Source organism: Homoserinibacter gongjuensis (genome assembly GCF_030161875.1).
GTDB lineage: Bacteria > Actinomycetota > Actinomycetes > Actinomycetales > Microbacteriaceae > Homoserinibacter > Homoserinibacter gongjuensis.
Map to the genome: position 1 here is coordinate 1,176,539 of NZ_BSVA01000001.1, position 57,671 is coordinate 1,234,209.

The window sequence follows — 57,671 nt, forward strand, 5'->3', positions numbered from 1 at the left end:
CTACCTCAAGCGTCTCGACGCGGTCGATGACGCCGTGCTCGAACGTCTCGTGCGCCAAGCCTGGGAGCGCGCGACGCGCTGAGGCGTCAGACGCGCGCGAGCACCGCGTCGATCGCCGACTGGAAGAAGCGCAGGCCGTCGACGCCCGAGCGCATCGCATCCGGCATGTCGGGGCCGAAGCCGGGCTCGGTCGCATGCTCCGGATGCGGCATGAGGCCCACGACGTTGCCGCGCTCGTTCGTGAGGCCGGCGATGTCACGCAGCGAGCCGTTGGGGTTGACGCCGAGGTAGCGGAACGCCACGAGTCCCTCGCCTTCGAGGCGGTCGAGCGTCTCGTCGGTGGCGATGTAGCCGCCCTCACCGTTCTTGAGGGGATGACGATCTCGTCGCCCTGCTCGAACGCGTTCGTCCAGGCCGTGCTGGCGTTCTCGACGCGCAGGCGCTGATCGCGGCACACGAAGTCGCCGTGGTCGTTGCGGATGAGGCCCCCGGCAGCAATTGCGTCTCGACGAGGATCTGGAACCCGTTGCAGATGCCGAGCACGGGGAGCCCCGCGCCCGCGGCATCGATCACCTCGGACATGATCGGCGAGTGCGCCGCGATCGCCCCGCAGCGCAGATAGTCGCCGTAGCTGAACCCGCCCGGCAGCACGATCGCATCGACGCCCTGCAGGTCGTGGTCGCCGTGCCACAGCGCGACGGCCTCGGCGCCCGCGAGCCGCACGGCGCGCTGCGCGTCGCGGTCGTCGAGCGAACCGGGGAAGGTGACGACGCCGATGCGGGTGGCCATCAGGCGACCTTCACGGCCACGACGTCTTCGATGACCTGGTTCGAGAGGAACTCCTCAGCGAGCCGCTGGGCCTCGGCGAGCACGGCATCCGTGACCTCGCCTTCGACCGTGAGCTCGAAGCGCTTGCCGATGCGCACATCCGTGAAGGTCGACGCTCCCTGCTTGGCGAGCGCACCCGCTGTCGCCTTGCCGGCCGGGTCGAGCAGCTCGGGCTTGGGCATGACCTCGACGACGATGGTGGGCACGAAGACTCCCGGAGAACTCGAGGGGGCGGGGAACGCCCCCAGTCTACGGGCAGCCCATACCCTCCGCGGCAGCCGTGCCGCCGCGCTCAGACCTCCGTGTGCCGACCCGCGTAGGCGATGTCGGACAGGCCCCGCGGCCACGCCTCGTCGACGGCCCAGCGCGCCCAGTCGGCGTAGCCGGAGGCGGACGGATGGAACCTGTCGCTCGCGAAGAAGTCCTGCCCGTAGGGCGGCGGCAGCGTCTCGGTCATCATCCAGCGCCCGTCGCGGGCGATGACGCGCGCGGCGACCCGCTCGAGGTTGCGCGAATGGCGATAGAGCGTCGTGCGCGTCGGCTCGGGAATCAGGTCGAACCGTGCGAAGACGGGCAGGTTCGACATGAGGATGCGGGCCTCCGGCAGGCGGTCGCTGAGCGTCGTGAGCAGTCGGCGCAGGTCGCGCGCGAAGGCGGCCGCCGAGCGGGCGTGGAGCGCGTCGTTGGCTCCGAGGCTCACGAACACGAGGTCGGCGGGGCGCGCGACCGCATCCGTCAGGTACCGCTCCACGAACCCGTGCGTGTCGATGCCGTTCTCGCCGACCGCCCGCCAGATGATGCCGCGACCGGTGCGCGCGTGCAGCTCACGCGCGAGTGAGCCCGGCAGTGCCTCCTCCTGCGTCGGGGCGCCGGTGCCCGCTGCCGTCGAGTCGCCGATCACGGCGAGCCGCAGCGGATCCGGGCCGTCGAGCTTGCCCTCCCAGGGCAGTTCGGCATCCGGAAGGCGCTCGACAACGCGGTCGAGCTGACGCTTCTGCGCGAGGATGCGGGGCCCGTGCAGCACGAGGAAACCGCGGCTCGCGCGCAGCGCGCGGGGAGACAGGGTCGTTCACGTTGTGAGTGTAAGTGAGCCGGTATCTGCGATCGCTGCAGGCTCGGCGGTGGTCCGGAGCAAGGGTTCAGCCGCGGCCGGGCGCCGTCACAAGGATGCGGTTGCCCCAGGGGTCGTCGAGCTCGACCGTGCGGCCGTCGTCACGAGACTCGACGCCGAAGTGCGCGAGACGCTCGCCGAGCGCGCCGAGTGCGTCGGCATCCGGCACCTCGATGTCGACGCGGCCGAGACCGAGCGTCGCCTGGCGGCGGCCGGCGCCCCGTGAGTTCCACACGTTCATCGCCATGTGGTGGTGATAGCCGCCGGCCGAGACGAAAACCGCCTGGTTCGGGATCTCGATCGTCTCGTCGAAGCCGAGGCGGTCGACGTAGAAGTCGCGGGCCGTCTGCGTGTCGCCCACCGACAGGTGCACGTGGCCGACGCGCGCATCGCCCTCGAGGGGCCCGGCGAGACCCTCCTCGCTCAGGTTCTCGGCGAGGAACCTGTTCGGGTCGAGGTAGATCGTGCCCATCTCGACGGTGCCGTGCACCCAGCTCCATTCGCTGCGGTCGCGGTCCCAGTAGAGCTCGACGCCGTTGCCCTCGGGGTCGTCGAAGTAGAACGCGTTGCTGACGAGGTGGTCGCTCGAGCCCGTGAAGGTGTTCGGATGCTTCTGTGCGACCGAGTAGACGGCTGCGGCGAGCGCGGCCTTGGTGTCGAACAGGATCGCGGTGTGGAAGAGGCCGGCCTCGCGCGGCCCCGCGTGCCGCAGCTCGGGCGTGTGCACGAGCACGACCACCGGCCGGTTCGCGGCCGCGCGCCCCAGCACGACGCGCGGGCCGGATGCGTCGAGCACGTCGAGTCCGATGGCGTCGCGGTAGTAGCGGGTCATCGCGTCGAGATCGGCGACGTTGAGGGTCACCGCGCCCATGGCGGTGTCGGCGGCGAGGCGGGTGTCGGTCATGTCGTCTACAACATACTTGACGCTACAACTATTCCGCTAGGCCCTCGGCGCTTCGCGGGGAGCGGATTCGGTTTCCGGACGCATGCCCCCGCGTATCGCCTGCGGCGATGCGCTCCCGCCAGACCCGATGCCAGCGTCCGGAAACCGAATCCGCACCCCCGCTTCGCTCGACATCCCCGCGTGTGGCACAGGCGAGTTCCCTCACCGCCGGTTGAGGGGCCCGTCGCCGGAAGCACCACTCACCGCGGGTTGAGGAGTCTGTTGCGACAGGCGCCGCTTCACCGCGGGTTGAGTAGTCCGTTGCGCCAGGTACCGCCTTACCGTGGGTTGAGTAGCCCGTCGCCGACAGGCGCGGGCGTATCGAAACCCTGTTGACGCCGGCGCGCGACGCGGGTGCGGGGCCGACCCACCGAGCCCGGTTTCGATACGCCGCGCGCCAGCGCGCGCGGCTACTCAACCCGCGGTGAGCGGCGGGAAGGCTAGGCCGTCAGCCGCTCGATGAGTTCGCGGTAGCGGGCCGCGGTGCGCTCGACGATCTCGGGCGGCAGGGGCGGCGGAGTGCCGTGCTTGTCCCAATGGGCAGCGAGCCAGTTGCGCACGATCTGCTTGTCGAAGCTGTCGAGTCGGTTCTCACCGCCCGCCGCGTACGCCTCCGCATCCCAGTAGCGCGACGAGTCGGAGGTGAGCACCTCATCCGCGAGCGTGATCTCGCCCGAGGAGGGGTCGCGTCCGAACTCGAACTTCGTGTCGGCGAGGATCACGCCGCGCTGCTCGGCGATCGCCGACGCCTCGCCGAACACCCGCAGGCTGAGCTCGCGAAGGGCGGTGGCATCCGCTTCACCCACGAGTTCCACCGTCTGCGCGAAGGTGATGTTCTCGTCGTGCATGCCGTGCGGTGCCTTGTAGGCGGGCGTGTAGATCGGCTCGGGCAGGCGGTCGCCGTTCGAGAGCCCGGCGGGCAGCCGGATGCCGCACACCGATTGCGACTCCTGGTACTCGGCCCAGCCGGAGCCCACGAGGTAGCCGCGCACGACCGCCTCGATGGGGAACATGTCGAGCCGTTTCACGAGCATCGCGCGCTCGGCGAGATCCGGCGGCAGCGGTGTCGACAGGGCGTCGAGGCCGCCACGCGACCCCGCGAGGTGGTTGGGTACGTCGAGCCGGTCGAACCACCACAGGCTCAGCCGGGTGAGCAGCGCGCCCTTGCCCGGGATGCCGGGGTCGAGCACGTGGTCGAACGCGCTCACCCGATCCGAGGCGACCACGAGCGCGCGACCGGGTTCGGCATCCGAGAGGTACAGATCGCGCACCTTGCCCGCGTACTCGTGCCGCCAGCGCAGCGCCTCGAGGCGCGGGTCGCCGGCCGAGGCCGCGTCGGCGCTCATCGCACGACCCGCTCGGCGATGTCGTGGCGGTACTGCCCGCCGTCGAGCCGGATGCGACCGAGCGCGGTGTAGGCCGCCTCGCGGGCCGCCGCGAAACCGTCGCCGCGCCCGACGACGCCGAGCACGCGTCCGCCAGTCGCGATGAAGCGCCCGTCGCTGTGTGCCGTGCCCGCGTGCAGGATGGTGACCCCGGGCACCTCCGCCGCCTCGCTGAGGCCCGTGATCTCGCGACCGGTCACCGGGTTCTCGGGGTAGCCCTCGCTCGCGAGCACCACGACGACGGCGGCCTCGTCGGAGAACGAGGGATACGGCAGTCGCGCGAGCGTGCCCGTCGCGGCCGCCAAGAGCAGCTGCGAGAGCGGGGTCGTGAGCCGCGGCAGCACGACCTGCGTCTCGGGGTCGCCGAAGCGCGCGTTGAACTCGATCACGCGCACGGCACCGCCTCCCGGCCCGCCCTCGTCGGTGATGATGAGCCCGCAGTAGAGCAGGCCGACGAAGGGCGTGCCCTCCGCCTCGAGCGCGCGCACGGTGGGAAGGGCGATGGTGTCGAGCACCTCGTCGACGAACGCCGCCTCGGCACCCCAGCGATCGGTGAGCCACGGCAGCGGCGAGTAGGCGCCCATGCCGCCCGTGTTCGGGCCCTCGTCGCCGTCGTGGGCGCGCTTGTAGTCCTGTGCGGGGCTCAGCGGCACGACGTCGTGACCGTCGGCGAGGAAGAACAGCGACACCTCCTGCCCCGAGAGGAACTCCTCCACGAGCACCGGCCCGTGCTGCAGGTAGTACTCGGCGTGCGCGATCGCGGCGGCCCGGTCGTCGGTGACGAGCACGCCCTTGCCGGCCGCGAGCCCATCGGCCTTCACGACGTGCGGGGCGCCGAGCTCGTCGAGCGCGGCGTTCAGCTCGTCGAGGCTCGTCGTGCGGATGGCGCGTCCGGTCGGCACGCCCGCCTGCTCCATGATGCGCTTGGCGAACGCCTTCGACCCCTCGAGCGCTGCGGCCGCCTTATCGGGACCGAACACCGGCACGCCCTTGGCCCGCAACGCATCCGCGACCCCGGCGACGAGTGGAGCCTCGGGTCCGACGACCACGAGCTCGATCTCGTTGTCGAGCGCGTACTGGGTGACGATGCGCCCGTTGGACGCGTCGAGGCTCACGGTCTCGACCCGCGCGGCGATGCCGGCGTTGCCCGGGGCGACGGTGATCTCGTGCGCGGCCTCCTCAGCAAGCAGCGCTTCGACGATGGCGTGCTCGCGGGCACCGGATCCGAGAACGAGGATCTTCACCCGCACAGGCTACCGGGCGTCGCTGCGCCCCGGCCCCGGGCGTCGCACGCCGCCGCAGTTCGCGGATCCCAAATCAAGGACCGGATGTGACTGATGTGTACCGGCGAGGCGCGTGGGGCGACATAGGCGGCGCCAGTCCTTGATTTGGGCGCAGCGATCCTTGATTTGGGAGGCGGACGGGGCCGCCGACCCGCGATAGCGTCGGGGCATGGCGGTGCGGCGGCGGATCGACGCGGATGCGGGACGCACCGCGGTGCGCGCGTGGCAGAGCGGTGCCGATGATCGGCAGACCCTCGCGACGGCGGTGCGGTATCTGCTCGAGCAACTCGCGACCGACCACGAGGGCAACTCCGTCGAGGTGCGGGTGCCGCCGTTCGGGGCGACGCAGGCGATCCCGGGTCCGCGACACACCCGCGGCACCCCGCCCAACGTGGTCGAGACGGATGCCGCCACCTGGCTGGCGCTCGCGACCGGCGCGCTGAGCTGGGAGGCGGCGGTGACCGCGGCGCGCGTGTCGGCATCCGGAACCCGCGCCGACCTGACCGAGGTTCTCCCGATCCGGTGGCAGTGACCCCGCTCGCGTAGCGTGGCCGCATGACCGCGCCCGAGCTCTGGCACCTGCTCATCCACACCCCGGACCGAACGCCGACCCGGCGGTGCCGATGAGCGAGGCGCCGTGGTTTCCGCAGCATCGCAAGCTGCACATCCGCCTCGCGGAGGCGGGCTACCTGATCGCGTCCGGCCCGCTTCCGGGGCGTGCGGATGCCGTGCAGACTCTGGTGCGCGGCGCCACTCTCGAGGAACTCACCTGGGTTGCCACCGAGGCCGACCGTGCGGTGGCGGGCGGATTCCTCGAGGTCGAGATCGTGCCGTGGACGATCGTCGACTCGATGTTCGACTTCAGCGAAGACGATGACGACGACGACGACCGCGACGCCGCCGACGCGTAGGGCGTGTTGATTGGCCGATGACGTGTCGGTTGACGAGCAAGGTCCATCCCGGTTGCGACAGGAGCGGTCGTCCGCCGGGCTGGGCGCGGCTAGCGCACGACCTCGAGCGGTCCCTCCTCGGGTGTCGGCGGCTCGAACCGCTCGAAGTACTCCGTAGCCGTCTGCTCGCTGAGGGGCCAATCATCCGCGCCCCTGCCGTGTCGGTTACCGACCCGGCTCAGGATGGTCTCCAGGCTCGTCGCGATGTACACCGTTTCCGGCACGATGCCGTGCGGCGCGAGCAGTGTGCGGAACTCATCGCGTTGTCGCCGGAACCAGAAACCGAAGTCGAGCACGACATCGTTCCCCGCCGCGACGTGGCGAAGCAATCGCGCCTTCAGGTCTGCTGCAACTTCGGCGACCACTTCGGCGCAGGGCATCGTCGTGATTCCGCGATCCCAGAACTCCATCTCGAACGACAAACGCATCCAGCCGTCGCGCTCCAGGCGCTTGGCATAGGTGGTCTTGCCGGCACCGCCTGGTCCGCACATCATCACGACTCGAGGTCCTCGGCTGTTGTTGACCGTCATCGGGCCGAGGCTACGCGCCGCCACGGAGGTTGAGACGTGCCACGCTCATCGCTGATGTGGATGAGATCGGACGTGATCCACCCGCGTAGCAGCGGCATCCATCCGGGTACGCGACAATGAGGGTGAGCGCGCCCGAGAACCCCGCCGAGCAGGCCCCGATCGACACGCAGCAGGCGACCGTGCGGCGCGCGCCGAAGATCGGTGTGTTCCTCGTGGTGGGCGCCGTGCTCGGTGCGCTCGTGACGCTCATCCTCACGAGCCTGTTCCCGGCCGACCCGAAGGTGGGCTTCGCCGCGAGCTACGCCTACTTCCTCATCTACGGCGTGCCGGCGGGCGTGCTGCTCGGCGCCCTCATCGGCCTCGCGTTCGACTGGCGCAGCCGTCGACGCGCCCGCACCGTCACGGTCGAGCACCAGCGCGTCGACTGACTGCGGCGGCGCCGCGAGTCGCAGCGCACGGCCGTGGCGGGAGAAACGACCACACAGCGGGAGGCGTTTCCCCGCCGCCAGGTCACGGCTCCAGCCGCGCCATGAACTCAGCTGAGCTGGTTGCGCTCGACCCACTCGAGGTACTCGGGGGTCACCGTGCCCGTGACGTACTCGCCCGTGAAGCAGCTCATCTCGAGCTCGGTGATGGGCGAGCCCTCGAGGATCGCCGACTTCATGTCGGCGACCTCCTGGTAGATGAGATGGTCGGCGCCGAGGGCGGTGGCGATCTCGGGGATCTTGCGCCCGGATGCGATGAGCTCGGCCCGCGAGGGCATGTTGATGCCGTACACGTGCGGATACCGCACGGGTGGCGCGGCGGAGGTGAACGTCACCGAGTTGGCGCCCGCCGCGCGAGCCATGTCGACGATCTCCTGTGAGGTCGTACCCCGCACGATCGAGTCGTCGACGATGAGCACGTTCTTGCCCTGGAACTCGGAGCTCATCGCGTTGAGCTTCTGCTTGACGCTCTTCGCGCGCTGCTCCTGCCCCGGCATGATGAAGGTGCGGCCCACGTAGCGGTTCTTGTAGAACCCCTCGCGGTACTCGATGCCGAGCTTGCGGGCCACCTGCATGGCGGCCGGCCGCGAGGAGTCGGGGATCGGCATGACCACGTCGATGTCGCCGAGCGGTGCGTGACGGGCGATCGTGTCGGCGAGCCGGTCGCCGAGGCGCAGGCGCGCGTCGTACACGGAGATGCCGTTCATGATCGAGTCGGGCCGCGCGAGGTACACGTACTCGAACGAGCACGGGATGAGCCGGGGTTCTTCGCGCACTGCCGCGTGTACAGCTCACCCGACCGGGTGATGAAGACCGCCTCGCCCGGGGCGACATCCCGAACCACCTCGTAGCCGCCGTGCTCGAGCACGAGCGATTCCGACGCCACCACCCACTCGGTGCCCACGAGCCCCTCGCTGCGCCGCCCGAGCACGAGTGGTCGGATGCCGTACGGGTCGCGGAAGGCCAGCAGGCCGTGCCCCGCGATGAGCGCGATCGCCGCATACGACCCCTCGACGCGCTCGTGCAAGGTCTCGATCGCGTCGAACACCTGGTCGGGATCGAGCTCGGCGCCGCGGATCTGCGACTGCAGCTCGTTCGCGAGCACGTTCACGAGCAGCTCGGTGTCGGAGCTCGTGTTGAGGTGCCTCCGGTCGGTGTGGAAGAGCGCCTCGGTGAGCTCGCGCGTGTTGGTGAGGTTGCCGTTGTGCACGAGCACGATGCCGTAGGGGGCGTTCACGTAGAACGGCTGCGCCTCCTGCTCACGGGCCGCATCCCCGCGCGTCGCGTAGCGCACGTGCCCGAGGCCCATGGTGCCGATGAGGGTGCGCATGTCGCGCGTGCGGTACGCCTCGCGCACCTGCCCCTTGGCCTTGAACATGTGGATGATGGAGCCCTCGGCGGTGGCGATGCCCGTGGAGTCCTGGCCGCGGTGCTGCAGCAGGGACAGGGCGTCGTAAACCTGCTGGTTGACGGGGCTCGATGAGACGATGCCGACGATGCCGCACATGCTGCGGGCTGCTCCTGGGGTTCGAGGTCGCGCGCACCGGATGAGGTACGCCTCATCCTCGCATACGCCTCTGTCGGATTCCGGATGAGGGCGCCGCCCGCCCGGGATGACCCGCGCCGCGTGGGTGGACAGATCACTCTGTTCCCCTTCGGGGTCTGCCGACCGCATCCATCGGCTGATTTGCTTGCACGATGCCCGTCTCCCTGCGACGTTCCCTTGCGCTCGCCCTCTCCCTCGTCCTCGGCGTCGCCATGTCGCTCGGTGCGGTGTCCGCCGCGCAGGCGATTCCCGGGCCCGCGCTCAGCGGCCTCACCATCTCGACGGGCTCGCTCAACCCGGGCTTCAGCTCCGGGGTGACGAACTACGACGTGACGGTACCCTTCGAGGTCACCTCGTTCTCCTTCACGCCCACGGCGGCCGACGCGAGCTCGACCCTGAGCGTCTGGGACGGCAACGGAAACGTCGCCCCCGCGAGTGGGACCGCCGTGAACGCGATCCTGCGCCTCGGCGCGAACAGCTTCTTCATCACGGTGACCGATGCGTCGGCGGCATCCACGCAGTACTCGATCACGGTGACGCGGTCGGCACCGCCTGCACCGGCGTACGATCCGCGGCTCAGCAGCCTCACCGTCAGCGCGGGCATCCTCAGCCCCGTCTTCGACCCCGCCGTCACGAGCTACTCGGTGGCCGTGCCGTACGCCACGAACAGCATCACCCTGAGCGCCACCTCGAGCGACGCCGTGACGATCGCCAACCCGAGCCGCCCCATGACGGGTGGCACGAGCTTCCTGCAGGTGGGTGGCAACCTCCTGCAGGTGACGGTCACCGCCGTCGACGGCACGACGACCCGCACCTACGACGTGTTCGTGACGCGCGACTCCGCGCCGACCGCGAACGTCGACCTCGATGTGCTCGCTCTCTCGGCGGGCACGCTCACCCCCGCGTTCGACCCCGCGGTCACCACGTACACCGCGACGGTGCCGTACGCGGTGCGCTCGCTGCAGATCACCGCATCCCCGGCGGATGTCGCCAACGACATGACGATCAACAACCTGCCGATGGCCGACGGCGTGGCCGCCACGGTCACGGTGAACTACAACGGCGGCAGCGGCTACGCCATCCGGGTCGTCGCGGCCAACGGTGCGGAGAAGAGCTACTCCGTGCAGATCACGCGGGATCCGCCCTCGACCGACGCCGACCTGACGGGCCTCTCGCTCTCGGAGGGCACGCTCTCGCCCGTGTTCGCGAACGTCGAGACCGCCTACACGGCGACCGTGCCGTACCTCACGACCGCGGTCACCGTGACGCCGACCGTGGCCGACATCACGGCCATCGCCCGCGTCAACGGCCATGACGTCGTCTCGGGCACCCCGTCGCAGGCGGTCGCGCTGAGCGTCGGGGCGAACGCCATCGTGGTCGAGGTGACAGCCGAAGACGGCGTCACCACGACCTCCCGTACCGTCACCGTGACACGCGAGGCTCCCGAACTGCGGCTGAGCGACCTGACCGTGTCGGACGGGGCGCTCTCGCCCGCCTTCGACGCCGATACGGCCGCCTACACGCTGACGGTGCCGTACCTCGTCACGTCGCTCGACGTGACCGCGACCGCGTTCGAGTCGGCCTGGGGCCTCACGATCGACGGTGACGCGGGCGGCTTCGCAAGCATCCCCCTGGCGGTCGGTACGCACACCGTCACCGTCACCGTGACGGCGCTCTACGGCGAGTCGCTCGACTACACGATCGAGGTGACGCGCGAGGTGGCGCCGACGCCGCAGCTCGCGTTCACGACCGGTCTCACGGCCGGGCAGTCCGCAGGCAACGCGCCCATCGTCGTCTCGGGCGCAGACCTGCTGCCGGGCGGCGCCGCGACCCTCACGATGCACTCGACGCCTGTCGTGCTGACGACCGCACTCGTGCCGGGTTCGGCGGCCGTCACCCTCAGCGCGCACCTTCCGGCGAGCGTGCCCGCGGGTGCGCACCGTGTGGTGTTCGACACCTTTGCGCAGGACGGCACGCCCGTGAGCGCCACGATCTGGTTCACCGTGCTGCGTGACGGCACGATCGGCGCCGTGTCGCTCGCCGGCCCCGTGGCCTACACCGAGGCGGCGCTCGCAGCGACCGGCGTCGACGCGGCGTCGGACGCGACATCCGCTCTGCTGCTCGTGCTGCTCGGCGGCGGCCTGATCGCCCTGGGCCGCAGCGCCCGTCGCCGCGCACGCCGCGCATAGTCCCAGAATCGTGCGAGTTGGTCGCAACCCTCCCCGGAAGCGACCAACTCGCACGATTCTCGGCCCCCAGGTGGGGTCGGAGCCGGATGCGGTGCCCGGTACGCTGGGCGGGTGACGAGCGCCTCCGCATCCGGTTCCGCCGCATCCGAATCGGCCGCATCCTCCTCGGCCGCATCCGAATCGGCCGGCCACGGCGACGCGAGCTACGCGGCCGCCGGCGTCGACACCGCAGCGGGTGATCGCGCGGTCGAGCTCATGAAGGCATCGGTCGCGCGCACGCACGGACCCGACGTGCTGGGCGGCGTGGGCGGCTTCGCGGGACTCTTCGACGCATCCGCTCTCACGGGCTACCGGCGACCGCTGCTCGCGACGAGCACCGACGGCGTGGGCACCAAGATCGCACTCGCGCTCGCCGTCGACAAGCACGACACGATCGGCCAGGACCTCGTGGCGATGGTCGTCGACGACATCGTCGTGGTGGGCGCGAAGCCGCTCTTCATGACCGACTACATCGCGACCGGCAAGGTGCACCCCGAGCGCATCGCGACCCTCGTGGCGGGCGTCGCCCGCGCGTGCGAGGCCACCGGCACCGCGCTCGTGGGCGGCGAGACGGCCGAGCACCCGGGGCTCATGGCGCCCGACGACTACGACATCGCGGGTGCCGCGGTCGGCGTGGTCGAAGCGGATGCCGTGCTCGGTCCCGAGAGCGTGCAGCACGGCGACGTCGTGGTGGCGATCGCGAGCTCGGGCCTGCACAGCAACGGCTTCTCGCTCGTGCGGCACATCCTCGAGAAGCGCGGGCTGGCCTACACCGATGCATCCGACGAGCTGGGTGGCGTCGTGGGCGAGGTGCTGCTCGAGCCCACGCGGCTCTACACCGCGCCCCTGCTCCGCGTGATCGAGCAGCTGCCGGGCAGCATCCACGCCCTCAGCCACGTGACCGGCGGCGGCATCGCCGCGAACCTCGCGCGCGTGCTGCCGAGGGGTGCCTGGGTCGAGCTCGACCGCTCCACGTGGAGCCCGCAGCCCGTGTTCCGCACGCTCGCCGAGTGGGGCGGGCTGCAGCTGGCCGAGACCGAGTCGACCTGGAACCTCGGCGTGGGCTTCTTCGCGATCGTGGCCGCGGATGCCGCGAGCTCGGTCACGCACGCCCTCGAAGCCGCGGGACTGCCGGCGTGGGTCGCCGGGCGGGTCTCCACCGCATCCCACGACCTGACGGGTTTCGAGCAGGGCGCGAAGGGCGTCGACGGCGGAGCCGTGCGCCTCGTGTCGAGCTACGCCGAGTGAGCCGTCTGAGCTGCGTCCAAACGCTGCAGCGTTGGGCGCCGGGCCGCAGTATTGAGCGCCGAGCCGCAGGTGTTGCGGGCGCGCAACGGCAAGAGCTACAGCGTTTGCCACTCGGGTCGCGACGGCATCGGGCCCGCGTGTTCCACGCCGGTCAGGCGGTCTTGACGGTGCCCTCGTCGAGATCGTCGCCGTCGTCGTCACCGTAGGTGTCGGTGTACTCCGGCCACTTGTCGAGGTCTTCCTCGAGGCGCGGGTTGCCCGCGAGTTCGCGTTCGAGCGCGTTGTAGTTGGTGTCCGGGCTGAAGTACTTCAGCTCCCGGGCGACCTTGGTGTGCTTTGCCTTCTGACGGCCGCGCCCCATGCGTGACCCCCTCGTTTCAGAGCTGCTCAAGTTGACGGGAAAAACTCCGGGGAGTCTATCATGCGCGCGCCTTCAGGCCCGGGTCGCGCACCGGATGCCTCACTCGCTCGCCGAGCGTCGTGACGCCTTCCGTGCCCGCCGCTCGGCGAGCTTCGCTGCGGCCGCCTTCGCCGCCCGGGTGGCCTTCTCGTTGGCCTTCCGCGCCCCCTCGAACTCGCTGCCGAGCACGGCGAGCCCGCCGAGCGCGACGAGCGTGCCGGGGCCCGGGAGGGGCATCAGCACGACGCCCAAGGCAACGGTCGCACCGCCGGTCACGCCGACCGCGGTGCGGTAGGCGCGATCCGCGGCCGGTCGGGAGCGGATGCCTTCCCGCGCCCGCCCCGCGGCACGTTTGCTGCTCGCGAAAGCGGCACCCACCATCCGTCCCGCCGCTGAGGCAGCGGACGACGGGGCGCCGGCGAGGTCGTCGGGTTCGGGCATCACGGACATGCCGCCAGGGTAGGGGCGGCGGCTGAAGATCGCCTGCCCGCATCCGAGCGCCGCCGGGTAACGTGGGGCGGGTGACCGAGCGGCCGACCGACACCTCTGTGGTGATCGTCGGTGCCGGTCAGGCGGGTCTGTCGGTGGCGTACTTCCTGCGCCGACTCGGGCTCGACCCGGGCAACGACTTCGTGGTGCTCGATCGCGGGCCGGGCCCCGGGGTGCCTGGCAGTTCCGCTGGGAGGCGCTGCGGCTCGGCTCCGCGCACCGCGTGAACGACCTGCCCGGTATGGACGAGCTCGGCCTCAGCTTCGACACGGCCGACCGCACGCTGCCGGCGCGCGAGGTGATCGCCGACTACTACGGCCGCTATGAGCAGCACTTCGGGCTGAAGGTCGTGCGCCCCGCCGACGTCACGCGCGTGAAGGCCACCCTCGACGGCTTCGAGGTGACCTTCGACGACGAGTACGGCGATCAGACCTTCTCCACGCAGATCCTCGTCAACGCGACCGGCACGTGGGGCGCCCCGTTCGTGCCGTGGTATCCGGGCATGAACGAGTTCCAGGGTCGCCAGCTGCACACCGTCGACTACACGGATGCCGAGAGCCTGCGCGGCAACGACGTCGTGATCGTCGGAGGGGGCACGAGCGCGATCGGCTTCCTCATGGAGCTCGAGGGGTCGCCGGCAGTCTCACGTGGGTGACGCGGCGGCCGCTCGAGTTCCTCGAGGAGCAGGAGCTCAATATCGAGGGCGGCACGCGCGCGGTCGCGCTGCAGGACGCCGCGGCACGCGAGGGCGGGCGCTGCCGTCGATCGTGTCGACCACGGGGGTGCCGCGCACCCGCCGCATCCAGTCGGCCATCGAGCGCGGACTGCTCACCCCGAAGCCCATGTTCGAGCGCGTCGAGCCCGACGGGGTGCGCTGGGCCGACGGCACGTTCCAGCACGCCGACGTCATCATCTGGGCCACCGGGTTCCGACCCGAACTGCGGCACCTCGCTCCACTCAAGCTGCGCGAGCAGGCCGGCGGGGTGACCGTCGAGGCGGGCGCGGCGTACCGCAACGCCAACGTGTTCTTCGCGGGGTACGGGCCCACGGCATCCACGATCGGCGCGAATCGCGCGGGCCGCACGATCGCGCGGCAGATCGTGGCGGCGCTCAGCGCGCTGGGCTACTGACGCACCGACGAGGTGGCTCAGGAGCGGCCATCGGCGGCGCTCGTCAACCGGCTGGGTTGCGCAGCGCCTCGAGCACCACGATCGAGGCGGCCGCCGACCAGGCCTGCGGGCGGCACGCGGCCGGGTACGGCACCGGACGCGGAACCTCGGATGCGGCATCGCCGCCGTGCAGTTCGGGCATGCGGTAGTCGAAGGCGGCGGCGGCACGCAGCAGCCCCTCCGAGAGTCGCCGGGCCTCGTCGCGGAAGCCGTCGCGATGCAGTCCGCGGATGGCGATGGCCGTGTCGTGCGCCCAGATGCTTCCGCCGTGATACGACAGCGGCCAGTAACCCCTGAGCCGGTTGCCAGGGTGCGGATGCCGTAGCCCGCGTCGAGGCGCGGCGAGACCAGCCGCGCGGCCACGAGCCGCGCCTCCGCGTCGTCGAGCAGGCCGGTGCCGAGCAGGTGGCCGATGTTGCTCGTGAGCGAGTCGACCGGGCGCTTCCGGGCGTCGAGTGCGATCGCGGGGTAGCGGCCGTCGGCATCCGACACCCAGAACGATGCCCGGAACTGCGCGGCGAGCCGCGCCGCCCACGCGCGCCACTGGGCCGCGTCCTCGCCGAACTCCTCGAGCAGCGCCGCGCCGCGCACCGCCGCCTCATGCGCGTAGGCCTGCACCTCGGCGAGCGCGATGGGCCCGTCGGCGAGCGAGCCGTCCCGCCACTGCACGGAGTCGCCAGAGTCCTTCCAGCCCTGGTTCGAGAGGCCGCGCCCTGACTCGTCCACGTACTCGAGCAGCCCGTCGCCGTCGCTGTCGCCGAAGTCGCGCATCCAGGCGAGCGCGGCGCGCAGGGCCGGCAGCAGCTCGCGCGTCTCGTCGTCGCCGAGTCCGCGCTCGCGGGTGTCGGCGAGCAGGCAGATCCAGAGGGCCGTCGCGTCGACCGTGCCGTAGTAGTGGGGCGGCAGCTCGACGCCCTCGTCGGGCAGCTCGAGCGTGGCCCGTCGCACCTCGTGGATGATCTTGCCGGGCTGTTCGGCGGTCGCGGGCACGCGCTCACGGCCCTGCAGTGCGGCCAGTGTACGCAGCGTGCCGTGCGCGATGCCCGTGCCGAGCGGCAGCAGGAAGCGGGCCGCCCAGATCGAATCGCGCCCGAAGAGCGTGAAGAACCAGGGTGCGCCGGCACCCAGGAACTCGTCGCGCGAACCGACCCGGGTGAGGCGAAGTGCGTCGAGGTCGCCGAGCGACCGCTCGACCCAGCGCTGCAGGCGGTCGTCGGCGCCCGTGAGCTCGGGGCGGCTCCAGGGGTTGGTGCGGCCGCCGCTGCCACGACCGCGAGCCCGTCGTGCACGTCGAGCGCGAGCGAGCGCGAGGCGCTGCCACGCGCGGGCACCGCGACGCCCCAGGTCACCCGGATGCGGGAGCCGTCGAGCACGATCGTCGCCTCGCGTGCGCGCAGCGTCGCCGATACGGCCGCGTCTCCCCAGACGGCTCCGCCATCCGTGAGCTCCGGCTCGACCCCGTGCGAGGGCCTGCCGGTCTTCACGACCTCGACCGGCGTGACCTCGGCGTCGAGTTCGACGGTGAGCTCGACCCGCAGCTCGCGCCTCAGACGCGACTCGATCGTGAGCTCGTGGTCGACGCCGTCACCGCGAACGGTCCGGGTCACGACGAGCCGCACGTCCGGGTCGGCGCCCGCGTCGTCGAGCCCGCGCAGCAGCGAGACGAAGCGGATGCGGTCGGCCGCGTCCTCGAGGGTCGCGATCGGCTCCGGGGCGGCGCCGTCGACCCGCACGCTCCAGGCGCTCGCGACACGCACATCCGACACGTAGATGCCGTCGATGGGTGCCGTCATCTCGCCGCCGGACCGCGACCACGCCTGGGCGGGCGCCCGCAGCGCGACCGCCGCGTCGTGCAGGAGCGGCTGCCGGCCGGTGGCCTTGTGTGCACGCATCCCGACGACCTTCACTGCTCGTTCCCGCGGTGTGCTGAACCGGACCCGGTTGACAGCCCGGGCTCGCCAGGTAACATAACACCCACAATTTGATCGATCAAACCCCGATTCTCGAATCCGGTTTGGATCGTTCAAGGATCGGGCCAAAGGAGGTCGGTGTGGCACAGCTCCCCACGGTGGAAGACGTCGCGCGCCTGGCCGGCGTCTCGCGGCAGACGGTCTCGAACGTCATCAACACCCCCGAGATCGTGCGCCCCGAGACGCGCGAGCGCGTCGAGACCGCCGTGCGCGAACTCGGCTACCGACCGCACGCATCCGCACGGCGCCTCCGCACCCGCACGAGCTCGACGATCGGCATCCGCCTCGACCCGCTGCCGCGCGGCATCTCGGGCGCGATCCAGGACCGCTTCCTGCACGCGCTCACCGAGCACGCCGCGGAGCGCGGCTTCCGGGTGACGCTGTTCACGGCGCGCGACCCCCAGCACGAGATCGAGCAGTACCGCAGCCTGCGCGACGGCGCCGACGTCGACGCCTTCGTGCTCACCTCGACCGTCTCCGACGACCCGCGCATCGAGTGGCTCGCGCGCGAGCGCATCCCCTTCGTCTCGTTCGGCCGCCCCTGGGGTGCCATGGGAGCCCACGACGTGGGGGATCCCGAACGGCTCTGGGTCGACGTCGACGGCCGCGCTGGAACGGCGCTCGCCACCCAGCACCTCATCGGCCGGGGCCTCCGGCGCATCGGCTTTCTCGGCTGGCCCGAGGGTTCGGGAACGGGCGATGATCGTCGTGCCGGCTGGGGCGACGCGATGCGTGCCGGATTCCCCGGCATCGCGGATGCCGAACTCGCCGAGCTCTCGTTCGAGACGGTCGAGGCGGTCGCCGCCGCGCGCGTGGCCGTCGAGCGGCACCTGGCCGACGGACTCGAGCTCGAGGCCCTCGTCTGCGTCAGCGACTCGGTCGCGCTCGGCGCCATGATGGCCGTGCGCGAGGCGGGCCGTCCGCACTTCCCCGTCATGGGTTTCGACAACACCCCGGTCGCGCAGGCGGTGGGCCTCTCGAGCGTCGACCAGCGACTCGACGAGGTGGCCACGAGCGTTCTCGACCTGCTGCTCGGCGCGACCGGTCGTCGCGTGCTCCCCCACGGGAGCGGAGCGGATCCCCTCGGTCACCGTCTCGTGACCCCCAGCTTGTCGTGCGCCGGTCGAGTCACCTGGCGCCCGTCGAGGAAGCCGACGGCACCTCGCCCGGCGATCACATCAGAGAAAAGGAAGAGCAATGAGCAAGAAGACGTGGATCGGCGCCATCGCGCTCGCCGCGGCCGCCGCTGTCGTGCTCACCGGATGTTCCGGTGGAGGCGGCGGAAGTGACTCCGGAAACGGCAGCGAGCTCACGATCCTCATCGGGTCGAGCGGACCCGCCGAGACGAAGGCCGTGCAGGACGCCGCCGACACCTGGGCGGCCGACAACGACGCCAAGGTCAAGGTCATCGCCGCCGACGACCTCAACCAGCAACTCAGCCAGGGCTTCGCCGGTGACGACGCGCCCGACCTGTTCTACATGGCCTGGGACCAGTTCGCGAACTACGCGGGCAACGGCTATCTCGACACCTACGCGAAGGACCTGAAGAACGCGAAGGACTTCTACCCCTCGCTCGTGGACACCTTCACCTTCGACGGCGACTTCGTGTGCGCACCGAAGGACTTCTCGACGCTCGGCCTCATCGTGAACACCGACATGTGGGCGGCTGCCGGGCTCACCGACGCCGACGTGCCCACCGACTGGGACAGCCTCGAGGCCGTGGCGAAGAAGCTCACCACGGGTGACACCGTCGGCCTCTCCTTCGGTCTCGAGTACGCCCGCCTCGGCGTGTTCATGAACCAGGCGGGCGGCACGCTCGTCGACAAGGACGGCACGAAGGCCACCGCCGACTCGCCCGAGAACCTCGCGGGTCTCGAGTACGTGCAGAAGCTGCACGACGAGGGCGTGCTGAAGTTCCCGAGCGAGCTCGACGCCGGATGGGGTGGCGAGGCGCTCGGCGCCGGCAAGGCCGCCATGGTCATCGAGGGTCCCTGGATCAAGGGCATCGCATCCGACTACCCCGACACGAAGTGGGCCGCCTACGAGCTGCCTGCCGGGCCCGAGGGGAAGTCGACCTTCACCTTCACGAACTGCTGGGGCATCCCGGCGAACTCCGACACCCGGGATGCTGCGGTGTCGCTCGTGGAGTACCTCACCTCCGACGACCAGCAGCTCGCCTTCGCCGACGCCTTCGGCGTGATCCCGTCGACCGAGTCGGCGGCCGCGAGCTACGCCGAGAAGTACCCCGACTACGCCTCGTTCGTCGCGAGCAACGACTACGCGGTGAGCCCGGTGAACTTCGCCGGCTCGGCGTCGGTCGTGGGCGACTTCAACGCGTCGCTCGAGGGGATGGCGTCGGGGAACGTCGACCTGAAGGGCATCCTGGGCACCTTCCAGGAGCAGCTGCAGGCGGCGCTCGACGAGGCGAACGGCTGAGCCGCCTCGAGCTGATGCGCTGACCGGGAGCACGAGGAGCACGCGATGAGCAGAGGGATCCGCGGGAACGAAGCCCGCTACGGGTGGGCGTTCACCGCCCCCGCGATCCTCATCATCGGCGTGTTCCTCGTGCTCCCGATCCTGCTCGCACTCTGGGTGAGCTTCAGCGACTGGAACGGCCTCGGCTCGCCGCTCGGCAACTCCGAGTTCGTCGGGGGCGTCAACTACGCCAAGGTGCTCGTGGATTCCGGCCTCGCGCAGCGCGACTTCGGCACCTCGATCCGCAACAACCTCTACTACGTGCTGCTCGTGGTGCCGCTGCAGACGGCGCTCGCGCTGTTCCTCGCCGTGCAGGTGAACCGCCGGATGCTGCGCGGCCGCGGCTTCTTCCGCACCGCGTTCTACTTCCCCTCGGTCACGAGCTCGATCGCGATCACGACGATCTTCATCTTCCTGTTCACCTCCTCCGGCGCGGTCAACCAGGTGCTCGGCTGGCTCGGGGTCAACGGCCCCAACTGGTTCGCGGATCCGCGCGGCGTGCTGCACCTGCTGCTCGGCGGCCTCGGAGTCGACGGATCGGGTGCCGCGGCCGCGGGCGGACCGCTCGGTCTCAGCTGGTGGGACTGGTTCGCTGGCCCCTCCGTCGCGATGTGCGTGCTGATCATCCTGGCGATCTTCACGACATCCGGAACCTTCATGCTGCTGTTCCTCGCGGCGCTGCAGAACGTGGGCGCCGAGATCGAGGAGGCCGCCGCCGTGGACGGCGCGGGCCCGTTCCGCACCTTCTTCTCGGTGACCCTGCCCATGCTCAAGCCCACGCTCTTCACGGTGCTCACCCTCGGGCTGATCGGCACGTGGCAGGTGTTCGACCAGATCTACCTGACCGGCCGCGGGGCGCCCGCGAAGACGCTGCTGACGCCCGCGTTCCTCGCCTACGACACCTCGTTCTCCGACCTCAAGTGGGGCCAGGGCGCGGCGATCTCGTTCATCCTCTTCGGCATCATCGTGGCCCTCACCCTCTTCCAGCGGTGGGTGCTGCGAGATCGCGACGCCGGGCGGGCCGGGCGACGCCGGGAGGTGCGTGCCGTGGCGCGGCTGCACCGTGACGCAGAATCCGTGCGGGCGGCGGGCACCGCCGTGCCGGAGGCGGCCGCGAGCGAAGGGCGCGAGCGATGAGCATGACGATGCACGCCGGCCGCCGCCGCCTCGCGACGATCGGGCTCGCGCTCAGCTACGTGCTGCTCGTGGCGCTCGCCCTCATCTACATCTACCCGTTCCTGATCTCGATCTCGGGCAGCTTCAAGACGGATGCCGAGGCGACACAGCAGCCGCTCAGCCTGCTGCCCGCGACGTGGACCTTCGCGGCCTACGAACGGCTCTTCACGAGCGTGCCCCTGCTGCAGTGGGCCGGCAACTCCCTGCTCATCACCGTGATCGTCACCACCGGCCGGGTGTTCTTCGACTCACTGGCCGGCTACGCGCTCTCGCGCCTGCAGTTCCGCGGGCGGGCGGTCGTCTTCGCGTGCCTCGTGGCCGTGATGGCGGTGCCGAACGTCGTGCTGCTCATCCCGCGCTTCCTCATCCTCAAGGAGCTCGGGCTCTACAACTCCTACGCGGGCATGATCGTGCCGATCATGATCGATGCGGCAGGCATCTTCATCATGAAGCAGTTCTTCGAGTCGATCCCGGTATCGGTCGAGGAGGCGGCTCGCATCGACGGGGCGGGCGTCTTCCGCACCTTCTGGACGATCGTGCTGCCGATGGCGATGCCCGCCCTCGTGACCCTCTTCATCCTGAGCTTCCAGGGGTCCTGGAACGAGTTCGCCCACTTCGTGGTGTCGCGCAACGACCCCGACCTCAACACGCTCACGACGGGTGTCGCATCCCTCACCTCGGGTCAGCTCGGCTCCGGCAACCAGTACCCCCTGCAGCTCGCCGCCGCGGTGCTCATGTCGATCCCGGTGGCCGTGCTGTTCTTCATCTTCCAGCGCCGCATCATGTCGACCTCCGAGGGCGGCGAGAAGGGCTGACCGCCGAGTGTGTGGGCCAAACGCTGCAGCGGTCGACCCCACGCGGCAGACATCCGTGGCGCGCGCGGCCAGACGCTACAGCGTTTGTCACCGGGTGCGTGAGCGGGCGGGCGTCCCGGGGGCGCGCAGGGGCGGGCGCACGGGCTCGCCGCGGCGGTCCTGGCCGGGCAGCGGGCGGGAGCGGCGGCCGTAGATGAGGTCCGACGAGTCGAGCAGCCATGGCACGAGCGCCACGACCACCCCGTGCACGAGCATGAGCTTGCGGCGGATGCGGCGCGCCTTGTGGTTGTGCAGCGCGTTCTCCCACCAGTGCCCCACGATGTACTCCGGCAGGTACACCGTCACCACCTCCGAGCCGTGCTCGGCGCGGTGCAGCTTGATGTACTTCACGAGGGGCATCGAGATGTCGCGGTACGGCGAGGCCACGATGCGCAGCGGCACCCGGATGTTGTGCTGCCGCCACTGCCGCTCCAGCTGCGCGCTCGCCTCGTCGTCGATCGACGCGTGCACCGCCTCGATCGTCTCGTGGCGTGCGGCGATCGCGTAGTCGAGCGCCTTCAGCACGGGTTTCGACAGCCTGCCGACCAGCACGATCGCGTGGTCGCCCGACGACCCGAAGACGGTGGTGGCATCCGGCGCGATCTCGCGGTCGACATCCCGGTAGTAGCGGTTCACGCCGATCATCAGGGCGATGAGCAGACCCATCACGACGAACACGATCCAGGCCCCGTGGGTGAACTTCGTGACCGTCACGATGACGAGCACGGATGCCGTCATGAGCGCCCCGAGGGCGTTGATCGCCAGGCCGCGCCACACGGCTTTCGGCGGTTCCGACCCGTCGCGCAGCCGACGGATCCAGTGCTGCACCATGCCGATCTGCCCGAGCGTGAACGAGATGAACACGCCGATGATGTACAGCTGGATGAGCACCGTGACGTTCGCCTGCGCCCCGACGAGCAGCACGACCGCCACGGCCGAGAGGGCGAGCACGCCGTTCGAGAAGATGAGACGGTCGCCGCGCGTCGCGAGGGCCTTCGGCGCGTAGCCGTCCTGGGCGAGCACCGAGCCGAGCAGGGGAACCCGTTGAAGGCCGTGTTCGCCGCGAGCAGCAGCACGGCGGCGGTGGCCGCCTGCACGATGAAGAACAGCACCGTGTTGTTGCCGAAGGTCGCGGATGCGATCTGGGCGATGAGGCTGCGCTGCGGCTCGCTCGCGCAGTCGGTGAATCCGATCAGGTCGCACGCGTGCTCCGCGTAGTGCACGCCCGTGATGAGGGCGACGGCCGTGAGGCCCGAGAACAGCAGGATCGCGATCGAGCCCATCGCCACGAGCGTGCGCTGTGCGTTGGTCACCTTGGGGCGCCGGAACGCGGGCACACCGTTCGAGATCGCCTCGACGCCCGTGAGGGCGGCGCATCCGCTCGCGAACGCGCGCAGGATCAGCAGGATGAAGGCCGCCTGGGTGAGCTGCTCGCCCTCGACCGTCCACCCGGCGCTCTCGGCCACCGGCACATCGCCGAGCGCGGTGCGGATGAGGGCGGTCACGACCATCACGCCGATCGATCCGATGAAGAGGTACGTCGGTACGGCGAAGGCCTTCGATGCCTCGCGCACGCCGCGCAGGTTGATGGCCGCGAGCAGCACGACGAAGCCGACGGCGAGCTCCACTCGCCAGGGGTTCAGCGCGGGGATCGCCGAGATGATGTTGTCGACCCCGGATGCGACCGACACCGCGACCGTGAGCACGTAGTCCACGAGGAGGGCCGCCGCCACCACGACCCCGGCGTGCTCGCCGAGGTTCTTCGACGCGACCTCGTAGTCGCCGCCGCCCGAGGGGTACGCCTTGATGAGCTGCCGGTACGAGGCGACCACCACGACGAGCAGCAGCACGACCGCTCCTGCCACCCAGGGCGCGAAGCTCAGGAACGCGAGCCCCCGAGCAGCAGGATCATGAGCAGCTCTTGCGGCGCGTAGGCCACCGACGAGAGCGGGTCGCTCGCGAAGATCGGCAGCGCGAGATGCTTGGGCAGCAGCTGGCTCTCGAGCGTCGACGTGGGAAGCGGGTCGCCGATCAGCCAGTTCTTGGCGGAGCGCGGCGCATCGTCTGAGGCGGGTCCGCCCTCATGAGTCACGGCGGGAAAGCATACGCTTTCCGCCGTGCGCGTCAACGGGGCACGACGGTGGGCCCATCGGCCCTGAATTCTCACGGTTCGGGCCGCCTATGATCGTGCGGTGACGAGTGCGCGACGCAGGCGGCGGTGGCCGTGGATCCTGGGTGGCGTCGTGCTCGTTCTGCTCGTTCCGGCAGCCGTTCTCGGGCTGCCGATCCTGCTGCATCAGGACGGTGGCTCCGCCAACCAGCAGCATCCCGGCGCCGAGTGGCCGACGACCGTCACGGCGACCGGCGATGACGGGCGCGACCGCGAGTTGAGCGTCGTCTCCCCCGATCCGGGCGGCACCGTCGACACCTCGGCCCTCGAAGTCGGCGAGCACCTCGTGGTGAGCGGAACCGGATACGACGCGGGCCAGGGCATCTACGTCGCGATCTGCGTCATCCCCTCCGATCCGGCGACCAAACCGGGACCCTGCCTCGGCGGCGTGCCGTCGACCGAGCCGACGGGCGACCCGGTCGCCGCCGACGTGATCGAGTGGGCGCCGAGCAACTGGATCAACGACGACTGGGCCTGGAAGCTCTTCGGCGCCCGCGCCTACGATGACGTCGCCACGGGCACCTTCACCGCCTACCTCGAGGTCGTCGATCCGGTCGGCGAGGGGGTCGACTGCACGGTCGAGAAGTGCGCGATCTACTCCCGCAACGACCACACGGCGCTCGGCGATCGCGTGCAGGACCTCTACATCCCCGTGCGGTTCGCGGCACCATCCGCTGGTTGAGGAGCGGCCGAAGGCCGCGTCTCGAAACCGCCCCTCAGCGCCTGAGTGCAGCCGTCACCTCGCGGCGCACCTCGTCGAGCCGCGTGGTGAGCAGTTCGACGGCATCCGCGTGCAGCCGGGCCGCCGCCACCTGCGAGCGCAACTCGCTGCGCAGCTCGGCGCGGAAGCTCGTGAGCGCGGCCTCGGCCTCGTGCAGCAGCACGCGGCTCGTCGTGCGGGCATCGGATGCCGTGTCGGCCCCCGCGGAACCCCCGCCCGACGCGCGCGGCGGCTCCGTGCCGGCGCGGGCGTCGCGCGCTGCCGCGGCGAGGTCGGCCTTGAGGGTGCGCATCGCGTCGTTCACCGAGCTGCGCACCTCGTCGGCCAGGCGGCGAACCGAGTCGGTGACATCCGTCTCGATGTCGGCGAGCTCGTCCTGGCGTGAGGCGAGTTCGGCGCGGCCCGCATCCGTGATCGCGTAGACCGTGCGGCGCCCGTCGGACTCCTTGGTCACGAGACCTTCCTCCTGCAGCTTGGCGAGCCGCGGGTAGATCGTGCCGGCGCTCGGCACGTAGGTGCCGCCGAAGCGATCGCCGAGGCCCTGGATGAGTTCGTAGCCGTGCTGCGGACGCTCGTCGAGCAGGCTCAGCAGGTAGAGCCGCAGGTGGCCGTGGGCGAAGACGGGCGGGGTCATGAGCGCACCGTGTGCAGCACGCTCACGTCGCCGCCGACCGTGTTGACGCGCACGTCGGTCCAGCGCTGGTCGAGCTGGCCGTGACGGGCGGTGTAGCGACCCTTGACCACGGAGATGCTCTGCGCGTCGATCTGCAGCTTGCCGCCGACCGTCTGCACCGTGTAGCTCGCCGGGGTGTCGGGCTCGAAGCGCAGCGTGACGGCGCCCGACACCGTGTTGACGCCCACGACATCCGGGATCCCCGAGGCGTCGAGCATGACCGCGCTCGAGACGCCGTCGACGTCGAACTTGGTGACGGCGCCGGATGCGATCACATCCCCCGAGACCGTGTTGATGCCCACGGGCCCTGCGTGGCCCCGCGCGGTGACCTCGCCGCTCACCGAGTTCGCGGTGAGCTTGCCGGTGAGGCCGTCGGCCACCACGTCGCCCGACACGGTGTTGAGCTGCACGTCGGCCTCGAGGCCCGCCACGAGCGCCTCGGCCGAGACGACCCCGAGGGTCACGGCGACGCTGCGCGGCACGAGCACACTCACCTCGGCCTTGATGGAGGAGCCGAAGTTCTTGAAGACGTCGATCCAGTTGTCCCAGCGCAGCTGGGGTGGTCGATCTCGAGGCGATCGCCGTCGACCTGCACGAGCAGCTCGCGGCCGGTCACCGAGTGCACCTCGACGCGCACACCGGGCTCGTCGTGGCCGACGATGTCGACGTGCCCGCCGACGAGGCCCACCTTGAGGCGGCGGATGTTCTCGATGTCGATCGTCTTGGGTCCGTCCAGCAGCCACTTCTCCTGAGCCATCTCGTCTCCTTCCCTCGGCCCGCATCCGGGCTATCTCGCGATATATCGCGTCCGTCGAGAAGTCACGATATATCGCGTGTCACGTCTGCGCAACCCCGGCGCCCCGCAGCCGCCCATGTCGAAAATGCAGGAGATGCCGGGCGTGTCGCCGGCCTCATCCCTGCGTTGTCGGCATCCGGCCAGCAGTTCTCCTGCATTTTCGACATTGGACGCGGGGTTGCGGTTGACGCTGCGTCAACGTCTAACGTCGGATGCGGCACGAGAGCGGGGCCGCGAAGGGCGCCGCAGAACAGCCACCGGACGGCAGGAAGGAGCAGCGGATGACACACAGCATCCAAGAGGTCGCGCGCCTCACCGGCGTCACGAGTCGCACGCTGCGGCACTACGACGACATCGGGCTCGTGCGGCCGAGCGCCACCGGCGCGGGCGGCATCCGCTACTACGACGCCGACGCGCTCGTGCGGCTGCAGCGCGTGCTGCTGCTGCGCGACCTCGGGCTCGGCCTGCCGGCGATCGCCGAGGTGCTCGCGGGCGAGACTCGCGATGTGCAGGCCCTGCACGCCCACCGCGAGTGGCTGCGACAGGAGAGACAGCGCCTCGCGCGGCAGATCGCGAGCGTCGAGGCGACCATCGAGGCACTGGAAGGGGTGAGAAACCGATGGCAGAGAACATGTTCGACGGCTTCGACCACACGCAGTACAAGGACGAGGTCGAGCAGCGCTGGGGCAAGGACGCGTACGCGAAGTCCGACGCCTGGTGGCGCGGCATGAGCGACACCGAGAAGTCGAAGTGGCGGGAACGCGCGGCGCAGCTCGGCTCCGACTGGATCGCTGCGGCCGAGTCCGGCATCGCGCCGGATGACGACGCGGCCCAGGAGCTCGCACGTCGCCACGTCGAGTGGCTGGCCGACATCCCGGGTACGCCGGGCGCCGTGAAGGAGTACGTCACGGGTCTCGGCGAGATGTACGTCGCCGACCCGCGCTTCGCCGCCAACTACGGTGGCGTCGAGGGCGCGACGTTCGTGCGCGATGCGCTCGCGGTGTACGCCGAGCGCCACCTGTAGAAGGACGGGGTTCCGGATGCGTCTTCACCCGCATCCGGAATCCCGCCGGGCCGAGGGCGCCCGCGGCGGGCGCTACGGGAGCAGCAGGCGGTTCGTCGGCACCTGCCGGTAGCCGTCGGAGCCGATCACGACGGCGGTGGCGATGAGCGCCCAGAGCGACAACGCGCTGAGCGAGAGCAGCACGATCATGCGGTCACCTCCCCCGCCGATTCGGGAGCGACTTCAGGAGCGGCGGCCGACTCCGGAGCGGCTGCCGCTTCGGCCGCGGGCGCCGCGGGCGATGCCCCCACGCGCGGCAGCGGAACCGTCAAAAGCGGCAGCGTCACACCCACCATGGGGCCCACGAGCAGCGCGAAGGCGAGCGTGCCGATGCCGACCTGGCCGCCGAGCAGCCAGCCGACGGTGAGCACCGTCACCTCGATGCCGGTGCGCACGATCCAGAGCTTCCAGCCCCAGCGCTGATGGATGCCGGTCATGAGCCCGTCGCGGGGCCCCGGCCCCAGCCGCGCGCCGATGTAGAGGCCGGTCGCGACGGCGAGCAGCGCGAGGCCCGCGACGAACAGCAGCCCCTGCAGCACCGGTTCGTGCTGCTGCGGGATCACGGCGAGCCCGACATCCGCCGCCGGCCCGATGAGCAGCACGTTGAGCACGGTGCCGACGCCCGGCTTCTGGCGGATCGGGATCCACAGCAGCAGCACGACCGCGCCGATGATCACCGTGAGCAGCCCGAACGAGATGCCGGTCTGACGGTTGAGGCCCTGGGTGAGCACGTCCCACGGGGCCACGCCGATGCCCGCGCGCACCATCATCGCGATGGCGATGCCATAGAGGAACAGGCCGACGAGCAGCTGCGCGATGCGGCGGGTCCAGATGAGGCGGGGAGTCACGCAGAGCAGTCCACCGCAGGATTGGACCTTGAACAAGAGTCCAATCGAGCTACACTGGCCGCGTGAACACGCTGTCTGCCCGTGCTTTGGCCCTGCTCATGGTCGATTGGCGGGGGTCCACCGGGCCCGCCTACCTGGCGCTCGCCGACCGCATCCGCCTGCTCGTGCTCGACGGCCGCATCCCGCTCGGCACGCGCCTGCCCGCCGAGCGCGAGCTCGCGAGCCACCTCGGCCTCAGCCGCACCACCGTGTCGGCCGCCTACGCCGAGCTCCGCGACAGCGGCTACCTCGAGAGCGTGCGCGGCTCGGGCAGCACCGCGCGACTGCCCCACGACGGCGGCATCGAGCTCGACCTGCTGGCGGATGCGCCCATCGACTTCTCGAAGGCGTCGCTGCCCGCGCTGCCCGCCGTGGCCCAGGCCGCGCAGGCCGCCGTCGACCGCCTGCCGAGCTTCCTCCCCGACAGCGGCTTCGACCCCTTCGGCCTGCTCGTGCTGCGGCGCGCGATCGCCGATCGCTACACCGAGCGCGGCATGCCCACCGACCCCGAGCAGCTCATGATCACGGTCGGGGCGCAATCCGCGATCCACCTGCTCGCCCGCACCCTGCTCGGCCGCGGCGACCGCGCGATCGTCGAATCGCCCGGCTACCCGCACGCGTTCGACGCCCTCAAGGCGGCGGGTGCGCGTCTCGTACCGGTCGCCGTCACGACCGACGAGGGCTGGGATGTCGCCGGCCTCGAGCAGGCCTTCCAACGCACGAGCCCGACGGTGGCCTACCTCATGCCCGAGTTCCACAACCCCACCGGGCGCACCATGGATGCCGCGACCCGCGCCCGCGTACTCGAGCTCGCGCAGCGCGAAGGCACCACTCTCATCGTCGACGAGACCATGACGGGCCTCGGGCTCGACGGGCAGGCGCGCCCCGACCCGTTCCCGGTGGCGCGCAACGTCGTCACCGTCGGATCGGTCGGCAAGTCGATCTGGGGAGGCCTCCGCATCGGGTGGGTGCGGGCCGAGCGCGACCTCATCCAGCGGATGGCGCGGGCGCGCTTCGCGAGCGACCTCGGCACCCCGATCCTCGACCAGCTCGTCGTGGCCGAACTCGTGCCCGGCTACGAACAGATCCTCGCGGGACGCCGCGCCTACCTGCGTCAGGGCCGCGACCACCTCGCCAAGCGCATCCGCCAACACCTGCCCGAATGGCGGATGCCGCACGTCGAGGGCGGGATCGTCGCGTGGGTGGGGCTCGGCGCACCGCTCAGCTCGCAACTCGCCCTCGCCGCCCGCAACGAGGGCCTCGTGATCGGCGCCGGCCCCCGCTTCGGGCTCGACGGTGTCTTCGAGCGCTTCCTGCGCATCCCGTTCGGCATGCCGCCCGACCAGATCGACCGCGGGGTCGAGGCGCTCGCCGCCGCCTGGGCCTCCGTGACGCGCAGCAGCATCCGGCTCGACGACCCCAACCTCGCGCACGTCGTGTAGGAGCGCCGCACCTTCAGGGGATTGGAAGGTGGGGGACGCTCGCTCCTGGGATACTGAGCGGGTGCACGCGGTCGTGCGCGTCCCGGCCGCGTGAAGCGGCATCCCACAGCACCCGGGGGAACCGTGTCTCTGCTCTCCGAGTTCAGCCTGCGCAACCGCGCACTGATCGCCCTGCTCACGATCGTCGTCGCGCTCTTCGGCGGCTACGCGCTCACGGCGCTCAAGCTCGAGCTGTTCCCCTCGCTCACCCTGCCGAACGTCACGATCGTCACGACCTACCCGGGCGCGAGCCCCGAGGTGGTCGAGAACGACGTCTCGACGCCCATCGAAACCGCAATCCAGGGCGTCGAGGGTCTCGACTCCACCTCGGCCACGAGCTCCTCCGGCATCTCCACCGTGCAGGCGAGTTTCGCCTACGGCACCGACCTCACGCGCGCCGAGCAGAAGGTCGAGCTCGCCGTCGGCCGCATCCAATCGCAGCTGCCGAGCGGCGTCGACCCGCAGGTCGTCACCTTCTCGATCGGCGACTTCCCGGTCGTGCAGCTCGCGGTCACGAGCGACCTCGACACGGCAGAGCTCGCCTCCCGCCTCGACACCCTCACGGTGCCCGCGCTCGAGCAGACCGACGGGGTGAGCGCCGCCACCGTCTACGGCGCCACCGGGCAGCGCATCACGATCACCCCCGACCTGGCATCCCTCGCCGCCGACGGTCTCAGCACGCAGTCGATCCGGGATGCGTTGAAGGCGAACGGCGTGCTGCTCGCGGCCGGCACGGTCGACGAAGGCGACAAGACCCTCACCGTGCAGGCGGGCGTCAAGATCGAATCGGCCGAGACGCTCGAGAGCCTGCCGCTGCTCGGCGGCGCGGTGCCCGCGACGATCGGCGACGTCGCCGAGGTGGCGATCGTCGACAACCCCATCACCGGCATCTCGCGCGTCAACGGCGACCCGTCGCTCACGATCGCCATCACCAAGACCCCCGCCGGAAACACGGTCGACGTCTCGCGCGAGGTGAACGCACAGCTCGACGACCTCGCCGCGCAGCTCGGCGGCGACACCCGGTTCACGATCGTGTTCGACCAGGCACCCTTCATCGAGCGTTCCATCAACTCGCTCGCCACCGAGGGTCTGCTGGGTCTCGGCTTCGCGGTGATCGTGATCTTCGTGTTCCTGCTGTCGCTGCGCTCCACACTCGTCGCCGCGATCTCCATTCCCGTGTCGGTGCTCATCACCTTCCTGGCGATGCTCGCCACCGGCTACTCCCTCAACGTGCTGACCCTCGGCGCGCTCACGATCGCGATCGGCCGCGTCGTCGACGACTCGATCGTCGTCATCGAGAACATCAAGAGACACCTGAGCCTGGGGGAGGAGAAACGCCAGGCGATCCTCATCGGCGTCAAGGAGGTCGCGACGGCCATCACGGCATCCACCGTCACCACGGTCGCCGTGTTCCTGCCCATCGCGCTCGTGAGCGACATCACGGGTGAACTGTTCCGGCCGTTCGCGCTCACGGTGACGATCGCGCTCGCCGCATCCCTCTTCGTGGCGCTCACGATCGTGCCCGTGCTGGCCTACTGGTTCCTCAAGGTCAAGCCGCACCATGCGCACGAGGCCGGCGCCGATCCGGTGGGCCTCGACGACGAGCTCGACCGCCCCTCGGCGCTGCAGAAGGGCTACCTGCCGGTCATCCGCTGGACCCTCGCCCGCCCCGCCCTCACGATCATCGCCGCCGTCGTCGTGCTCGCCGGCACCCTCGCGCTCGTGCCGTTCGTGCCCACCAACTTCGTCGGCGACTCCGGCCAGAACACCCTCAGCGTGCGGCAGACCATGCCCGCCGGCACGAGCCTCGACGCGAAGGACGCCGCCGCGCAGAAGCTCGAAGACGCCCTCGCCGAGGTCGACGGCATCGAGACCGTGCAGGTGTCGGTCGGCTCGAGCGGAGGCGCCAGCTCGGCGCTCGCGGCGATCTTCGGCGGCGGGGGAGCGACGACCTTCTCCATCACGACCGACGAATCCGCCGACCAGGAGCGGTTGCGCTCCGACGTGCAAGACGTGATCGACGCGCTCGATCCGGATGAGGCGGGCGAGATCTCGGTGTCGTCCGGCAGCGGCGGCGGCGGCTTCTCGAACGACATCGCGATCGAGATCACGGCGCCCGACGAGGACTCCTCGCCGACGCATCGACGCAGATCCTCGCGGCGATGCGCGACCTCGACGTCACGCAGCAGGCCGAGTCGAACCTCTCGGAGACGCAGCCCTACATCGCCATCCAGGTCGACCGCGAGAAGGCGGCGGCCGCGGGGCTCAGCGAGGTCGCCGTCGGCGGCATCGTCGCGGAGGCGATGCTGCCCGCATCGATCGGCTCCGTCGAGATCGACGGCACCACGCTCCGGGTCTACATCGACAACCCCGACGCCCCCACGAGCGTGCGGGAGCTCGAAGACTTCGTGATCCCGACCCTCGCCGGCCCGCAGCCGCTCACGGCGCTCGCGACCGTCGAGGAAGTCGACGGCCCCGCCTCGATCTCCACCCAGCGCGGGGTGCGCACGGCGACCGTCTCGATCACGCCCGACACCGCCGACATCGGCACGGCATCCGCAGAGGTGCAGACCGAGCTCGACGCGCTCGACCTGCCGGATGGGGTGACCGCCGAGCTCGGCGGCGTCACGGCCCAGCAGTCCGATGCGTTCCAACAGCTCGGGCTCGCCCTGCTCGCGGCGATCCTCATCGTCTACACGGTCATGGTGGCGACGTTCCGCAGCCTGCGGCAGCCGCTGCTGCTGCTCGTCTCGGTGCCGTTCGCGGCCACCGGCGCGATCCTGCTGCAGCTGGCATCCGGCATCCCGCTCGGAGTCGCGTCGATCATCGGGCTGCTCATGCTCATCGGCATCGTCGTCACCAACGCGATCGTGCTCGTCGACCTCGTGAACCAGTACCGCGATCGCGGGCTGGGCGTCGTGGATGCGGTCGTGCACGGCGCATCGCGGCGACTGCGGCCGATCCTCATGACGGCGCTCGCGACGATCTTCGCGCTGCTGCCGATGGCGGTGGGGCTGACCGGGCACAGCGGCTTCATCTCGCAGCCGCTCGCGATCGTCGTGATCGGCGGGCTCATCTCGTCGACCGTGCTGACGCTCGTGGTGCTGCCCTCGCTCTACACGCTCGTCGAGGGCGCGCGTGAGCGGCGCGAGGCGCGGCGGGCGGCGCGGGCGGCTGCTGCCGCGTAGCGCTCGACGCTTCGCGCGGGAGCTCTCGACGCTTCGCGCGGGAGCGCGGTCGGTCTTGCGACGCATGCCCCCGCGTATCGCCTGGCGGCGATGCGCTCCCGCCCGACCCGATGCCAGCGTCGCAAGACCGACCGCGCACCCCCGCTTCGCTCGCCATTCCCGCGTGGCTTTCCCCTCGCCGCTCCGGGGGACCCCGCCCCCAGCGGGTTGAGGAGCGACGCGTGCCGGGGACCCATCCCCAGCGGGTTGAGGAGCGACGCGTGCCGGGGACCCATCCCCAGCGGGTTGAGGAGCGACGCGCGCAGCGCGGCGCGTCTCGAAACCCCCGCACGCGAAACTGCGCGAGGGCGGGCCCGCCGAGTCCCGCGCGCGGCGAGGGTCAGCCCGCCGGCGTCGGCGCGGGCGTGGGGCCCCTGCCTCGCCCGCGTCCGCCGCATCCGTCGCGGGGGCGAGCGGCAGTTCGACGGGCGCGAGCGTGCGGGCGAAGAAGTCGAGGATGCGCTGCTTCAACGCGTCGTCGATCATCGCGATCGAGTGCAGGCGACCCTCGACGGTGACGTACGTCGTGTCGACCCCGGCATCCCGCAATGCCTGCACGAAGAGGCGCGCCTGCCCGATGGGGATCAGCTCCTCGGTCGAGTGCACGACGAGGAACGGCGGGTCGCTGCCGTCGACCCGCGTGTTGGCGGATGCCAGGGCCGCCGCGGGGCAGTTGGTGTAGTCGACGCATCCCAGGTAGCTCAGCTGCACGGGGATGAAGTCGTCGGTGGCCGCGACCCCCGTGAGGTCGATCGGGCCCGACAGCTCGGCGACCGCGGCGACCCGCGATCCGGTGTCGAGCCCCCGCTTCCGCGCGTGCCGAGCAGCGACACCAGGTTGCCGCCCGCCGAGCCGCCGAACGCGCCGATGCGTGCGGGGTCGATGCCGAAGCGCGTCACCTGCTCGGGGTCGCGCAGCCACCGCACAGCCGCCGACACGTCGTCGATCGCCGCGGGGAACGGATGCTCGGGTGCGAGCCGGTAGTCCACCGCGAAGGTGGGGTAGCCGGCCTTCGCGAGCCACTGGCAGACGGCGCGCCAGGCGATGTCGTTCTTGGAGCCGCGCGCCCAGCTGCCCCCGTGCACGACGACGATCGCGGCGCGAGCCGTGTCGGTGAGCGGATCGAAGTCTGCTGGACGGCACGCGTCGAGGTAGAGCGGCTGGCCGTCGATGGTCGCGTAGGCGATGTCGACCGTGGTCGGAACGGTGGGGTCGGTCGCGAGGTGCGGGTTGCTCGACACCACGACGCCCTCGACCCGCTCCGATTCCGTGCCGGTCGGGCCGCACCCGGTGAGCGCCGCGAGCGCGCTGAGCGCTGCGGCGCCCAGGGCGACGGCACGTGTCGGGTTCGCGGCGCGCATGATCGCACTACCGTAACCCCCGGTTCTCTCGGCGGATGCACGGGTGCGAAGCGAGCCGACCCGCTATGCTCGTTCGGTCGGCTCTCGACAATCGCGGCATCTGGCCGCGTCTTATGCACTGTGTAGGTCGAGCGGGCCGGATCGTCCACGCATCCGTGGTCGAGGAATTCCTTGAGGAAAACGGCCCCGGTCGACTGAGCCCGGGTTCTCGTCGCACGCGCACGTGCGCGGCGACGCACTCTCATGAACACCGGAAGACACATCCATGGCGTACAACACGCGCGCGCCCCAGGGCGGCAAGAAGAACCCCACCAAGGGTGGGCACAAGAAGGTCGGCGGTCCGTCCGCGAAGCACCGCGGCTATCAGCCTGAAGCGGATGCCGCACGCAGCGGCAAGAAGCCGCGCTGGTCGAGCGAACAGCGGGTGGCGAACGGCCTGGGGGCCGACCGGCCGCGCGGGCAGCGCCCCGAGCGCGGCGACGAGCGCCCCAACTGGGAGCCCCGCGGCAAGGACGCTCGCGCGTCTGTCGAACGCGCCCCCGCGGCGCGCAAGCGCGACGGCGGGTACGGCCGCCGCGACGACCGCGATGACCGTGGGTCCGAGCGCCGCTACGGCGACCGTCCCCGTCGTGACGACCGCGGCTACGGCGACCGTCCGGCCTATGGCGACCGTCCGCGCGCGAACCACGGTGGCGACCGCCCGCACCGGCTCGCCGGTGACCGCCCGCAGCGGGGCAGTTACGGTGACGACCGCGCGCGGCGCGACGACCGTCCCGCCCGCGACGAGCGCCCCCGCTCCGACGCCGATCGCGGGCAGCGCACCGAGCGCACGCGCTACGACAGCGACCGTCCGCGTCGCGAAGACCGCCCGCGCTACGACGACGACCGTCCGCGCTACGACGACCGCCGCAGCAGCAGCGACGACCGCCGCGGCGGCTACCGCGACGAGCGCCCGCGCCGCGACTACAGCGACCGCCCGCGTCGCGACTACGGGGACCGTCCCCGCCGCGACGACGCCGAGCGCGCCCCGCGTCCGATGGTCGAGGACGTCGTGCTCGAGCGTCTTGAGGCGCAGGCCACCCTGGCCTCCGACGTCGAGGGCGTGACCTTCGGCGACCTCGGTCTCGGTCAGAACATCGTGCGCGAGCTCGCCGAGCTGGGTGCCACCGCCCCGTTCGCGATCCAGGCCGCCACCATCCCCGATGTGCTCTCGGGCGGCGACGTGCTCGGCCGCGGCCGCACCGGATCCGGCAAGACGATCGCCTTCGGCGCCCCGCTCGTCGAGCGGCTGCTGACGATGCAGGCCGGCGACAACAAGCGCCGCGAGTTCGGCCGCGCGCCGCGCGCGCTCATCCTCGCGCCGACCCGCGAGCTCGCGCTGCAGATCGACCGCACCGTGCAGCCGATCGCCCGCAGCGTCGGACTCTTCACCACCCAGATCTACGGCGGCGTGCCCTACGCCCGTCAGCTAGGCGCGCTCGAGCGGGGTGTCGACATCGTGATCGGCACGCCCGGACGCATCCAGGACCTGTCGGCATCCGGCAAGCTCGACCTGTCGAAGGTCGTCATCACGGTGCTCGACGAGGCCGACCACATGTGCGAGCTGGGCTTCGCCGAGCCGGTCACCGAGATCCTCGACCGCACGGCCGAGGGCGGGCAGCGCCTGCTGTTCTCGGCGACCCTCGACAAGGGCGTGGCCGACATCGTCGAGCGCTACCTCACCGACCCCGCCGTGCACGAGGTCGCCGGTGAGGACCAGGCGAGCTCGACGATCGAGCACCGCGTGCTGCTGCTCGACCAGCGCGACAAGCAGGAGGTGCTCATCGAGCTCGCCTCCGGCCCTGGCAAGAAGCTCGTCTTCGCGCGCACCCGCGCGTTCGCGGAGCAGCTGGCCGACCTGCTCGACGATGCCGGCATCCGCGCGGAGTCGATCCACGGTGACCTCAACCAGTCGCGCCGCCAGCGTGCGCTCGACAAGTTCTCCAACGGTCGCGTCACCGTGCTGGTGGCGACCGACGTCGCCGCGCGCGGCATCCACGTCGACGACATCGGTCTCGTGATCCAGGCGGACGCCCCGGATGAGTACAAGGCCTACCTGCACCGCGCCGGTCGCACGGGCCGCGCCGGCAAGGACGGCCTCGTCGTCACCCTCGTGCCCCGCAACCGCCGCCGCCGCACCGAGGAGCTGCTGAAGCGCGCCGACATCGTGGCCGAGTGGACCCCGGTCGAGCCCGGCGACGCCCTCATCGAGGAGCTCGCCGCTCGCTGAGTGGTCATGGCGCGGCTGGAGCCGTGACACGAGGGCGGGGGAAACAACCCCGCCCTCGTGTCGTTTCTCCCGCCGGTGCGTGCCAGCGGCACCCGACGTGTGTCCGCGCGCACGCGCACCCCGTCGTCTTTGTCGAAAATGCAGGAGAACTGGTCGGCCGCCGCCGTGTTCGCCTAGCAATCGTGGGACTGGAGTCAGAGGACTCCTGCAGTTTCGACATTGGCGCGGGGTCGTGCCCCCGATGTCTGTACCCGCGCCCGCGCCGCTCGCTGTTGTGCAGGAAGGCGGATGCTGTTGTGCAGGATCGCGCGCGCGGATGCCCGAAAATCCAGGGCTCAGAAAGAGGTCGCGGACCGGAACTCCTGCACAACAGCAGAACTCCTGCACAACAGCAGAACTCCTGCGCAACGGCTCGCGCGCAGATGAGCACCACATGAACAACACATGACGCGGATGCGCGCACTCTTGCGCGATGTCGGGCGGCAGGGGTAGGGATGAGGTGGCCCCCAAAGGGGGACACCCGACCACGCTGTCCACTTCGAACAACGGAGCACCGCGAGTCATGAAAACTCCAGACACCACTGGCCGACCGCCCGCAGGGCGTCGGCTGGCCGCCGTCGCCACGGCGGCGATCGCAGCCCTCGGGCTCAGCACACTCACCGCGACCCCGGCCTTCGCGGCCGATGTCACCCACACGATCGCCGAGGTGCAGGGCACCGGGGCGACCACCCCGCTGAACGGCCAGACCGTCACCGTCGACGGTGTCGTCACCGGGTACTACAACGCCGCATCCGGCTACCGGGGGCTGTACCTGCAGTCCGCCGACTCGGGCGGCGCCACCGACGCCACCCCCGGCGCATCGGACGGCATCTTCGTCTACTTCAACCAACTGAACCCCTCGGTCGCGATCGGCGACCTCATCCGCGTGACGGGTACGCCGGGCGAGTACCAGGGCCAGACGCAGCTCACCGCGACCACCGCATCTGCCTACGAGCTGCTCGAGGCCGGCGCGGGTCTGCCCGAGGCCACCCCGCTGCCCGACACGGTCGTCGGCGACGCGCGGGAGGCCTACGAGGGCATGCTCGTGCAGCCCACCGGCGACTACCGGCTCGCGTCGAGCCATGAGCTGTACAACTTCGGCTCGCTGTGGCTCTCGGCCGGTGGCGAACTCGTGAAGTCGACCGAGACCACGGATGCCGGCCCCGCGGCCGACGCGATCGCCGCCTCGAACCTCGCACGGCGGCTCATCGTCGACGACGGCTACAGCATCCGTGTCGACAACAGCCAGCACGTGGGCGACCAGCCGTACTTCACCGCCGACACGGTCGTGCGCAACGGCGACCGCTTCGTGCCGCCCGCTCACCCGATGGTGCTCGGCTACGGCTTCGATAACTGGCGGCTGCAGCCGCAGGTGCCGCTCACCGACGCGAGCGACGCCTCCTACAAGCCCACCTTCGAGACGCTCAACCCGCGCCCCGCGACGGCCCCCGAGGTCGGCGGTGACGTGCAATTCGGCAGCTTCAACGTCTTCAACTACTTCACGACCTTCGGCGGTGACGCGCGCGGCGCGAGCGACGCGGCCCAGTTCGCGAAGCAGAAGGCGAAGATCGTCGCGGCCATCAACGGCCTCGGCGCGGATGTCGTGGCACTCGAAGAGATCGAGAACTCCGCGGTGCTCGGCGAGCAGGCCGACGAGGCGCTCGCCGACCTCGTCTCGGGCCTCAACGCGGCCGCCGGTGCCGGAACGTGGGATTACGTGCCGACACCCGACGCCGTCAACGCGGGCGACAACGACGTGATCACGACCGCGATCATCTACAAGCCGTCGCTCGCGACGCCGGTCGGCGACAGCTTCGCCGACACGGATGCGGTGTGGGACATCGCGCGTAAGCCGATCGCCCAGACCTTCGACATCGGCGACGGCCGCCTGGTGACCGTCGTGGCGAACCACTTCAAGTCCAAGAGCCCGCCCACCGGTGGGGGAACCGAGCCCGCCGACGGCCAGGGCTTCTTCAACGCCGAGCGTGTCGCCCAGGCGCAGCGGCTCGCGACGTTCGTCGGCGACATCGCCGCCGATCCCGAGAAGAGCGCCGACGTCATCCTGCTGGGCGACTTCAACGCTTACGGCCAGGAGGACCCGGTGCAGGCGCTCACCGCGGCCGGCTTCGTCGACCTCGTGCCGGCGAAGGCCCCGGGGCAGTACACCTACACCTTCAACGGTGAGCTCGGATCGCTCGACCACGCGTTCGTGACGGCCTCGCTCGCGAAGTCGGTCACCGGCGTCGGCGTCTGGGGCATCAACTCGGCCGAGTGGAGCGACCGCGGCTACGCGTACGGCGCCACCGACGGCTCGAGCCCCTACCGCTCGAGCGACCACGATCCGGTGGTCGTCGGGGTGACCGCGGCGGCACCGCCCGTCACGATCGACCTCGTGAGCGTCAACGACTTCCACGGTCGGCTCGAAGCCACGAGCTCGACAGCGGGAGCCGCGGTGCTCGGCGGCATGGTGCGCTCGTACGAGGCCCAGAACCCGAACACCCTGTTCGTGGGTGCCGGCGACTTCCTCGGGGCATCGACGTTCACCTCGTTCATCCAGCAGGACGAGCCCACGATCGACGCCCTCAACGAGATCGGCCTCGACGCGAGCGCCTTCGGCAACCACGAGTTCGACAAGGGCCGTGCGGATGTCGACGACCGCATCCTGGAGCACGCCGACTGGCCGTACCTCGCCGCGAACCTCTACGACCGGGCGACGGATGAACCCGCCTACCAGGAGTACGAGCTGCGCGAGTTCGAGGGCGTCACGATCGGCTTCATCGGAGCCGTCACCGAGGACCTCACCGAACTCGTGAGCCCCGCCGGCATCGCGAGCCTCGAGGTCAAGGAGGTCGTGCCCGAGGTCAACCGCGTCGCGGAGCAGCTCTCCGACGGCGACGAGGCCAACGGCGAGGCCGACATCCTGGTGCTCCTCGTGCACGAGGGCGCGGCGACGACCGACATCTCGAGTGCGACGGATGACTCCAACTTCGGTCGCATCGTGAACGGCGCCGACCCCGAGATCGACATGATCATCTCGGGTCACACGCACCTCGCGTACGACTTCGATGTGCCGATCCCGGGCACCGACCGCACGCGTCCGGTGATCTCCTCCGGCCAGTACGGCGCGATGTACGGCCACTCGACGATCGTCTACGACCCCGAAACCTCGGCGCTCTCGATCGACACCGAGAACCTCAACCTCATCGGTGCCTTCCCGCCCGCCCCGGCCGTGGCGCAGATCGTCGCGGATGCCGTCGACGTGGCGACCGAACTCGGCGCGGTGTCGCTCGGCTCGATCACCCAGGACATCCCTCGGGCGGTGCAGAGCAACGGCTCGGAGAACCGCGGTGGGGAGTCGATGATCGGCAACCTGATCGCCGACGCCCAGCTCGCTGCGACCGCGGATCTCTCGACCGAGGTCGCGATCATGAACCCGGGTGGCATCCGTGCCGACCTGCTCTACGCGGGCACGGGCGAGGGCGATCCGGATGGCAACGTCACCTACGCGGAGGCGGCGCTCATCCAGCCGTTCGCCAACACGCTCGTGACGCTCGACCTCACCGGGGCGCAGCTCAAGGCGGTGCTCGAGCAGCAGTGGCAGCCGGCGGGAGCCGCGCGGCCGTACCTCAAGCTCGGGCTCTCCGAGGGCCTCGAGTACGTCTACGACCCGGCCGCCGCCGAGGGATCGCACATCACCGCGATCACCTTGAACGGCGAACCGGTCACCGATGATCAGGTGATCAAGGTCGTGACCAACTCGTTCCTCGCGGCGGGAGGCGACAACTTCGGCGCCTTCACCGAGGCGGCGAACGTGGCCGACTCCGGGCGCATCGACCTCGATGCCTTCGTGGCCTACATCGGCGAGAATTCGCCTATCGCCCCGCCCACCGAGCAGCGTGCCGTCGGCGCGACGCTCACGGCTCCGGCCGACGGTGTCGCGTACGCCTCCGGCGAGCAGGTGACGGCGCAGTTGTCGTCGCTGCTGTTCAGCAAGGGCGGTGACACGTCGGGCGAGGCGAGCATCAGCCTCGGCGACCAGGTGCTCGGCACGGGCGAGGTGACGCTGCAGATCGTCGACACGACGGATGAGCAGGGCACCGCGACGGTGACGTTCACCATCCCGGATGGCGTGGAGGGCACGCAGGTGCTCACCATCACCGGTCCGGGCGGCACCGAGGTGACGCTGCCGATCGAGGTGGCCGAGGCCACCGAGCCGAGCGAGCCGGTCGGAACGCGCACGAGCGCATCCGCGCCGCTCCTCGTGTTCGGCAACACGGTCAACTACAAGGTCACGGTACGCACCGACGACGGCTCGCCCGCGGTCGGCACGCTCGTGATCCGCGACGGCCTGAAGACGGTAGCCACGGTCGACCTGGCCGAGGCGGCCGCGGGCAAGACCACCGTCAAGCTCACGCTGAAGCGGGGTCTGCACCTGCTGACGGCACAGTTCAGCGGCGACGGGTTCGACCCCTCGCTCAGCTGGCCGTCACTTGTGATCGTGCTGTAGGCAACCCCGCTGGTTGAGTAGCCGCGAAGGGGCGTATCGAAACCCCCACCGCCACAACCAGATCCGGCCCGCAGGCACCATCCCACTGGCGCCTGCGGGCCGTCTGTCGCGGCCGTGCACCGCGGTGGGGTTCTGGGGCTCACATAAAGGTGCGGGGGCCGCCGCCCCCGACGGCGATCCCCCGCTCCGGATTCCCCCAGATATCCGGTTACCTTGAGTTCGAAGGTAACGATTCATTACGGGAAGCGCGATGACCCCGAACGGGGGACAGACGGCGCGTACCCCAGGGGACGCCCTCCCCAGCCCGGAGGCCGCTTCGTACTCCTCATCCGCCGACTCGACCCCTGTCGGCGTCCGACCCGCCGGGTAGCGTGGGGTCATGCCCTCCCCCGCCCCGCTCGACGTGCTGCATCGCGTCTTCGGGTACGACGAGTTCCGCGGTGAGCAGGCGCAGATCATCGACCAGGTGGTGTCGGGTGGCGACGCGGTCGTGCTCATGCCGACCGGCGGAGGCAAGTCGCTCTGCTATCAGATCCCCGCGCTGGTGCGGCCCGGTACGGGCGTCGTCGTCTCCCCTCATCGCCCTCATGCAAGACCAGGTCGATGCGCTCGAGGCGCTCGGTGTGCGGGCCGCGTTCCTCAACTCCACCCAGGATCCGGATGCGCGCCGGCTGGTCGAGCAGCAGCTGCTCGCGGGCGAGCTCGACCTGCTCTACCTCGCGCCTGAGCGGCTCAAGCTCGAGAGCTCGCTGAGCCTGCTCGACCGTGCGCCGATCGCCCTCTTCGCGATCGACGAGGCGCACTGTGTGTCGCAGTGGGGCCACGACTTCCGCCCCGACTACCTCGGCCTCTCGGTGCTGCACGAGCGCTGGCCCGCCGTGCCTCGGATCGCGCTCACGGCGACCGCCACCGCGGCCACCCGCCGCGAGATCGTCGAGCGGCTCCAGCTGGGTGAGGCCCGGCAGTTCGTCTCGAGCTTCGACCGACCCAACATCCAGTACCGCATCGAGCCCAAGAACCAACCGCTGCAGCAGTTGCTCCAGCTCATCCGCACCGAGCATCCGGGCGACGCGGGCATCGTCTACTGTCTCTCGCGCGCATCCGTCGAGAAGACCGCCGATGCGCTCGTCGCCGAGGGCATCCCGGCGCTTCCGTACCACGCGGGGCTGGATGCCGCGGTGCGCGCCCGCAACCAGGCCCGCTTCCTGCGCGAAGACGGCGTCGTGATGGTCGCCACGATCGCGTTCGGCATGGGTATCGACAAGCCCGACGTGCGCTTCGTCGCCCACCTCGATCTGCCCAAGTCGGTCGAGGGCTACTACCAGGAGACCGGCCGCGCGGGGCGCGACGGGCTGCCGTCGACGGCCTGGCTCGCCTACGGCCTGCAAGACGTCGTGCAGCAGCGCCGCATGATCAACGAGTCCGAGGGTGACGCCACCTTCAAGCGTCGTGCCGCACAGCACCTGGATGCCATGCTCGCCCTGTGCGAGACGGTCGAGTGCCGCCGCGTGCAGTTGCTGAACTACTTCGGGCAGAGCTCCGCGCCGTGCGGCAACTGCGACACATGCCTCGCGCCGCCGGAGGCGTGGGACGGCACCGTTCCGGCCCAGAAGCTGCTCTCGACGATCGTGCGCCTGCAGCGCGAGCGCAATCAGCGCTTCGGTGCCGGCCACCTCATCGACATCCTGCTCGGCCGTGAGACCGAGCGCATCCGCCAGCAGCGTCACGACGAGCTGCGCACCTACGGCATCGGGGCCGAGCTCAGCGAGCAGGAGTGGCGCGGTGTCGTGCGGCAGCTGCTCGCGCAGGGGTTGCTGGCCGTCAACTCCGACGGCTACGGCACGCTCGTGATCACGGATGCGTCGGCTGCCGTGCTCGACGGCTCACGCACGGTGAAGCTGCGGCGCGAGCCGGAGCGCGCCGTGAAGAAGGCGAAGCGCACCGCGGGGGCCGAGCTGCCCGAGACCGCGCAGCCGCTCTTCGAGCGTCTGCGCGCCTGGCGGGCCGAGGTCGCGCGCGAGCAGGGCGTGCCGGCCTACATCGTGTTCGGCGACGCGACCCTGCGCGGCATCGCCCTCACCGAGCCGGCGACGCTCGAGCAGCTCGCCACCGTCTCGGGCGTCGGCGAGAAGAAGCTCGAGGCCTACGGCGAGGCCGTGCTCGCGGTCGTCGCCGAGTCCGTGCCCGCGGCCTGACCGCCGCCCGCGCATCCCGCACCGGCGGGAGAAACGACCGTCGGGCGGGAGGCGTTCCCCGCCACATGGTCACGGCTCCAGGCGCGCCGAGAACACCCCGGAGGTCAGGCGTCGTCGGCGGCGTAGACGCGGTTGCCGCCGACGAAGGTCTGCAGCACGCGCGTTGCGCCGATCTCGGCGGCAGGCCCCGCGAAGGGGTCGCGGTCGAGCACGACGAGGTCGGCGAGCTTGCCCACCTCGACGGTGCCCGTGTCGTGCTCGCGGTGGTTCACCCAGGCGCTGCCGGCCGTGTAGGCGGTCAGCGAGGTGGCCAGATCGATCGCCTGCTCGGGGTGGAACGGCGGGTAGTCGCCGTCCTCGTGCCCCGGTGCGGCCGTGCGGTTGACGGCGGTGTGGATCGCGGCCAGCGGGTCGGGCGTCGACACCGACCAGTCGCTCCCGGCCGCGAGCACCGCGCCCGCCCGCTGCAGGTCGCCGAAGGGGTACTGCCACGCGCTGCGTTGCTCGCCGAGGAAGGGGATGGTCAACTCGATCATCTGCGGCTCGAGCGTGGCCCAGTACGACTGCATGTTCGCCGCGACCCCGAGCGCACGGAACCGAGGGACGTCATCCGGATGAATCACCTGGATGTGCGCGATGTGGTGCCGGTTGTCGCTGCGGCCGTTCGCGGCGATGGCGTGTTCCACCGCGTCGAGGCACTGCCGCACCGCCCGGTCGCCGATCGCATGGAAGTGCACCTGGAAGCCGAGCGCGTCGAGGCGCGGCACCGCGACATCCAGCACCTCGGGCGGCACGAACGAGATGCCCGAGTTGTCGGTGGGATGCCCGTGCCCGTCGTGGTAGCTCTCGAGCATCGCGGCCGTGAAGTTCTCGGCCACGCCGTCCTGCATGATCTTGACGCTTGTCGCCGCGAAGTTCGCGCTGCGGTAGCGCTCGCGGCGTTCGACGAGCGAGTCGATCTGCTCGAGCCCCGCCGTGCGATCCCACCACAGGGCACCGACGACGCGTCCCGTGAGCAGCCCCTCGGCATCCGCGCGCAGGTAGGTGGCACCCGCATCGCGCAGGTCGGCGTAACCGCCGATGATGGCGTCTTGCCAGGAGGTGATGCCGAAGGAGTGCAGGTAGGCCTGCCCGCGCACGAGCCCGGCGAGCATGCCGTCGTCGTCGACCTCGGAGATCAGCCGATCGACGAGCGACATCGCCCTCGTGCAGGGTGCCCGTGGGGGCACCGGATGCGTCGCGCTCGATGCGTCCGTCGGCCGGGTCAGGCGTGCGCGCGTCGATGCCCGCCCGCTCGAGGGCGCGCGTGTTGACCCACGCGCCATGCCCATCGCGGTTGGGCAGGAACACCGGCCGATCGCTCACCACAGCATCGAGCACGGCCGCGGTGGGTGTGCCACCGGGGAACGCCGACATCGACCAGCCGCCACCCAGGATCCACTCCTCATCCGGATGCGCAGTGGCGTACTCCGCGATCGTCACGAGATACTCCTCGACGGTGCGCCCCTCGTTCAGGTCGCACCGCAGCAGCTCGAGCCCGCCCGAGACGGGGTGCACGTGGGCGTCCTGGAAGCCGGGCACGAGCATCCGTCCCCGCAGGTCGACGACCTCCGTGCGGGGCCCGAGCAGCTCGCGCACGTCGCGCTCACCCGTCGCGACGATGCGCCCATCGCGCACGGCGACCGCGTGGGTGCGCGAGCGTACGGTCGTGGCGGTGAACACGGGTCCGCCGATGAAGGCGAGGTCGGCGTGGGTCACGGATGTCCTCCTGAGAACGACGGATACGGTGCCTCAGCCGCCCGCGATCGTGCGGGCGATCTCGGTCGACGAGTCGCCCGCGCGGCGCAGCACGAGCGCGACGACCGCGAGGGCGGCGAGGGTGAGCAGCAGCATGATGGTCGACACGGCCGCGATCTCGGGCCGCAGGCCTCCGCGCAGCGCCGAGAGCACGTACACGGGCCACGGGGTGGCGCCCGACACCTGCACGAACGACGACACGATCGTGTTGTCGAGGCTGAAGGTGAACGACAGCAGCAGCCCCGCGAGCACGGCCGGCATCGCGAGCGGCAGCGTGATCTTGCGGAAGGTGCGTAGCGGCGGCGCATAGAGGTCCGCGGATGCTTCCTCGAGGTTCGCGGGAAGGCCCACGAGCCGCGCGCGCACGATGTAGCTCACGACGGCCACCGAGAAGAGCGAGTGCCCGACCACGAGCCGCACCGTGCCGTCGTTGAAGAGCGAGAGCCCGAGATCCTGCCCGAGGAACACGAGCCACGGCAACAGCGAGATCGCGTCGACGATCTCGGGCGTCACCGAGACGAGCACGAGCAGCCCCACGAACCAGGCCGTCCATTTGCCGGTGCGGCGGGCGAGTGCGATGCCCGCGAGAGTGCCGAGCACGGTTGCCAACACGGCGGCGATCGCGCCGGTGCGCAGCGAGACCATCACGGCATCCAGGAGCACGGGCTTCTCGAACAGCGCGAGGAAGCTCTCGATGCCGAACGAGGTGAACGACGAGAGGAGCCGACCCGTGTTGAACGAGTACACGACGATCACGATGATCGGCGCGAAGAGGAACGCGAAGACGAGCACCGCCCACACCGGCAAGAGCCGGTCGAGCAGCGGGCGCCGGATGCGATTCGACGTGGCGCTCACGACCCCACCTCCCCGAGCACGAGGCGGTTGGCCCGCCGCATCGGCCACGACACGAGCCAGAGCAGCGCCCCGACGACGCCCGCCGAGAGCACGATCACGAGGATGAGCGTCACCGCCATCGCCGAGCCGAGCGCCCAGTTCTGCGCGGTCTGGAACTGCGCGGCCACCATCTGTCCCACCATGTTGCCCTTCGCCCCGCCGAGCACGGTCGCGGTGATGTAGTCGCCCATGAGCGGGATGTACACGAGCAGCACGCCCACGATGATGCCGGGGCGCGCGAGCGGCAGCGTCACGCGCCAGAAGGTGCGCAGCCGGTTCGCCCCGAGGTCGCGCGAGGCCTCGCGCAGCGGCTCGCCGACCCGGTCGAAGGCCACATAGAGCGGCAGGATCATGAGCGGCAGGTAGTTGTAGACCACGCCGAGCAGCACCGCGGCGCGCGTGTAGAGGATGTCGAACGCCGGCAACCCGATCGCCTGCGCCGCCTGCGAGGCCCAGCCTTCCGGCGCGAGGATCACCTGCCATCCGATCGTGCGCACGAGGAAGTTCGTCCAGAACGGCACGAGCACGAGGGCGAGCAGCAGACCGCGCCAAGCGGGCGGCGACTTGACCGCCATCCAGTACGCCACCGGCCCGCCGATCACGAGGCACAGCGCCGTGCCCGCCAGGGCGATCCACATCGTGGCGACGAAAGTGTCGAAGAACGTCGGCGTGAGCACCTCGAGGTAGCGGTCGAGCGACAGCTTGTCGTTGGCGTGCGTGCCGAACAGCCCCGGTTTGTAACCGAAGGAATACCAGAACACCACCCCGACCGGGGCGATGAAGAACACCGCGAGCCACACCCACGCGGGAATCGCGAGGGCGAAGCCCGGCAGGCGCAGGTTACGCACCAGCGGCGGCCTTCAACTTGTTCCAGATCTCGACGTTGCGCTCCTGCGCCTCGTTGATCTCGCCGTCCTGCATCGTCGCGAGCTGCTCGGGGGTGAAGAACACCATGTCGAGCATGCCGAGCCCAGCCTCCTCCGCCATCTGCTCGATGCCCTTCGCCCCCGTGTGGTAGCCGATGTAGTCGATCTGCGCCACCGCGTACTCGGGATCGAGCACGAAGTTCAGGAACGCGTGCGCCGCCTCCGGGTGGGGAGCGGATGCCGAGATCGCCCAGTTGTCCATCCACAGTTCGGTGGCGGGCGAGCCGAGCACCCACTGCCACCGGTCGGGGTCGGGCGAGTTCATGATGCCGAGACGCGCATCGCCGTTCCACACCTGCATGAGCGCGTGGGTGGCCTGCGGGATCGCGGCACCGCCGGGGTAGGAGTCGAACGCCGAGATGTGCGGGGCGAGCTCCTCGAGCAGGAACTTCTCTGCCGCGTCGATCTCGGCGGGGTCGGTGGTGTCCCAGTCGATGCCGTTGGCCCAGTAGTAGATGCCGGTGATCTCGACCGGGTCGTCGAGCACGCTCGTCTTGCCGCTGGCCTCGTTCTTGGCGGCGTCGAAGAAATCGTCCCAGGTCTTCAGCTCGCGCTGGATGACGGTCTTGTCGTAGACGAAGCCCGTCGTGCCCCAGGCCTTGCAGATGGAGTACTCGTTGTTCGGATCCCACACCCGCCCGAGGTAGGCCTCGTCGACGTGCTCGATGTTGGGGATGAGGTCGCGGTTGAGCTTGTAGAGCAGCCCGTTCTCGATCAGCTGGGGGATGAAGACCCCCGTCGGCACGATGATGTCGTAGCCCGAGGTACCCTTCGCGGCCACGAGCTTGGCGATCATCTCCTCGTTGGAGCCGTAGGAGTCGAGCGTGATACGCGGCCCCTTCTCGGAGGTGAACGCCTCGAGCACCTCGGGGGCGTCGTAGTCGCCCCAGGTGTAGATCGAGAGGGCGTTCTCGAGGGTGCCGCCCGTCGCCGCCGGGGCGGGGTCGCCGCCGGGGGTCGTGCAGGCGGCGAGCAGCATCGTGGTGCCGACACCGCCGGCGACGGCGAGAAAGCCGCGGCGGGAGAGCTCGCGGCGCACGATCGGCGCTGCTGCGCGGCTGGCGAGAATGCGGACGTCGTCGTTGGCGGCCATGGTGGGGTGTCCTCTCGGGGTCAGGGGTCGGAGATCTGGGCGGCGGTCGGAGGCGGAACGTAGCCGCTGCGTGCGGCCGCGTCACCGGCGGGGAAGACCTGTACGGCATCCGGGCGCCACGTCGCCCACACGCGGTCGCCGACCGACAGGGCCGGAGCATCCGGGGTGGGGCGCCGCGACAGCACGGCGGTCTGCTCGTCGAGCTGCACGAGGAACTGCAGCATCTCGCCGAGGTGCGACACCCCGATCACGTCGCCGGAGGCGATGTTGACGTTGCCGCTCGGGCGGTCGGCCGACAGCTCGACGAACTCGGGGCGCACGGCGGCGCGCGCCGCGTCACCCGCCGCGAAACCGCTGAGCGGCGTCGCGGGCCGCAGCTGCGCGCGCGGGCTGTCGACCCCCGCGCCGTCGGGCGCCACGACGCCGTCGAAGAAGTTCTGCTGGCCCACGAACGCGGCCACATACGCGGATGCGGGGCGCGCGTAGATCGTGTCGGCATCCGCGAGCTGCTCGATACGTCCGTCGCGCATGACGGCGATCCGGTCGCTCATCGAGAGCGCCTCGTCCTGGTCGTGCGTGACGAACACGAAGGTGATGCCGAGCTGCGCCTGCAGCAGCTTGAGCTCGAGCTGCATCTCCTCGCGCAGTTGCCGGTCGAGGGCGCCGAGCGGCTCGTCGAGCAGCAGCACGGCCGGCCGGTTGACGAGCGCGCGGGCGAGCGCCACCCGCTGCTGCTGACCGCCCGAGAGCTGCGTCGGCTTGCGGTCGGCGAAGCCGCGCATCTGCACCATCTCGAGCGCCGCCGCCACGCGTTCACGCAACTCGAGCTTGGGCACCCGCTTCTGCTGCAGCCCGTAGGCCACGTTCTCGGCGACCGTCAGGTGCGGGAACAGCGCGTACGCCTGGAACACCGTGTTGACGTCGCGCCGATAGGCGGGGGTGCCGAGCACGCTGCGCCCCGAGATCTGGATGTCGCCCTCGTCGGGATGCTCGAAGCCCGCGATCATGCGCAGCGTCGTCGTCTTGCCGCACCCGGAGGGGCCGAGCAGCGAGAGGAACTCGCCGGGCTGGATGTCGAGGCTGAGCGCGTCGACGGCCGTCTGATCGCCGTATCGCTTGGTGACCGCCTGGAGCGTGACGGCGCCCCGCTCCGTCGCGATGTCCGCGCGGGGGTCGGCAGATCGGCTCATAGGCGTCCTCCGTTGGGCGTCTTCCGGCTCTCGGGTCATTCAAGCCTGAATCCCTCGCGATCTCAACGTTTCGATACGAAATCCGTCGCCTCTGAACCGATCCGCTATCGAAACCGACGGGCGAAACACCGAGGGGCCGCATCCGGCGCCCTCCCCGAGGTGGGCAGGCCCGGATGCGGCCCCTCGCTGACGTTGCGGCTTACTCCGCCGGGGGCGTCGCCTTCGGTGCGCGCTTCGCGGCCGGCTTCGCGGCATCCGCAAGGGCTCCGCCGGCCACCCCGCTCAGCAGCGCGGTGAGGTCGAGTCCGGTGAGGTTCTTCACGACGGCCGGGACCTCGCTCGCCACCTGGCCGACGGTCTTCGTGACGGCGGAGGCGCCATCCGTCGAGACGACCGTGAGGTTGCCGATCGCGGAGAGCGGCTCGGCGACCGCACGGGTGATCTCGGGCAGGCGGCCGATGATCTCCTGCGCGAGGGCGGCGTCACCGTACTTCTTGAGCGCTTCGGCCTTGGCATCGATCGCCTGCGCCTCGGCGAGACCCTCGGCGGCGATCGCGGCACCGCGCGCCTCACCCTCGGCCTTGATGCCCTGAGCGAGCGCCACCTGCTTGTCGCGCTCGGCGATACCGGCCAGGCGCACGGCCTCGGCGGCGGCCTCGGCATCCTGCACCGCGGCCACCTTGTTCGCCTCGGCGATCTTGGTGCGCTTGAACGCATCCGCCTCGGTCGCCGCGTTCGCGGCGTCGCGTTCGGCCTGGGCCGCCTGGACCGTCGCGTATGCCTCCGCCTCGGCGGGCTTGCGCACGGTGATGTCGAGGCGCTCCTGCTCCACGCGGGCCTGCTCGGCGAGAGCCTCCCGCTGCTCCGCGGCGACGATGCGGTCCTGCTCGGCGGTCGCGAGCTGGCCGGCCGCGTTCGCTTCGGCGTTGGCGCGGTCGGTCTCGGCCTTGATCGACGCCTGCTTGAGGCTCAGCGCCTTCTGGCGCTCGGCGATCTGCTCGGCCGCCTCGATGCGCGCGAACTCGGCGGCCCGCTGCGTCTCGGCCTCCTTGACCTCGGCGTTCTGACGGGCCAGCGCCGCCTCGGCGCGACCGAGGTCGGCGAGGTAGCTCGTGCCGGGCGTCGAGATGTCGGAGATGTTGAGCAGGTCGACCTGCAGGCCCTGCTCGGCCAGGTCGAGCTTGGTGGCCTCGACCACCGCCTCCGACAGGGCGTTGCGGTTGGAGATGATCTCCTGCACCGGCATGTTGCCGATGATCGAGCGCAGCGAGCCCTCGAGCGACTGCTGGATGATCTGGGTGAGCGAGTTCTGCTGCGACAGGAAGCGCTGGGCCGCGCGTCGCACGCCCTCGGCGGTGCCCGACACCTTGAAGTTCACCGACGCCTGGATGGCGAGCTTGATGAAGTTCTTGTCGACACCCTCCACCGCGATGCCGATCTGGCGCTGCTCGAGCGACACCAGGAAGCCCTGCTGCAGGATCGGCCAGATGAAGACGCGTCCGCCGATCACGACGCGCTGGCCGGAATCCGGCTCACCGCCCTTGTGGCCGGCGCCGCGGCCCACGATGACCATGGCGGAGTTCGGCGGAACGCGCTTGATGCGGCCCGCCACGAACGCGAAGATCGCGAGCGCGACGACGATGAGCGCGAGCACGGCGAAGACGGTGACGTTCTCGGTGAAGAAGTTCACGGGAGCGTGGCCTTTCGGAGTTGTGAGGGTGGTGGTCAGTTCTCGGATGCAGGGGTCTCGTCACGCGCGAGCGGCACGGCGCGCTCGACACGCACGCGCGAACCCTGCAGCTCGATCACCCGGATGCGGGTGTCGCGCGGGATCGGCTCGTCGGCGAACGCGAGACGCGTCTCGATCTCGTGCGGGCCGTCGAGGCTCACCTCACCCGAGGTCGTGGAGACGTTCGAGCGCGTGACGCCGTAGAGGCCGACCGGTGACGACGGAGTGCCGTCCTCGCTGCGACGCAGACTGCGGATCAGCAACTGCACGCCCACGAACACCACGATCGCGATGAGCGCGGCGATCAGGTACGCCGACCAGTCGGGCAGGCCGTTCGCCACCGCGATCGCCCCGGACGCGCCGAACACGGCGAGCGCACTCCCCACCGCGGTGCCCGAGAGCGCGCCGTCGAGGAAGTCGAGGATCTCGTCGAACATGAGCGAGAAGATGACGAGAACGAGTCCGATTCCGCCGACGATGAGGAAGGGGAGCATGCCTTGAGTCTAGGGGGCGCTCCTGCGGGGCAGAGGAATCGGTTCCGTGGTCGCTCCCGCGCGGGACGGGGATCGCTTCCCGGACGCATGCCCCCGCGTATCGCCTGGCGGCGATGCGCTCCCGCCAGTCCCGATGCCAGCGTCCGGGAAGCGATCCCCGACCCGCGCTCCGCTCGACAGGCTCGGTTGAGCGTGCCGTCCCCCTGTCGCGCGCGGACTCAGGGGTTGAGGAGCCGCGGAGCGGCGTCTCGAAACCGCCGCCGCACCGGACAGCCGATCCAGAGGGTTGAGGAACCGCGCAGCGCACACCAAGCGGGTTGAAGGCCGGGGAGCGCACACCCAGCGGGTTGAGGAGCCGCGCAGGCACACTCAGGTGGTTGAGGAGCCGCGCAGCGGCGTCTCGAAACCGCCGCCCACAGGATCGCCGCATGCGCGAGGGGGCATGCAGGGGATGCGACGCTGGAACGTGCGTTTCTTCAGCCGGCTGCTGTTGTCGCCGCTCGCACGACTCGTGTTCCGCCCGAAGGTGATCGGGCGCCGGAACGTGCCGAAGCGGGGCGGCGTGCTCATCGCATCCAACCACCTCGCCTTCATCGACAGCATCGTGCTGACGCTCGTGGCGCGACGCTCGGTGTCGTTCATGGCGAAGTCCGCATACTTCACGGGCCGGGGGTGAAGGGCCGCCTGCAGCGGGCGTTCTTCGGTGGCGTCGGCGCGGTGCCGGTCGAGCGGGGTGCGGGATCGGCCGCGCAGGATGCGCTCGACGCGGGTCTCCGCGTGCTCCAGGCGGGAGAGGCCTTCTCGATCTATCCCGAGGGCACGCGATCGCGCGATGGGCGGCTCTACCGCGGCCGCACGGGGGTCGCGTGGCTCGCCCTCACGGCGGGCGTCCCGGTGGTGCCGGTGGGCCTCATCGGCACCGACCGCATGCAGCCGGGCGGCAAGGGGCCCATCCGTTTCGCCCGGGTCACGGTGAAGTTCGGCGAGCCGCTCGATCTCTCGCACTTCGGCCCCGCCACCTCGGGACGCGCGCGTCGCGAGGCGACGGATGCCGTGATGGCCGAGATCCAACGGCTCTCGGGCCAGGAGCCGGCGGGCGTCTACAACGAGCCACCGGCCACGACGGTGCGGGAACGCGTGAGCCGCATCCTGCGTCGCGAGCGCCGCTGACGTGCCCCTGCACGATCATGCGGACCGACGCAACGGGGTGGGCAGAGCGCCGCAGGGGCACTAGCGTGCCGACATGACCTTCAACGAGGGCTCCGACATCAGCAAGGGCCGTATCAGCCGCCGGGCCAAGGGCGGCATCGCGGTCGGCGGCGGTGTCGGCGTCGTCGGCATCATCGCGCTCGTGGTCGCGCTGCTCGGCGGTCCCGACCTCACCGGGCTCGTCGACGGCATGGGCGGCGGTTCGACCGGCGGCGACGACTCGGCGCTCGAGCAGTGCCAGACCGGCTCCGACGCCAACGACGACCTCGACTGCCGCATGAAGGGTGCCGCGGCGTTCCTCGACGACTACTGGGCCGGCTCCTTCGAGAGCGGTTACCGCAGCACGCAGATCCAGCTGTTCACGGGGCAGACGAGCACCGGGTGCGGGGGCGCCACGAGCGCGGTCGGCCCGTTCTACTGCCCGCCCGACGAGACGATCTACATCGACACCGCGTTCTTCGACGAGCTGCGCGACCGTTTCGGTTCCAGCGGCGGACCGGCCGCCCAGCTCTACGTGGTGGCGCACGAGTGGGGTCACCACATCCAGAACATCACCGGGCAGATGAACGGCATCGACAACTCGCAGACGGGCCCGGACTCCGACGGCGTGCGCCTCGAGCTACAGGCCGACTGCTATGCGGGCGCCGCGCTCGGCGCCGCCGAGCAGACCACCGACGAGAACGGGGTGAGCTATCTCGAACCCCTCTCGGATGCCGAGTGGGCCGACGCGCTGAGTGCCGCATCCGCGGTGGGTGACGACCACATCCAGGAGCAGACGCAGGGGCAGGTGACGCCCGAGACCTGGACGCATGGCGCGAGCGAGCAGCGGCAGAAGTGGTTCAACGCCGGCCGGCAGGGCACGTTCACGGCGTGCGACACGTTCTCGGTGCCGGGCTCGCAGCTCTGACGGCGGCGGGGGTTTCGAGACGCGTCTGCGGCGCTCCTCAACCACCTCTGCGGCCCGGTGGTTGAGGAGCGTCGCCGCCAGGCGATGCGTCTCGAAACCGCCAACCGGAACGTGCCCCGATTGGCCGTTTCCCACAACGACCGTGGCACCGGGGCGCGCCCGATTCGTGCCCGCCGGACGACACAGTCGACACCCGCGCCGACCCGACCTAGCGTGAAGTCATCCCCACGACTCTCCTTCAGGAGGACGCCATGACGCGCACAGAAGCCGCCGCCGCTCCGAAGAACGACGCGCCCGAACTGCCCGACGAGGTGAGCACGCCGCGTGACGCGGCCACCGCATCCGCCGAACTCACCGTCGACACCGCGTGGCTCGGCGAGTATCTGCTCGGGCGCTGGGCCGACGATCGCAAGGCGTCGCGCAAGCTCGCCTCCCGGCCCGAGTTCTGGTTCCAGGGCGACCTGTCGCTCGCCGAGCACCGCGCTCGCGTGCTCGGTCAGCTGCACCTTCTCGTGAAGGAGGATGCCGTGCACCGCGCCTTCCCGAAGCGCTTCGGCGGGCGTGACGACGCGGGCGGCAACATCGCCGCGTTCGAGGAGCTCGTGCTGGCCGACCCCTCGCTGCAGATCAAGTCGGGCGTGCAGTGGGGCCTCTTCGCCGCCGCGATCCTGCACCTCGGCACCGAACGGCACCACGAGCAGTTCCTGCCCGACGCGATGAGCCTCGAGATCCCCGGCGCTTTCGCCATGACCGAGCGCGGCCACGGCTCGGATGTCGCCTCGATCGGCACCACGGCGACCCTCGACGAGGAGACCGACGAGTGGGTCATCCACACGCCGTTCGCCGCGGCGTGGAAGGAGTACCTCGGCAACGCCGCCCTGCACGGGCGCGCGGCCACGGTGTTCGCGCAGCTCATCGTGAAGGGCGTCAACTACGGCGTGCACTGCATCTACGTGCCGATCCGCGACGCGAACGGCGAGCTCCTTCCCGGCGTCAGCAGCCACGACGACGGCCTCAAGGGCGGTCTCAACGGCATCGACAACGGCCGACTCGCCTTCGATCAGGTGCGGGTGCCGCGCACCAACCTGCTCAACCGCTACGGGGATGTCGACGAGAACGGCGTCTACACCTCGCCCATCGAGAGCCCCGGCCGCCGCTTCTTCACGATGCTCGGCACCCTCGTGCAGGGCCGCGTGTCGCTCGACGGCGCCTCGACGCTCGCCTCGAAGCTCGCGCTGCACATCGCGATCACCTACGGCACGCAGCGTCGCCAGTTCACCGCGGGCACGCACGACGAGGAGGTGCTGCTCGACTACCAGCGCCACCAGCGTCGCCTGCTGCCGCGCCTCGCCCAGACCTACGCCATGTCGTTCGCGCACGAGGAGTTCCTCGAGCTGTTCGACAGGGTCTTCTCGGGCGAGGAAGACACCCTGCGACCCGCGAAGACCTTGAGACGATCGCGGCGGCGCTCAAGCCGCTCTCCACCTGGGCCGCGCTCGAGATCTTGCAGGAGGCCCGCGAGGCCTGCGGCGGCGCGGGCTTCATGGCCGAGAACCGCCTCACCCAGCTGCGCGCCGACCTCGACATCTACGCCACCTTCGAGGGCGACAACAACGTGCTGCTGCAGCTCGTCGCCAAGCGCCTGCTCACCGACTACGCGAAGCGTTTCAAGAACGCGGATGCCGGGGCGATGGCGCAGTTCGTCGTGGGTCAGGTGGGTGAGGCCACGGTCAACCGCTCGGGCCTGCGTCAGCTCGGCCAGGCGATCGCCGACTTCGGCTCGACCGCCCGCTCGGTGGGCTTCGTGCGCGACGAGGATTCGCAGCGCCAGCTGCTGACCGACCGCGTGCACACCGCGGTGGCCGAGCTCGCCGGCAAACTGCGGCCCGCATCCAAGCTCTCCCCCGTCGACGCCGCCGCGCTCTTCAACCGCTACCAGAACGACCTCATCCAGACGGCGCGCGCCCACGGCGAGCTGCTGCAGTGGGAGGCGTTCACGCGTGCGCTCGCGAAGGTTCCGGATGGCGACACCAAGCAGGTGCTCACCTGGTTGCGCGACCTGTTCGGCCTCGGGCTCATCGAGAAGGATGCCGCCTGGTACCTCGTGCACGGGCGCCTCTCGGGGCAGCGTGCCGCGGCGATCACGGCGTACATCGACGACCGGCTGCTGCCTCGCATCCGCGAGCACGCGCTCGAGCTCGTCGCCGCGTTCGGGCTCACCCCGAGCTCGTGCGCGCGCCGATCGCCGACGGTGGCGAGCAGGAGCGGCAGGATGAGGCGCGCGCCTACTACGCGGCGTTGCGGGCATCCGGCGAGGCGCCGATCGACGAGAAGACGCTCAGGGCGAAGTCGAAGCGCTGACCTCGGCGTCCTTGCGCAGCACGCGGGTGCTGAGGCCGCGCTTCGCGGGGCCCTCGATGACGCGACCGGTCGCCTCGAAGCGCGAGCCGTGCGCGGGGCAGTCCCAGGTGGACTCGGCGGGGTTCCAGCGCACGATGCCGCCGAGGTGCGGGCAGACCAGGCAGACCTCCTGGGCCCCCAGTTCGTCGGCGACGATCGCCGTGGGGGCGAGGTGCGGTTCGCCGTCACGGATGCTGCGCACGGCATCCCGCACCGCGCCCGCGTAGCCGCGCGCGTACCAGGAGGCGACGGCGGCCCCCGCACCGATGCCCACGCCTATCGTCTGCGGCAGGGTCGGACGCATGCCGAGCACGCGCTGCCAGCCCTCGCGGCGGCCCTCGAGGTCGGCGTCGAGGAGTAGGGCCGCGGCGACGGCGCCGGTCATGCCCCATTTCTCGAAGCCGGTCGCAAAGTAGGCGCGCTTGCGGGTGCGCGGCAGGTAGCCCACGAATGGGATGCCGGAGAACGACGCGTAGTCCTGTGCCGACCAGCGGTGGGTGACCTCCGCGCCCGGCCACAACCGCTGCGCCCACTCCTCGAGCTCGCCGTAGGGGTCGAAGCCGGGCTCCTGTCGACCCACGCCGTGACCCGATCCGCCGACGAGCAGCGATCCCCGGTGCCAGCGCACGCTGTGCGCCCCGCCGCCCGCTCCGAGGAACATGCCCGTATCGCCGTGCGGGTTGGCCCCGGGTACGCGGAACGACACGAGGTAGCTGCGCTGCGCCTCGACCTTCGCCCAGTAGAGCCCGCGGTCCAGTTGCGGTGTGCCGGTGGCGAGCACGACATCCGGTGCCGAGACGCGGCCGAGGCTCGTGTGCGCGACGACCGGCGAGCCGAGTTCGAGGCGCGTCACCCGGGCACCCTCGACGATCACACCGCCAGCCGCGCGCACGTCGGCGGCGAGGGAGGCGAGCACCTCCATGGGGTCGAACTGCACCTGATCGTCGAGCACGACGGCGCCGTAGCCGCGCGTCGGGAGCGCCACGTCCTCCTCCCAGCGCACCGGCAGTCCCGCGGCGCGCGCCACCTCGTACTCGCGGCGCACGGTGTCGCGCTCCTCGGGGCTCTCCGCCCAGGTGACGGCCGGGCGGCGCTCGAACGCGACGCCGCGATCGGTGAGGTAGTCGACCATCCAGTCGAAGGCGGCCCGCTGACTGTCGACGTAGGCGTCGAAGACGGCACGGATGTTGCGGCTGCGCACGCGCTGCAGCTTCACGCCCTGCAGCAGGCTGAGTTTCGCGGTCGTGTTGCCGGTCGCGATAGCGCCGACCGTGCGGGCCTCGAGCACCGCGACCGTCTTGCCGCGGCGGGCGAGCAGCAGTGCCGTCGTGAGGCCCGTGAGCCCGGCGCCGACGACGATGTGGTCGAAGCGTCCGCCGTCGGGGAGTGGGTCGGTCGGGATCTGGGGAGCGTCGGCATGCCAGAGCGAGGTCATGCGGGTGACGGTAGTGCGTTCCGCACCGGATGGCAGCGGGGTTGACTGCGGCGTGAATGACGCTAGTCGCCCGCGGGCGACGTCTGAGCCCGCCCGAGCTCGTCGAGGTCTTCGACGAGGTCGGCGAGCGCGATGCGGCGGGCAGGTCCCGTGAGCGGGCGCGGCCCGTCGGCGCGTGGCACGGCGGCGGCGGCGGAGGCGATGTCGTCGAGCGCGAGCATGCGGGCGTCTTCCACGAGGGCGACCACCGCGAGCTCGTCGTCGGCGAGTGCGCGCAGGCGGGCCGCGAGCGCCAGGTGCACGCGGCGGCGGCGGCGCAGCTTGGGCACGTCGCGGTCGACGTAGTCGCGAGCGGTTGCGGCGCGGAAATGCCGGCCCTGTGCATACGCAGCGTCGCGCACCAGCTGCTCGGCAGCCGTCTCGTTCTCCACCGCGAGCGCCTCGAGTTCCGTGCGCACGGCATCCGTGTACCACTCGAGGTCGAAGTCGGCGCCGTCGCGCAGGGTGCGCAGGATCACCACGTTCTTCACGCGTTGCCGCACGCCCGCGCGCGCGACGAGCAGCGCATCCGCGACGAGGTCGGCGAACAGCGGACGTCGCCGGAACGGGGAGCGCGGAAGGGCCATCGCACAACACGCTAGCCCTCGGCGGTGCCACGCTGTCGTCCACGCGGTCACACCTGGGTTACGGATGCGTTTCCCACAGCCGGGGGAGTTCTGCCCTTGTCACGGCGGCCCCGTCTGACACAATCGCAGGCATGACCACCACCCCTCCCTCCGACGGCCCCGCGCCCCAGGCGCCCGAGACCCCCGCCGTGCGTCGCTCGCGCGCGGCGACGATGTCGCTCTTCCTGGCCGTCGGCGCGCTCATCGCGGCGGCCGTGCTCGGCGGCTACTTCATCATCGTCGGCGACCAGGCCAATATCGCCGGTCGCGCGTGGATGACCCTCCTGCTCGTCGGCCTCTTCGCGGGTGCGGTCGTGCTCGACGCCAACGTCGGCAACGGTCCCAACCGCTGGTACCTGGGCGTCTCGACGATCGTCAACGTCGTGCTCGTGGCGATCGGTCTCATCAAGCTGTGGAACGGCTGGCTGCAGCCCGAAGACACGGCGGCCGCCTCGGTGTGGTTCGTGCAGACG

The 57,671-nt window shown here is 70.6% G+C and carries 44 protein-coding genes and 9 pseudogenes (2 of these 53 running past the window's edge); 26 read left to right on the plus strand and 27 right to left on the minus strand.

All coding sequences use genetic code 11. The features are described 5' to 3' along the window. A protein-coding gene (locus QQK29_RS06430) for a hypothetical protein (protein WP_284298774.1) crosses the window boundary here: on the plus strand, positions 1–82 show its 3' portion. The gene continues 125 nt to the left of window position 1, outside the view; 82 of the gene's 207 nt are visible here — the last part of the coding sequence; the start codon falls outside the window, past its left edge; the stop codon is at positions 80–82. Positions 83–86: 4 nt separating this feature from the next. On the opposite strand, the pseudogene purQ reads toward QQK29_RS06430, so the two are convergent. The 6 genes and pseudogenes from purQ to purD form a co-directional block, all read right to left on the minus strand. Beyond that, positions 87–789: pseudogene (gene purQ / locus QQK29_RS06435) on the minus strand (phosphoribosylformylglycinamidine synthase subunit PurQ). Then, on the minus strand, positions 789–1,034 hold the full coding sequence (gene purS / locus QQK29_RS06440; protein ID WP_284298776.1) for a phosphoribosylformylglycinamidine synthase subunit PurS: 246 nt from the start codon (positions 1,032–1,034) through the stop codon (positions 789–791). The pseudogene purQ and the gene purS overlap by 1 nt, the downstream one beginning before the upstream one ends. Before the next feature lie 86 nt (positions 1,035–1,120). Next, entirely contained in the window at positions 1,121–1,852 is a 732-nt protein-coding gene (locus QQK29_RS06445; RefSeq protein ID WP_284298779.1) for an SGNH/GDSL hydrolase family protein, read from the minus strand. Between the two features lie 115 nt (positions 1,853–1,967). Beyond that, positions 1,968–2,843 (minus strand): VOC family protein, encoded by an 876-nt coding sequence (locus tag QQK29_RS06450; RefSeq protein ID WP_284298780.1) that lies wholly within the window; start codon positions 2,841–2,843, stop codon positions 1,968–1,970. Positions 2,844–3,322: 479 nt separating this feature from the next. Continuing rightward, positions 3,323–4,228 carry a phosphoribosylaminoimidazolesuccinocarboxamide synthase gene (locus QQK29_RS06455; protein WP_284298782.1) on the minus strand — a complete coding sequence of 302 codons (906 nt, stop codon included), beginning with the start codon at positions 4,226–4,228 and terminating at the stop codon, positions 3,323–3,325. Next, positions 4,225–5,511 carry a phosphoribosylamine--glycine ligase gene (purD, locus tag QQK29_RS06460; RefSeq protein WP_284298784.1) on the minus strand — a complete coding sequence of 429 codons (1,287 nt, stop codon included), beginning with the start codon at positions 5,509–5,511 and terminating at the stop codon, positions 4,225–4,227. The genes QQK29_RS06455 and purD overlap by 4 nt, the downstream gene beginning before the upstream one ends. Positions 5,512–5,719: 208 nt before the next feature. Between purD and QQK29_RS06465 the strand changes: the two genes are divergently transcribed. Together QQK29_RS06465 and QQK29_RS06470 are read left to right on the plus strand one after the other, a co-directional pair. After that, positions 5,720–6,082 carry a sterol carrier family protein gene (locus tag QQK29_RS06465; protein WP_284298788.1) on the plus strand — a complete coding sequence of 121 codons (363 nt, stop codon included), beginning with the start codon at positions 5,720–5,722 and terminating at the stop codon, positions 6,080–6,082. Between the two features lie 91 nt (positions 6,083–6,173). Beyond that, the gene (locus QQK29_RS06470; RefSeq protein WP_284298790.1) at positions 6,174–6,461 is read left to right on the plus strand and encodes a YciI family protein; all 288 of its coding nucleotides are present in this window, start codon (positions 6,174–6,176) and stop codon (positions 6,459–6,461) included. Positions 6,462–6,550: 89 nt separating this feature from the next. Here the strand turns inward: QQK29_RS06470 and QQK29_RS06475 are convergent, their stop codons facing one another. Then, complete coding sequence (locus QQK29_RS06475) at positions 6,551–7,030, minus strand: P-loop nucleotide/nucleoside kinase family protein (protein ID WP_284298792.1); 480 nt, start codon at positions 7,028–7,030, stop codon at positions 6,551–6,553. A gap of 122 nt (positions 7,031–7,152) precedes the next feature. Between QQK29_RS06475 and QQK29_RS06480 the strand changes: the two genes are divergently transcribed. Beyond that, on the plus strand, positions 7,153–7,458 hold the full coding sequence (locus QQK29_RS06480) for a potassium transporter Trk (protein WP_284298794.1): 306 nt from the start codon (positions 7,153–7,155) through the stop codon (positions 7,456–7,458). A 107-nt stretch (positions 7,459–7,565) separates the two neighbouring features. On the opposite strand, the pseudogene purF reads toward QQK29_RS06480, so the two are convergent. Continuing rightward, positions 7,566–9,022: pseudogene (gene purF / locus QQK29_RS06485) on the minus strand (amidophosphoribosyltransferase). 191 nt (positions 9,023–9,213) lie between these two features. Between purF and QQK29_RS06490 the strand changes: the two are divergent. Beyond that, positions 9,214–11,250: a cadherin-like beta sandwich domain-containing protein gene (locus tag QQK29_RS06490; protein ID WP_284298796.1), complete on the plus strand. Its 2,037-nt coding sequence runs from the start codon at positions 9,214–9,216 to the stop codon at positions 11,248–11,250. Between the two features lie 111 nt (positions 11,251–11,361). Beyond that, positions 11,362–12,537, plus strand: a complete 1,176-nt coding sequence (gene purM, locus QQK29_RS06495; RefSeq protein ID WP_284298798.1) for a phosphoribosylformylglycinamidine cyclo-ligase — start codon at positions 11,362–11,364, stop codon at positions 12,535–12,537. 151 nt (positions 12,538–12,688) lie between these two features. On the opposite strand, the gene QQK29_RS06500 is transcribed toward purM, so the two are convergent. Further along, entirely contained in the window at positions 12,689–12,898 is a 210-nt protein-coding gene (locus QQK29_RS06500) for a DUF3073 domain-containing protein (protein WP_284298800.1), read from the minus strand. Between the two features lie 99 nt (positions 12,899–12,997). After that, the gene (locus QQK29_RS06505; protein ID WP_284298802.1) at positions 12,998–13,387 is read right to left on the minus strand and encodes a PGPGW domain-containing protein; all 390 of its coding nucleotides are present in this window, start codon (positions 13,385–13,387) and stop codon (positions 12,998–13,000) included. A 71-nt stretch (positions 13,388–13,458) separates the two neighbouring features. On the opposite strand from QQK29_RS06505, the gene QQK29_RS06510 reads away from it, so the two are divergent. Continuing rightward, positions 13,459–13,653 carry an FAD-dependent oxidoreductase gene (locus tag QQK29_RS06510; RefSeq protein WP_284298804.1) on the plus strand — a complete coding sequence of 65 codons (195 nt, stop codon included), beginning with the start codon at positions 13,459–13,461 and terminating at the stop codon, positions 13,651–13,653. Continuing rightward, positions 13,650–14,081, plus strand: coding sequence for an NAD(P)-binding domain-containing protein (locus QQK29_RS06515; RefSeq protein WP_284298806.1), 432 nt, complete (start codon positions 13,650–13,652; stop codon positions 14,079–14,081). The genes QQK29_RS06510 and QQK29_RS06515 overlap by 4 nt, the downstream gene beginning before the upstream one ends. Here the strand turns inward: QQK29_RS06515 and QQK29_RS06520 are convergent. Together QQK29_RS06520 and QQK29_RS06525 are read right to left on the minus strand one after the other, a co-directional pair. Continuing rightward, entirely contained in the window at positions 14,041–15,585 is a 1,545-nt protein-coding gene (locus tag QQK29_RS06520) for an amylo-alpha-1,6-glucosidase (protein WP_284302052.1), read from the minus strand. The two genes, QQK29_RS06515 and QQK29_RS06520, sit on opposite strands and share 41 nt — an antisense overlap. A 374-nt stretch (positions 15,586–15,959) precedes the next feature. Next, a pseudogene (locus QQK29_RS06525) lies at positions 15,960–16,487 on the minus strand (glycogen debranching N-terminal domain-containing protein); the annotation flags it as partial. A 158-nt stretch (positions 16,488–16,645) separates the two neighbouring features. Between QQK29_RS06525 and QQK29_RS06530 the strand changes: the two are divergent. From QQK29_RS06530 to QQK29_RS06545, 4 genes are read left to right on the plus strand one after another with little or no spacing between them, the layout of a single operon-like run. Next, positions 16,646–17,854, plus strand: a complete 1,209-nt coding sequence (locus tag QQK29_RS06530) for a LacI family DNA-binding transcriptional regulator (protein ID WP_284298808.1) — start codon at positions 16,646–16,648, stop codon at positions 17,852–17,854. Then, entirely contained in the window at positions 17,763–19,001 is a 1,239-nt protein-coding gene (locus QQK29_RS06535) for a sugar ABC transporter substrate-binding protein (protein ID WP_284298811.1), read from the plus strand. The genes QQK29_RS06530 and QQK29_RS06535 overlap by 92 nt, the downstream gene beginning before the upstream one ends. Before the next feature lie 45 nt (positions 19,002–19,046). After that, on the plus strand, positions 19,047–20,177 hold the full coding sequence (locus QQK29_RS06540; RefSeq protein WP_284298813.1) for a carbohydrate ABC transporter permease: 1,131 nt from the start codon (positions 19,047–19,049) through the stop codon (positions 20,175–20,177). Beyond that, positions 20,174–21,031, plus strand: a complete 858-nt coding sequence (locus QQK29_RS06545) for a carbohydrate ABC transporter permease (protein ID WP_284298815.1) — start codon at positions 20,174–20,176, stop codon at positions 21,029–21,031. Before QQK29_RS06540 ends, QQK29_RS06545 begins: the two co-directional genes overlap by 4 nt. 87 nt (positions 21,032–21,118) lie before the next feature. On the opposite strand, the pseudogene QQK29_RS06550 reads toward QQK29_RS06545, so the two are convergent. Then, positions 21,119–23,162 (minus strand): annotated as a pseudogene (locus tag QQK29_RS06550) (APC family permease). Between the two features lie 100 nt (positions 23,163–23,262). Between QQK29_RS06550 and QQK29_RS06555 the strand changes: the two are divergent. Further along, the gene (locus tag QQK29_RS06555; RefSeq protein WP_284298817.1) at positions 23,263–23,922 is read left to right on the plus strand and encodes a hypothetical protein; all 660 of its coding nucleotides are present in this window, start codon (positions 23,263–23,265) and stop codon (positions 23,920–23,922) included. Positions 23,923–23,956: 34 nt separating this feature from the next. On the opposite strand, the gene QQK29_RS06560 is transcribed toward QQK29_RS06555, so the two are convergent. Genes QQK29_RS06560 through QQK29_RS06570 form a run of 3 tightly spaced genes read right to left on the minus strand, consistent with a single transcriptional unit; the run spans position 23,957 to position 25,391 of the window. Continuing rightward, on the minus strand, positions 23,957–24,595 hold the full coding sequence (locus QQK29_RS06560; RefSeq protein WP_284298821.1) for a PadR family transcriptional regulator: 639 nt from the start codon (positions 24,593–24,595) through the stop codon (positions 23,957–23,959). Then, complete coding sequence (locus QQK29_RS06565; RefSeq protein ID WP_284298823.1) at positions 24,592–25,128, minus strand: DUF4097 family beta strand repeat-containing protein; 537 nt, start codon at positions 25,126–25,128, stop codon at positions 24,592–24,594. The genes QQK29_RS06560 and QQK29_RS06565 overlap by 4 nt, the downstream gene beginning before the upstream one ends. Further along, on the minus strand, positions 25,125–25,391 hold the full coding sequence (locus QQK29_RS06570; protein ID WP_284298825.1) for a hypothetical protein: 267 nt from the start codon (positions 25,389–25,391) through the stop codon (positions 25,125–25,127). The genes QQK29_RS06565 and QQK29_RS06570 overlap by 4 nt, the downstream gene beginning before the upstream one ends. A gap of 320 nt (positions 25,392–25,711) precedes the next feature. On the opposite strand from QQK29_RS06570, the pseudogene QQK29_RS06575 reads away from it, so the two are divergent. Next, positions 25,712–26,454: pseudogene (locus QQK29_RS06575) on the plus strand (MerR family transcriptional regulator). 185 nt (positions 26,455–26,639) lie between these two features. Here QQK29_RS06575 and yczE read toward each other — a convergent pair. Next, complete coding sequence (gene yczE / locus QQK29_RS06580) at positions 26,640–27,341, minus strand: membrane protein YczE (RefSeq protein ID WP_284298827.1); 702 nt, start codon at positions 27,339–27,341, stop codon at positions 26,640–26,642. Positions 27,342–27,403: 62 nt separating this feature from the next. Between yczE and yczR the strand changes: the two genes are divergently transcribed. From yczR to QQK29_RS06595, 4 genes and pseudogenes are all read left to right on the plus strand, one after another. Beyond that, positions 27,404–28,822, plus strand: coding sequence for a MocR-like transcription factor YczR (gene yczR / locus QQK29_RS06585; protein ID WP_284298829.1), 1,419 nt, complete (start codon positions 27,404–27,406; stop codon positions 28,820–28,822). Positions 28,823–28,945: 123 nt separating this feature from the next. Further along, positions 28,946–30,706, plus strand: a pseudogene (locus tag QQK29_RS18550) (efflux RND transporter permease subunit); the annotation flags it as partial. Between the two features lie 317 nt (positions 30,707–31,023). Continuing rightward, positions 31,024–32,049, plus strand: coding sequence for an efflux RND transporter permease subunit (locus tag QQK29_RS18555; RefSeq protein ID WP_431308664.1), 1,026 nt, complete (start codon positions 31,024–31,026; stop codon positions 32,047–32,049). Between the two features lie 496 nt (positions 32,050–32,545). Beyond that, positions 32,546–32,770 (plus strand): hypothetical protein, encoded by a 225-nt coding sequence (locus QQK29_RS06595; protein WP_284298831.1) that lies wholly within the window; start codon positions 32,546–32,548, stop codon positions 32,768–32,770. Between the two features lie 19 nt (positions 32,771–32,789). On the opposite strand, the gene QQK29_RS06600 is transcribed toward QQK29_RS06595, so the two are convergent. Beyond that, complete coding sequence (locus QQK29_RS06600) at positions 32,790–33,449, minus strand: alpha/beta hydrolase (protein ID WP_284298833.1); 660 nt, start codon at positions 33,447–33,449, stop codon at positions 32,790–32,792. Between the two features lie 265 nt (positions 33,450–33,714). Here QQK29_RS06600 and QQK29_RS06605 point away from each other — a divergent pair, with 265 nt between their 5' ends. The 3 genes and pseudogenes from QQK29_RS06605 to recQ all read left to right on the plus strand — a co-directional run bounded on the left by QQK29_RS06605 (position 33,715) and on the right by recQ (position 42,459). Then, positions 33,715–35,718, plus strand: coding sequence for a DEAD/DEAH box helicase (locus QQK29_RS06605; RefSeq protein WP_284298835.1), 2,004 nt, complete (start codon positions 33,715–33,717; stop codon positions 35,716–35,718). Positions 35,719–36,280: 562 nt separating this feature from the next. Next, positions 36,281–40,264, plus strand: coding sequence for an ExeM/NucH family extracellular endonuclease (locus QQK29_RS06610; protein WP_284298838.1), 3,984 nt, complete (start codon positions 36,281–36,283; stop codon positions 40,262–40,264). A gap of 379 nt (positions 40,265–40,643) precedes the next feature. Further along, positions 40,644–42,459 (plus strand): annotated as a pseudogene (recQ, locus tag QQK29_RS06615) (DNA helicase RecQ). Between the two features lie 104 nt (positions 42,460–42,563). Here the strand turns inward: recQ and QQK29_RS06620 are convergent. From QQK29_RS06620 to QQK29_RS06650, 7 genes and pseudogenes are all read right to left on the minus strand, one after another. Continuing rightward, positions 42,564–44,046: pseudogene (locus QQK29_RS06620) on the minus strand (amidohydrolase). 204 nt (positions 44,047–44,250) lie between these two features. Then, a complete protein-coding gene (locus tag QQK29_RS06625) occupies positions 44,251–45,111 on the minus strand; it encodes an ABC transporter permease (RefSeq protein ID WP_284298840.1) in 861 nt (286 codons plus the stop codon). After that, entirely contained in the window at positions 45,108–45,998 is an 891-nt protein-coding gene (locus tag QQK29_RS06630; RefSeq protein WP_284298842.1) for an ABC transporter permease, read from the minus strand. Before QQK29_RS06630 ends, QQK29_RS06625 begins: the two co-directional genes overlap by 4 nt. Further along, positions 45,991–47,169 (minus strand): polyamine ABC transporter substrate-binding protein, encoded by a 1,179-nt coding sequence (locus QQK29_RS06635; RefSeq protein ID WP_284298844.1) that lies wholly within the window; start codon positions 47,167–47,169, stop codon positions 45,991–45,993. The genes QQK29_RS06630 and QQK29_RS06635 overlap by 8 nt, the downstream gene beginning before the upstream one ends. A 20-nt stretch (positions 47,170–47,189) precedes the next feature. Beyond that, a complete protein-coding gene (locus QQK29_RS06640; protein WP_284298846.1) occupies positions 47,190–48,359 on the minus strand; it encodes an ABC transporter ATP-binding protein in 1,170 nt (389 codons plus the stop codon). A gap of 199 nt (positions 48,360–48,558) precedes the next feature. Next, entirely contained in the window at positions 48,559–50,049 is a 1,491-nt protein-coding gene (locus QQK29_RS06645) for a flotillin family protein (protein WP_284298848.1), read from the minus strand. 35 nt (positions 50,050–50,084) lie between these two features. Then, positions 50,085–50,582, minus strand: a complete 498-nt coding sequence (locus QQK29_RS06650; RefSeq protein WP_284298850.1) for an NfeD family protein — start codon at positions 50,580–50,582, stop codon at positions 50,085–50,087. Positions 50,583–51,048: 466 nt separating this feature from the next. Between QQK29_RS06650 and QQK29_RS17860 the strand changes: the two genes are divergently transcribed. The 4 genes and pseudogenes from QQK29_RS17860 (at position 51,049) to QQK29_RS06665 (ending at position 55,059) form a co-directional block, all read left to right on the plus strand. Further along, the gene (locus QQK29_RS17860) at positions 51,049–51,258 is read left to right on the plus strand and encodes a lysophospholipid acyltransferase family protein (protein WP_348533828.1); all 210 of its coding nucleotides are present in this window, start codon (positions 51,049–51,051) and stop codon (positions 51,256–51,258) included. After that, on the plus strand, positions 51,255–51,752 hold the full coding sequence (locus QQK29_RS06655) for a lysophospholipid acyltransferase family protein (protein ID WP_348533829.1): 498 nt from the start codon (positions 51,255–51,257) through the stop codon (positions 51,750–51,752). The genes QQK29_RS17860 and QQK29_RS06655 overlap by 4 nt, the downstream gene beginning before the upstream one ends. Positions 51,753–51,825: 73 nt before the next feature. Next, positions 51,826–52,698, plus strand: a complete 873-nt coding sequence (ypfJ, locus tag QQK29_RS06660; RefSeq protein ID WP_284298852.1) for a KPN_02809 family neutral zinc metallopeptidase — start codon at positions 51,826–51,828, stop codon at positions 52,696–52,698. A 251-nt stretch (positions 52,699–52,949) separates the two neighbouring features. Further along, positions 52,950–55,059: pseudogene (locus tag QQK29_RS06665) on the plus strand (acyl-CoA dehydrogenase family protein). Here the strand turns inward: QQK29_RS06665 and QQK29_RS06670 are convergent. Then, positions 55,037–56,533: an FAD-dependent oxidoreductase gene (locus QQK29_RS06670; RefSeq protein ID WP_284298854.1), complete on the minus strand. Its 1,497-nt coding sequence runs from the start codon at positions 56,531–56,533 to the stop codon at positions 55,037–55,039. The pseudogene QQK29_RS06665 and the gene QQK29_RS06670 sit on opposite strands and share 23 nt — an antisense overlap. A gap of 62 nt (positions 56,534–56,595) precedes the next feature. Then, entirely contained in the window at positions 56,596–57,159 is a 564-nt protein-coding gene (locus tag QQK29_RS06675) for a hypothetical protein (protein WP_284298856.1), read from the minus strand. Between the two features lie 131 nt (positions 57,160–57,290). Between QQK29_RS06675 and QQK29_RS06680 the strand changes: the two genes are divergently transcribed. Further along, positions 57,291–57,671: the 5' end (the start) of a G protein-coupled receptor family protein gene (locus tag QQK29_RS06680; RefSeq protein WP_284298858.1), read on the plus strand. Its footprint extends 540 nt past the window's final position; 381 of the gene's 921 nt are visible here — the first part of the coding sequence; it begins with the start codon at positions 57,291–57,293; the stop codon falls past the right edge of the window.

Bases quoted from the DNA above. Each gene is read 5' to 3' on its own strand.
- QQK29_RS06450 (WP_284298780.1), bottom strand. From the start codon at position 2,843: ATGACCGACACCCGCCTCGCCGCCGACACCGCCATGGGCGCGGTGACC.
- QQK29_RS06465 (WP_284298788.1), top strand. From the start codon at position 5,720: ATGGCGGTGCGGCGGCGGATCGACGCGGATGCGGGACGCACCGCGGTG.
- ypfJ (WP_284298852.1), top strand. From the start codon at position 51,826: ATGACCTTCAACGAGGGCTCCGACATCAGCAAGGGCCGTATCAGCCGC.
- QQK29_RS06540 (WP_284298813.1), top strand. From the start codon at position 19,047: ATGAGCAGAGGGATCCGCGGGAACGAAGCCCGCTACGGGTGGGCGTTC.
- QQK29_RS06605 (WP_284298835.1), top strand. From the start codon at position 33,715: ATGGCGTACAACACGCGCGCGCCCCAGGGCGGCAAGAAGAACCCCACC.
- QQK29_RS06535 (WP_284298811.1), top strand. From the start codon at position 17,763: ATGAGCAAGAAGACGTGGATCGGCGCCATCGCGCTCGCCGCGGCCGCC.
- QQK29_RS06670 (WP_284298854.1), bottom strand. From the start codon at position 56,533: ATGACCTCGCTCTGGCATGCCGACGCTCCCCAGATCCCGACCGACCCA.
- QQK29_RS06600 (WP_284298833.1), bottom strand. From the start codon at position 33,449: ATGCGCGCCGCGAACCCGACACGTGCCGTCGCCCTGGGCGCCGCAGCG.
- QQK29_RS06650 (WP_284298850.1), bottom strand. From the start codon at position 50,582: ATGCTCCCCTTCCTCATCGTCGGCGGAATCGGACTCGTTCTCGTCATC.
- QQK29_RS06640 (WP_284298846.1), bottom strand. From the start codon at position 48,359: ATGAGCCGATCTGCCGACCCCCGCGCGGACATCGCGACGGAGCGGGGC.
- QQK29_RS06610 (WP_284298838.1), top strand. From the start codon at position 36,281: ATGAAAACTCCAGACACCACTGGCCGACCGCCCGCAGGGCGTCGGCTG.
- QQK29_RS18555 (WP_431308664.1), top strand. From the start codon at position 31,024: ATGCGCGACCTCGACGTCACGCAGCAGGCCGAGTCGAACCTCTCGGAG.
- QQK29_RS06505 (WP_284298802.1), bottom strand. From the start codon at position 13,387: ATGTCCGTGATGCCCGAACCCGACGACCTCGCCGGCGCCCCGTCGTCC.
- QQK29_RS06470 (WP_284298790.1), top strand. From the start codon at position 6,174: ATGAGCGAGGCGCCGTGGTTTCCGCAGCATCGCAAGCTGCACATCCGC.
- QQK29_RS06545 (WP_284298815.1), top strand. From the start codon at position 20,174: ATGAGCATGACGATGCACGCCGGCCGCCGCCGCCTCGCGACGATCGGG.
- QQK29_RS06675 (WP_284298856.1), bottom strand. From the start codon at position 57,159: ATGGCCCTTCCGCGCTCCCCGTTCCGGCGACGTCCGCTGTTCGCCGAC.
- QQK29_RS06560 (WP_284298821.1), bottom strand. From the start codon at position 24,595: ATGACCCCGCCCGTCTTCGCCCACGGCCACCTGCGGCTCTACCTGCTG.
- QQK29_RS06595 (WP_284298831.1), top strand. From the start codon at position 32,546: ATGCGCTGCTTCAACGCGTCGTCGATCATCGCGATCGAGTGCAGGCGA.
- QQK29_RS06475 (WP_284298792.1), bottom strand. From the start codon at position 7,030: ATGACGGTCAACAACAGCCGAGGACCTCGAGTCGTGATGATGTGCGGA.
- QQK29_RS06490 (WP_284298796.1), top strand. From the start codon at position 9,214: ATGCCCGTCTCCCTGCGACGTTCCCTTGCGCTCGCCCTCTCCCTCGTC.
- QQK29_RS06570 (WP_284298825.1), bottom strand. From the start codon at position 25,391: ATGGCTCAGGAGAAGTGGCTGCTGGACGGACCCAAGACGATCGACATC.
- QQK29_RS06455 (WP_284298782.1), bottom strand. From the start codon at position 4,228: ATGAGCGCCGACGCGGCCTCGGCCGGCGACCCGCGCCTCGAGGCGCTG.
- QQK29_RS06500 (WP_284298800.1), bottom strand. From the start codon at position 12,898: ATGGGGCGCGGCCGTCAGAAGGCAAAGCACACCAAGGTCGCCCGGGAG.
- QQK29_RS06635 (WP_284298844.1), bottom strand. From the start codon at position 47,169: ATGGCCGCCAACGACGACGTCCGCATTCTCGCCAGCCGCGCAGCAGCG.